The sequence below is a fragment of the Prosthecobacter sp. genome (assembly GCF_034366625.1).
In the GTDB taxonomy this organism is placed as follows: Bacteria; Verrucomicrobiota; Verrucomicrobiia; order Verrucomicrobiales; family Verrucomicrobiaceae; genus Prosthecobacter.
In genome coordinates, this window is record NZ_JAXMIH010000012.1 from 1 (window position 1) to 57671 (window position 57671).

General features: G+C 59.5%; 52 protein-coding genes and 1 tRNA gene (1 of these 53 running past the window's edge). 27 read left to right on the top strand and 26 right to left on the bottom strand.

Annotated features, from left to right (window positions below; translation table 11 throughout):
* The first annotated feature begins 286 nt into the window (after positions 1-286).
* From rpmE to U1A53_RS15095, 3 genes are all read left to right on the top strand, one after another.
* Positions 287-553, top strand: coding sequence for a 50S ribosomal protein L31 (gene rpmE / locus U1A53_RS15085; RefSeq protein WP_322282182.1), 267 nt, complete (start codon positions 287-289; stop codon positions 551-553).
* A gap of 119 nt (positions 554-672) precedes the next feature.
* Positions 673-1752: a peptide chain release factor 1 gene (prfA, locus tag U1A53_RS15090; protein WP_322282184.1), complete on the top strand. Its 1080-nt coding sequence runs from the start codon at positions 673-675 to the stop codon at positions 1750-1752.
* Positions 1753-1821: 69 nt separating this feature from the next.
* Positions 1822-2019, top strand: coding sequence for a hypothetical protein (locus U1A53_RS15095; RefSeq protein WP_322282185.1), 198 nt, complete (start codon positions 1822-1824; stop codon positions 2017-2019).
* 33 nt (positions 2020-2052) lie between these two features.
* On the opposite strand, the gene U1A53_RS15100 is transcribed toward U1A53_RS15095, so the two are convergent.
* The 5 genes from U1A53_RS15100 to U1A53_RS15120 all read right to left on the bottom strand — a co-directional run bounded on the left by U1A53_RS15100 (position 2053) and on the right by U1A53_RS15120 (position 5986).
* Positions 2053-2628 (bottom strand): hypothetical protein, encoded by a 576-nt coding sequence (locus U1A53_RS15100; RefSeq protein ID WP_322282186.1) that lies wholly within the window; start codon positions 2626-2628, stop codon positions 2053-2055.
* A gap of 110 nt (positions 2629-2738) precedes the next feature.
* Complete coding sequence (locus U1A53_RS15105; RefSeq protein ID WP_322282187.1) at positions 2739-3230, bottom strand: VOC family protein; 492 nt, start codon at positions 3228-3230, stop codon at positions 2739-2741.
* 23 nt (positions 3231-3253) lie between these two features.
* Positions 3254-4390 carry an SH3 domain-containing protein gene (locus tag U1A53_RS15110; protein ID WP_322282189.1) on the bottom strand — a complete coding sequence of 379 codons (1137 nt, stop codon included), beginning with the start codon at positions 4388-4390 and terminating at the stop codon, positions 3254-3256.
* A 91-nt stretch (positions 4391-4481) separates the two neighbouring features.
* Positions 4482-5225, bottom strand: a complete 744-nt coding sequence (locus tag U1A53_RS15115) for a hypothetical protein (RefSeq protein ID WP_322282191.1) — start codon at positions 5223-5225, stop codon at positions 4482-4484.
* 68 nt (positions 5226-5293) lie between these two features.
* The gene (locus U1A53_RS15120; RefSeq protein ID WP_322282193.1) at positions 5294-5986 is read right to left on the bottom strand and encodes a YggS family pyridoxal phosphate-dependent enzyme; all 693 of its coding nucleotides are present in this window, start codon (positions 5984-5986) and stop codon (positions 5294-5296) included.
* A gap of 72 nt (positions 5987-6058) precedes the next feature.
* Between U1A53_RS15120 and U1A53_RS15125 the strand changes: the two genes are divergently transcribed.
* Entirely contained in the window at positions 6059-7381 is a 1323-nt protein-coding gene (locus U1A53_RS15125) for a Gfo/Idh/MocA family oxidoreductase (protein WP_322282194.1), read from the top strand.
* Between the two features lie 39 nt (positions 7382-7420).
* On the opposite strand, the gene U1A53_RS15130 is transcribed toward U1A53_RS15125, so the two are convergent.
* Both U1A53_RS15130 and U1A53_RS15135 read right to left on the bottom strand, forming a co-directional pair.
* Entirely contained in the window at positions 7421-8620 is a 1200-nt protein-coding gene (locus U1A53_RS15130) for an FtsW/RodA/SpoVE family cell cycle protein (protein ID WP_322282196.1), read from the bottom strand.
* An 18-nt stretch (positions 8621-8638) separates the two neighbouring features.
* A complete protein-coding gene (locus tag U1A53_RS15135) occupies positions 8639-9427 on the bottom strand; it encodes an ATP-binding cassette domain-containing protein (RefSeq protein ID WP_322282197.1) in 789 nt (262 codons plus the stop codon).
* Positions 9428-9513: 86 nt separating this feature from the next.
* On the opposite strand from U1A53_RS15135, the gene U1A53_RS15140 reads away from it, so the two are divergent.
* The 4 genes from U1A53_RS15140 (at position 9514) to ruvC (ending at position 13778) form a co-directional block, all read left to right on the top strand.
* On the top strand, positions 9514-11976 hold the full coding sequence (locus U1A53_RS15140; protein WP_322282199.1) for a protein kinase: 2463 nt from the start codon (positions 9514-9516) through the stop codon (positions 11974-11976).
* A gap of 75 nt (positions 11977-12051) precedes the next feature.
* Positions 12052-12735, top strand: a complete 684-nt coding sequence (locus tag U1A53_RS15145) for a hypothetical protein (protein WP_322282201.1) — start codon at positions 12052-12054, stop codon at positions 12733-12735.
* A gap of 10 nt (positions 12736-12745) precedes the next feature.
* Positions 12746-13222 carry a hypothetical protein gene (locus U1A53_RS15150; protein WP_322282202.1) on the top strand — a complete coding sequence of 159 codons (477 nt, stop codon included), beginning with the start codon at positions 12746-12748 and terminating at the stop codon, positions 13220-13222.
* 1 nt (position 13223) lies between these two features.
* Positions 13224-13778, top strand: a complete 555-nt coding sequence (gene ruvC, locus U1A53_RS15155; RefSeq protein WP_322282204.1) for a crossover junction endodeoxyribonuclease RuvC — start codon at positions 13224-13226, stop codon at positions 13776-13778.
* Between the two features lie 7 nt (positions 13779-13785).
* Here the strand turns inward: ruvC and U1A53_RS15160 are convergent, their stop codons facing one another.
* Entirely contained in the window at positions 13786-14364 is a 579-nt protein-coding gene (locus U1A53_RS15160) for an SET domain-containing protein-lysine N-methyltransferase (RefSeq protein WP_322282206.1), read from the bottom strand.
* 176 nt (positions 14365-14540) lie between these two features.
* Between U1A53_RS15160 and U1A53_RS15165 the strand changes: the two genes are divergently transcribed.
* Positions 14541-16061, top strand: a complete 1521-nt coding sequence (locus U1A53_RS15165) for a peptidyl-prolyl cis-trans isomerase (protein ID WP_322282208.1) — start codon at positions 14541-14543, stop codon at positions 16059-16061.
* A 30-nt stretch (positions 16062-16091) separates the two neighbouring features.
* Positions 16092-16433, top strand: a complete 342-nt coding sequence (locus U1A53_RS15170) for a tetratricopeptide repeat protein (protein ID WP_322282210.1) — start codon at positions 16092-16094, stop codon at positions 16431-16433.
* A 94-nt stretch (positions 16434-16527) separates the two neighbouring features.
* Here the strand turns inward: U1A53_RS15170 and U1A53_RS15175 are convergent, their stop codons facing one another.
* The 4 genes from U1A53_RS15175 to U1A53_RS15190 all read right to left on the bottom strand — a co-directional run bounded on the left by U1A53_RS15175 (position 16528) and on the right by U1A53_RS15190 (position 19490).
* Positions 16528-17292, bottom strand: a complete 765-nt coding sequence (locus U1A53_RS15175; protein ID WP_322282211.1) for a glycosyltransferase — start codon at positions 17290-17292, stop codon at positions 16528-16530.
* Positions 17293-17446: 154 nt separating this feature from the next.
* Positions 17447-17641 carry a hypothetical protein gene (locus tag U1A53_RS15180; protein ID WP_322282213.1) on the bottom strand — a complete coding sequence of 65 codons (195 nt, stop codon included), beginning with the start codon at positions 17639-17641 and terminating at the stop codon, positions 17447-17449.
* An 8-nt stretch (positions 17642-17649) separates the two neighbouring features.
* Positions 17650-18522, bottom strand: coding sequence for an SMP-30/gluconolactonase/LRE family protein (locus U1A53_RS15185; protein ID WP_322282215.1), 873 nt, complete (start codon positions 18520-18522; stop codon positions 17650-17652).
* 98 nt (positions 18523-18620) lie between these two features.
* Positions 18621-19490, bottom strand: a complete 870-nt coding sequence (locus tag U1A53_RS15190) for an alpha/beta hydrolase-fold protein (protein WP_322282216.1) — start codon at positions 19488-19490, stop codon at positions 18621-18623.
* 140 nt (positions 19491-19630) lie between these two features.
* Between U1A53_RS15190 and U1A53_RS15195 the strand changes: the two genes are divergently transcribed.
* Positions 19631-20800, top strand: coding sequence for a hypothetical protein (locus tag U1A53_RS15195; RefSeq protein ID WP_322282218.1), 1170 nt, complete (start codon positions 19631-19633; stop codon positions 20798-20800).
* Positions 20801-20866: 66 nt separating this feature from the next.
* Entirely contained in the window at positions 20867-23278 is a 2412-nt protein-coding gene (locus U1A53_RS15200; protein ID WP_322282220.1) for a DUF1549 domain-containing protein, read from the top strand.
* A gap of 25 nt (positions 23279-23303) precedes the next feature.
* Here U1A53_RS15200 and U1A53_RS15205 read toward each other — a convergent pair whose 3' ends face one another.
* Complete coding sequence (locus tag U1A53_RS15205) at positions 23304-23942, bottom strand: L,D-transpeptidase (protein WP_322282222.1); 639 nt, start codon at positions 23940-23942, stop codon at positions 23304-23306.
* Positions 23943-24165: 223 nt separating this feature from the next.
* Here U1A53_RS15205 and U1A53_RS15210 point away from each other — a divergent pair, with 223 nt between their 5' ends.
* Entirely contained in the window at positions 24166-26454 is a 2289-nt protein-coding gene (locus tag U1A53_RS15210; RefSeq protein ID WP_322282224.1) for a PQQ-binding-like beta-propeller repeat protein, read from the top strand.
* A 63-nt stretch (positions 26455-26517) separates the two neighbouring features.
* The gene (locus U1A53_RS15215; RefSeq protein ID WP_322282226.1) at positions 26518-28152 is read left to right on the top strand and encodes a PQQ-binding-like beta-propeller repeat protein; all 1635 of its coding nucleotides are present in this window, start codon (positions 26518-26520) and stop codon (positions 28150-28152) included.
* Positions 28153-28208: 56 nt separating this feature from the next.
* Here U1A53_RS15215 and U1A53_RS15220 read toward each other — a convergent pair whose 3' ends face one another.
* A complete protein-coding gene (locus U1A53_RS15220) occupies positions 28209-29465 on the bottom strand; it encodes a hybrid sensor histidine kinase/response regulator (protein ID WP_322282228.1) in 1257 nt (418 codons plus the stop codon).
* Between the two features lie 4 nt (positions 29466-29469).
* A complete protein-coding gene (locus U1A53_RS15225; protein ID WP_322282230.1) occupies positions 29470-30768 on the bottom strand; it encodes an ATP-binding protein in 1299 nt (432 codons plus the stop codon).
* A 232-nt stretch (positions 30769-31000) separates the two neighbouring features.
* Between U1A53_RS15225 and U1A53_RS15230 the strand changes: the two genes are divergently transcribed.
* The 3 genes from U1A53_RS15230 to U1A53_RS15240 all read left to right on the top strand — a co-directional run bounded on the left by U1A53_RS15230 (position 31001) and on the right by U1A53_RS15240 (position 33735).
* Positions 31001-32188, top strand: coding sequence for a glycerate kinase (locus U1A53_RS15230; RefSeq protein ID WP_322282232.1), 1188 nt, complete (start codon positions 31001-31003; stop codon positions 32186-32188).
* Between the two features lie 73 nt (positions 32189-32261).
* Positions 32262-33185, top strand: a complete 924-nt coding sequence (gene fabD, locus U1A53_RS15235) for an ACP S-malonyltransferase (RefSeq protein WP_322282234.1) — start codon at positions 32262-32264, stop codon at positions 33183-33185.
* 4 nt (positions 33186-33189) lie between these two features.
* Entirely contained in the window at positions 33190-33735 is a 546-nt protein-coding gene (locus U1A53_RS15240) for a redoxin domain-containing protein (RefSeq protein ID WP_322282236.1), read from the top strand.
* On the opposite strand, the gene U1A53_RS15245 is transcribed toward U1A53_RS15240, so the two are convergent.
* Complete coding sequence (locus tag U1A53_RS15245; RefSeq protein ID WP_322282237.1) at positions 33719-34720, bottom strand: glycosyltransferase; 1002 nt, start codon at positions 34718-34720, stop codon at positions 33719-33721. The two genes, U1A53_RS15240 and U1A53_RS15245, sit on opposite strands and share 17 nt — an antisense overlap.
* A gap of 469 nt (positions 34721-35189) precedes the next feature.
* Positions 35190-35729, bottom strand: a complete 540-nt coding sequence (locus tag U1A53_RS15250; RefSeq protein WP_322282239.1) for a GNAT family N-acyltransferase — start codon at positions 35727-35729, stop codon at positions 35190-35192.
* Positions 35730-35948: 219 nt separating this feature from the next.
* Between U1A53_RS15250 and U1A53_RS15255 the strand changes: the two genes are divergently transcribed.
* Positions 35949-37286, top strand: coding sequence for a hypothetical protein (locus U1A53_RS15255; protein WP_322282240.1), 1338 nt, complete (start codon positions 35949-35951; stop codon positions 37284-37286).
* 7 nt (positions 37287-37293) lie between these two features.
* Entirely contained in the window at positions 37294-37572 is a 279-nt protein-coding gene (locus U1A53_RS15260; protein ID WP_322282242.1) for a hypothetical protein, read from the top strand.
* A gap of 115 nt (positions 37573-37687) precedes the next feature.
* Here U1A53_RS15260 and U1A53_RS15265 read toward each other — a convergent pair whose 3' ends face one another.
* On the bottom strand, positions 37688-38341 hold the full coding sequence (locus U1A53_RS15265; protein ID WP_322282244.1) for a class I SAM-dependent methyltransferase: 654 nt from the start codon (positions 38339-38341) through the stop codon (positions 37688-37690).
* 203 nt (positions 38342-38544) lie between these two features.
* Between U1A53_RS15265 and U1A53_RS15270 the strand changes: the two genes are divergently transcribed.
* Positions 38545-39885: a hypothetical protein gene (locus tag U1A53_RS15270; protein ID WP_322282245.1), complete on the top strand. Its 1341-nt coding sequence runs from the start codon at positions 38545-38547 to the stop codon at positions 39883-39885.
* Between the two features lie 19 nt (positions 39886-39904).
* Here U1A53_RS15270 and U1A53_RS15275 read toward each other — a convergent pair whose 3' ends face one another.
* The 3 genes from U1A53_RS15275 to U1A53_RS15285 all read right to left on the bottom strand — a co-directional run bounded on the left by U1A53_RS15275 (position 39905) and on the right by U1A53_RS15285 (position 43354).
* Positions 39905-41500, bottom strand: a complete 1596-nt coding sequence (locus U1A53_RS15275; protein WP_322282247.1) for an arylsulfatase — start codon at positions 41498-41500, stop codon at positions 39905-39907.
* Between the two features lie 158 nt (positions 41501-41658).
* Positions 41659-42390 (bottom strand): tRNA pseudouridine(55) synthase TruB, encoded by a 732-nt coding sequence (gene truB, locus U1A53_RS15280; RefSeq protein ID WP_322282249.1) that lies wholly within the window; start codon positions 42388-42390, stop codon positions 41659-41661.
* Positions 42368-43354 (bottom strand): bifunctional oligoribonuclease/PAP phosphatase NrnA, encoded by a 987-nt coding sequence (locus U1A53_RS15285; RefSeq protein WP_322282250.1) that lies wholly within the window; start codon positions 43352-43354, stop codon positions 42368-42370. The genes truB and U1A53_RS15285 overlap by 23 nt, the downstream gene beginning before the upstream one ends.
* Positions 43355-43548: 194 nt before the next feature.
* Here U1A53_RS15285 and U1A53_RS15290 point away from each other — a divergent pair, with 194 nt between their 5' ends.
* Entirely contained in the window at positions 43549-45636 is a 2088-nt protein-coding gene (locus U1A53_RS15290; protein WP_322282252.1) for a hypothetical protein, read from the top strand.
* 50 nt (positions 45637-45686) lie between these two features.
* Here the strand turns inward: U1A53_RS15290 and rbfA are convergent, their stop codons facing one another.
* The 3 genes from rbfA to nusA form a co-directional block, all read right to left on the bottom strand.
* Positions 45687-46076 (bottom strand): 30S ribosome-binding factor RbfA, encoded by a 390-nt coding sequence (gene rbfA, locus U1A53_RS15295; RefSeq protein WP_322282254.1) that lies wholly within the window; start codon positions 46074-46076, stop codon positions 45687-45689.
* A gap of 74 nt (positions 46077-46150) precedes the next feature.
* The gene (infB, locus tag U1A53_RS15300) at positions 46151-48403 is read right to left on the bottom strand and encodes a translation initiation factor IF-2 (protein ID WP_322282255.1); all 2253 of its coding nucleotides are present in this window, start codon (positions 48401-48403) and stop codon (positions 46151-46153) included.
* A gap of 89 nt (positions 48404-48492) precedes the next feature.
* Positions 48493-49755 carry a transcription termination factor NusA gene (gene nusA, locus U1A53_RS15305; RefSeq protein WP_322282257.1) on the bottom strand — a complete coding sequence of 421 codons (1263 nt, stop codon included), beginning with the start codon at positions 49753-49755 and terminating at the stop codon, positions 48493-48495.
* Between the two features lie 210 nt (positions 49756-49965).
* On the opposite strand from nusA, the gene U1A53_RS15310 reads away from it, so the two are divergent.
* The 5 genes from U1A53_RS15310 to U1A53_RS15330 all read left to right on the top strand — a co-directional run bounded on the left by U1A53_RS15310 (position 49966) and on the right by U1A53_RS15330 (position 56654).
* Entirely contained in the window at positions 49966-51390 is a 1425-nt protein-coding gene (locus tag U1A53_RS15310; RefSeq protein ID WP_322282258.1) for a sulfatase, read from the top strand.
* A gap of 153 nt (positions 51391-51543) precedes the next feature.
* Positions 51544-52509 carry an ABC transporter ATP-binding protein gene (locus U1A53_RS15315; RefSeq protein ID WP_322282260.1) on the top strand — a complete coding sequence of 322 codons (966 nt, stop codon included), beginning with the start codon at positions 51544-51546 and terminating at the stop codon, positions 52507-52509.
* Positions 52506-53264, top strand: a complete 759-nt coding sequence (locus tag U1A53_RS15320; protein WP_322282262.1) for an ABC transporter permease — start codon at positions 52506-52508, stop codon at positions 53262-53264. The genes U1A53_RS15315 and U1A53_RS15320 overlap by 4 nt, the downstream gene beginning before the upstream one ends.
* Before the next feature lie 20 nt (positions 53265-53284).
* Positions 53285-54787 carry a Gldg family protein gene (locus U1A53_RS15325; protein WP_322282264.1) on the top strand — a complete coding sequence of 501 codons (1503 nt, stop codon included), beginning with the start codon at positions 53285-53287 and terminating at the stop codon, positions 54785-54787.
* Positions 54788-54800: 13 nt separating this feature from the next.
* Positions 54801-56654 carry a DUF4340 domain-containing protein gene (locus U1A53_RS15330; RefSeq protein WP_322282266.1) on the top strand — a complete coding sequence of 618 codons (1854 nt, stop codon included), beginning with the start codon at positions 54801-54803 and terminating at the stop codon, positions 56652-56654.
* A gap of 33 nt (positions 56655-56687) precedes the next feature.
* Here U1A53_RS15330 and U1A53_RS15335 read toward each other — a convergent pair.
* Positions 56688-56778: transfer RNA gene (locus U1A53_RS15335), tRNA-Ser, on the bottom strand.
* A gap of 92 nt (positions 56779-56870) precedes the next feature.
* Positions 56871-57539 (bottom strand): tRNA (guanosine(37)-N1)-methyltransferase TrmD, encoded by a 669-nt coding sequence (gene trmD, locus U1A53_RS15340; protein ID WP_322282267.1) that lies wholly within the window; start codon positions 57537-57539, stop codon positions 56871-56873.
* 119 nt (positions 57540-57658) lie between these two features.
* On the opposite strand from trmD, the gene sucC reads away from it, so the two are divergent.
* A protein-coding gene (sucC, locus tag U1A53_RS15345) for an ADP-forming succinate--CoA ligase subunit beta (RefSeq protein WP_322282269.1) crosses the window boundary here: on the top strand, positions 57659-57671 show its beginning. It continues 1172 nt past the right edge of the window; the window shows 13 of its 1185 coding nt (coding positions 1-13); it begins with the start codon at positions 57659-57661; the stop codon falls past the right edge of the window.

Below are 57671 nucleotides of genomic sequence, written 5' to 3' on the forward strand. Positions count from 1 at the left end.
GCCTTGCGGCCACCCTCAAGCAGCGCGACTGCGTCGCGCTTGAACTGCTCGTCAAAGGTGCGTTTTGTCGTTGTCGTCTTGTTCATGTCGGTTTGGGTTGTCACCCAACTTTTGCTGTCCACATAAACGAAGAAGGCTCAAACAACCCGGCTCCAAGCCTCCCCCCAACGGCTTGGATCAAGCGGACTCTCTCCTTGACCCTCCCAAAAAAACCACTACCATCCGCGCCCCACGCCCCGGCGAAAGCAGCATTCCGCGCCTCGTCTGGTCACGTGGTCTCATCATTATGAAAGAAAACATCCATCCCAAGGCCTCCGAAACGACGATCACCTGCACCTGCGGAACCGTCTATAACACGATCTCCACCGTGCCGAACCTCCGTATCGGCATCTGCTCCTCCTGCCACCCTTACTTCACCGGTGAGCAGCGTTTCATCGACACCGCCGGTCGCGTGGACAAGTTCGCCCAGCGCTACGGTTCCACCCGCGCCCGCCGCAATGCTCCGAAGGTCGAAGCTGCCGCTCCTGCTGCTGCCGTCGAAGCCGAAGCTTAGCTCTCAAAAGTCTCTTTTAGCCAAACGGTGCCCATGCCTTCGTGCTGGGCACCGTTTTGCTTTTCCCGTTTCCGCTTTTCAGCATTTCAGTTTTTCAGTTTTTCAGCTTTTCCCTTCCCATGGACTACTCCGCCGTCATCGCCGGCAAACGCACCCGCTTCGCCGACCTCGAAGACGTCATCGGCCGACCGAATTTCTACGACGACCCCAAAAAGGCCGGCGACCTGCTGCGCGAACATCGCAACCTGCAAAAACTCCTCGCCGACTGGGCCGCTTATGAAAAAGCGCAAGTCGAGCTGATCGAGAATCGCGACATGGCCAAGTCCCAGGACGACCGCGAAATCGCCGAGATGGCTGCCGCCGAAATTCCCGTGCTCGAACAGCGTCTCGTCGATCTCGAAAAGGCCATCCAGGAATCCATTCTGCCGCCCGACCCGCTCGAAGGCCGCGATGTCATCCTCGAAATCCGCGCCGGCACCGGCGGCGATGAAGCCAGCCTCTTTGCCGCCGATCTGCTGCGCATGTACACCCGCTTCGCCGAAAACCGTGGCTGGAAGGTCGAATCCCTCGACACCAGCCCGTCCGAAGTCGGCGGCTTCAAAGAGGTCATCGTCAAGATCAGCGGCGATGATGTGTATCGCGTCCTCAAATACGAAAGCGGCGTCCATCGCGTCCAGCGCGTCCCCGCCACTGAAGCGCAGGGCCGCATCCACACCTCCGCCGCCACCGTCGCCGTGCTGCCTGAGGCCGAGGAGGTCGATTTTGAACTCAAGTCCGACGAAGTCCGCATCGAAGTCTGCCGTTCTTCTGGCGCCGGCGGTCAGGGCGTGAACACCACCGACTCCGCCGTGCAGGTCATGCACATCCCCACCGGCACCATCGTCCGCTGCCAGGACGGCCGCAGCCAGATCAAGAACAAGGAAAAAGCCCTCAGCATCCTGCGCTCACGCCTGCTCGAAAAGAAGCAGCAGGAAGAGGCCGCCAAATACTCCGCCAACCGCCGCACCCTCATCGGCAGCGGCGGCCGCGAGGAAAAGATCCGCACTTACAACTACCCGCAGAACCGCGTCACCGACCACCGCATCGAGCTGACCCTCTACAATCTCGACCAGTTCGTCGAAGGCCGCATCGAACCCATCACCCAGGCGCTCCTCGCCAGCGACCTGAAGGAACGCCTTGCCGAGGCCGGACTGAATTAAAGGCAGCTTTTTCGTGGCGTCGGCTTCCAGCAGTTTCAGCTGACGAAGTTCGGCGAGCGCTTTGACCTCGTGCTACGCTGCCCGGACCAAAACCGCATCACGGTGCCGATCTCGCCGGAACGGGATGATCCCGGCAACTCCGGCACGACCTTTGTGAACGATGACCTCTCGCGGGTGACCACCTCCGAGTTTGGCCGCACGCGCGGCAGCAACAGCCGCGTGTCTCTCACGCGCATCGCTGCCACAGGCACGAAGCCGGGCAAGTGAAATGACCGGCAATTCATACGCATCAAGATCTCATTATTCCTGCGGAATTAGGCTTTCCACTTGCTTCACGAGGCCTTCGTAATCCTTTGCAAAAAACGGGTCACTGCAGCGCTCGATTTCAACAAATCCGCCAACCTTTTTCCAACAGTCGATAATGGACCTGCCCCAGACGGCAGCAACAATATCCAGTTTGACATATTGCTCACGGCAGAGCACTCCGACGGTATTGTAGTTTTTGCACACAACTTCGGGCGCTTTGGAGTCGGTAGCTGCCCAGTCAATCCGCTGTTTTCGAAGTCGAAGGATCTCATCCCGAGCATCGACAAACTTTGGATCCTGAATGATGTCAAACACCGCCTTGAACGCACCGGCTTGCGTTGTTTCCCGTGCAACCTTGTTCGCTTCGTGAACCTGAACCTGCTGCACATGGAGGGCAATGAGCACTCCGATGAAGCTCGCAACAGAGAATAGTGATGTCAAAGCGCCGAACATATCACCAAACTGACCGCGTGTCTCCATGCGGGGGAATACTTGCCAGATTACGATGGCACCGACGATCCACACGAGGAAAGCCACAATGCCGACAATGATAAAGCCCCTCGGGGTCATCACGCCAATGTAGAGAACACCCGTCCTCGCGCAACATGCGAAACCAGATGTAGCTTCTCCACGATGATATTATTGAAAAGGTGGGCGTCGGTGAAGGACGGCAACCTACGTCATCCGGCAAAGGCACGCTGCAACGCGGCGATGTCGAGCTTCTTCATCTGGAGCATGGCTTGAAATGCCCGCTGGGACTTAGTGGTATCGGGATCAGTGAGCAGTTCGGGCAAAATCTTGGGAACGACCTGCCAGGAGAGACCGAACTTGTCTTTCACCCAGCCGCACTGCTGCGCCTTCGGATCGCCGCCTTCGCCGAGTTTCTCCCAGTAGTAGTCCACCTCCACCTGCGTCGTGCATTCGATCTGGAACGAGATGGCTTCGCTGAACTTGAAGTCAGGGCCGCCGTTGAGCGCGGTGAACGACTGTCCCTCCAACTCAAACACCACGATCAACACGGAGCCGGCCGGCTTGCCGTGAATTTCTTGTCCAGCATCCGGGTAGCGCGAGATGGCGGTGATCTTCGAGTCTTTGAAAATGCCGATGTAGAAGTTGGCGGCGGCTTCGGCCTGATCGTCAAACCACAGGCAGGGGCTGAGTTTCAATTTCATGGTGGGGAGATCGGTTTTGGATTTCACTCATCGAATCGCCGCACCTTCGCCGTGGCTTCGCGTTTGGTGAAGTCGTGCGTGATCTCGTAGGTGCGGCCGACGTCGTGAAGGGAGCCGTCGTCATGCTTGCTTCTAAAGTAGTCGTGGTGACTCAAGACGAGCACATCAGGCCGCTCCCAGCGCAACGGTTCGACATAGGCCCACTCATGCTTGGCGTTTTTCAGCTCCGCATCGGTGTCGCGTCCCGGAAACTTCACCTCGGGCAATTTCGCTCGGGTGAAAGTCTTGCCATCGTCCTCATAAACGACCGTGCTACCCGTGGATGCCTGTGCGCCGGAGAAGAAGGCGAAGCGCTTCGAATCCGGCGACCACAGCACTCTGCCCTCACGCCAGGCACCTTTGCCAATATCGGCGTCGGTGAGATCGGCGATGGCTTTGCCCGTCGCTTTCTCGATCACTTCCGCACGCACCACCTTGGATGTGTGATCCACCTGTGCGTCTGAAAAGACTTTGCGAATGGCGTAACGCCCATCAGGAGATGGCCAGTCCACGAGTTCCTTCTGAAAGAGCAACTTCGCGGTCTTGGGAAAAGTGCGCTCCGCATACTCGCCACCGCCCATATGGTGGCGAACGTCGAGACGGTAGTCCAGCGGCTGCTGGCTCAGGAAAGCCGCGAGTTTGTCATCGCCAAGGATGTGAATCACGGTGTTGAAGCAGTAAGAGTGACTTTCGGAGGCCGCACCATCGGTGTCATTGATGCCGAAGTAACGCTTCATCGCCGCTGGCTCCCCCTTGGCCGCCGCACGAGCCGTGGCGTTATAGTCGAAACCACGAGCCTTCGCGTATTCGCCGACTTCACAGCCTTCCTCATCCTTCTCCGGAATCTCATCGAGGGTGAAATGAAGCCGGATGCGGCTGGAATGCATCCAGCCCGTCTTGCCGGAGGCCAGCGTCACCTTCCACCACTCCTTTTCCGGCTCTTCCTCAAACTCGAATGGCTCGTCGGCATTTACCCTGGCAACGACCGCCGCATCGGCGCTCGGTCCGGCACGAAGGTTGGTGAACCCATCGGGATCATTGATGACACCCTTTTCCCCGGCAACGGCGAGCAGCGCCATCCCCAAGAAAAGGCCAAATTGGATCAGAGAGGGCCTGTGCATGCTCTCATATACGCACGAGACGCCGCTTCCGATGGCACCGATCGGGCACAAATCTTTACCAGTAGCGATCGGCGGGCGATGTTGCCCTCGGTTATTTCACGCCGCTCGCTTCGGCATTCCAGACTTTGACGTCGTCGAAGAAGCCGTCTTTGCCCGCAACGCCGAGTTCGATCTTGGACTTGGTGGCGTGGGCGATGCCGGAGGATTTCAAATAGGCCGCAGGTTTGCCGTCGATGGTGACGCGCATCTCATCACCGACTGTTTCTACGACGAGAGTGTACCATTTGCCCGTTTCAAGCTTGGCGGGGTAAGTGATCTGGCGACCCACGAGCAATTTGGCAACCTCAGCCTTTTTCGCGGGGTCTTTCTTCATCTCGTAGATGTCGTTGCGCATGTTGCCGTCTTTCTCGTCGATGATCGTGACACCGTTGAGGCGGACCTGGGCGCGGCAGATATGGCCGTAGTGGCAGCCTGTGTATTTGCGGTCGTCGAACTCGACGTCGATCATCGTCGCACCTTCAAACTTGATCCTGCACTCGACGACGCTGTCCTTCGTGGGGATCTCAAGGCCATGCACAGCGGCATGGGCTCGGATCTCCGGCTTGCCGTTGGCAGCGGGGATGGTCACGTCGCGCGTCTGCGTGCCTTTGAGCGTGCCGTTTTCGATGGCGAAGGTGGGCACGACCTTGTGCCAGACCTTGGCAGGCTCGGTGCCTTGGAAATCATCGGCGAAAAGCTCCTGCTGCTTCGCGGCGATGGATTTGGACGGAACCTTGGGCAGATCGGCGGCGAAGGAGACGGAAAGGAGCAGCGGGAAGATGAGGAGGCGAGTCATGGGTCAAGGAGTGTCAAGCATGGTCAAGAGGTCAAGGCTCGATGCTTGACGATGGCTTGACTGTTTGACTACATCTTCGCCTTCCGCTCGCCGAAGATCGCGCTGCCAACACGGACAATCGTCGCGCCTTCCTCAATGGCGATCTCGAAATCATGGCTCATGCCCATGCTGAGTTGCGAAAGCGGTGCGCCTCCGAGCTTTTCGAGTTCGTCGCGGAGTTCGCGGAGTTCGATGAAGTGAGGGCGGCTTTTCGTGGGATCAGGATCGAAGGGAGGGATGCACATAAGGCCCTGAATCTCCAGGCGGCGGAGAGCATACAAGGCTTCGAGGCTGGAGCGCAGCGTTGCGGCATTGAAGCCGTGCTTGGTGCTTTCAGCGGCAAGGTTGACCTCAATGAGGACTTTGGGGAACAGACCCAGTTCGCTGGCGATGCGATCCACATCGCGGGCGAGGTCGAGGGAGTCGATGCTGTGAATGCAGCGCGCCACCGGGAGGATTTTGCGCACTTTGTTGGATTGCAGATGACCGATGAGATGCCATTCGAGTTTGGCAGGCAGCAGCGGGGCTTTCGCGAGGAGTTCCTGCACCTTGTTTTCGCCAAAGAGGAGCTGTCCTCCCTCCACGGCTTCCTGAATGGATTCGACGGGGAAGGTTTTGGAAACGGCGAGAAGCTGGACGGTGGCGGGATCGCGCCCGCAGCGTGTCGCGGCGGTGGCCATGCGTGCGCGGATGGCCTGGAGACGTTCGTGGATGTCGGACATGGTTTTGCAGAGAGAAGACGGAAGATGAACGGCCTGCGCAACGTATTTTCGCGCTCAACCAAGCCACCCCACATGCAATCACGCCGCCATTTCATCCGCCAGTCCGCCGCCACTCTGTTCGCCGCCCCCTGGGTCACCACCGGCATGCGTGCCGCGTCACCGAACGGCAAGCTGCGTCATGCGGCTTTCGGCGCGGCTGGCATGTCGATGTCGGACATGAGCGCGATGTCGAATCATCCGATGTGGGAGCTGGTGGCGGTGTGCGACGTGGACACACGCAATTTCAAAAAGGCGCAGGAGAAGTGGCCGAACATCAAGGTCTATCAGGACTGGCGTGAGCTGTTGGAGAAGGAAGCCGCGAACATCGACAGCGTGAACGTTTCCACCCCCGACCACATGCACGGCAGCATCGGTCTCGCCGCCATCGCGAAAGGTAAGCACGTCTATGGCCAGAAGCCGCTGGCGCACAACCTGTGGGAATGCCGCCAGATGGTGGAGCGTGCGCGTGAGAAGGGTGTGATGACACAGATGGGCATCCAGGTTTCCTCGGACTTCTCCGAGCGCCTCGCCGTCGAACTCATCCAGATAGGAGCCATCGGCAAGGTGAAGGAAGCCCACACCTTCTCCAATAAGAAGTGGGGCGACATGGAAGTGCGTCCGGTGAAAAGCGATCCCATTCCTGAAGGTTTCGATTGGAACAAGTGGCTCGGCGTCGCCAGCGAGCGCAGCTACATCGAAAAATACGATCATCCCGGCAACTGGCGCAAACGCCGTGACTTCGGCACCGGCACGCTGGGCGACATGGGCTGCCACATGTTCAGCGGCTGGTTCCGTTCTCTCGACCTCGCCGCACCGATCTCGGTGAAATCCAGCGGCCCCGTGCCGAACAAGGACAACTGGGCCATCAACGCCGTCGTCGAATACACCTTCAAAGGCACCCAGTTCACCGCTGGTGAAAGCATCAAGGTCACCTGGACCGACGGTGATGCGCGTCCGCCGTCCGAAGTCATGGCCTTGATCGGCGACGATGTGAAGAAATTCCCCGGCCAGGGCACGATCTACCTCGGCACCGAGGGTGTCCTGCTGCACCCGCATGGTTCCACCCCCATGCTCTACCCGCGCGACAAGTTCACCGGCCACAAGTATCCGAAACTTGAGCCCCGCAACCACTGGGCCGATTTCATCGACTGCTGCCTCAAAGGCGGCAGCCAGAAACCCACCGCCAACTTCGACTACGCCGGACCGCTCACCGAGGCCGTGCTGCTCGGCTGCCTCGCCAGCGCCTTCCCGAATGAAACGCTGCAATGGGACGCTCCTGCGTTGAAGATTCCAAACTCGGAGGCCGCTGACAAGATGGTACGCCGCGACTACCGCAAGGGCTGGGAACTGGTGTGAGTGACGAAATCAGAATGACGAAGGTGGTGAAACACCTTCTTATTCCTCGTCGTCACCACGATCACTGTTCACTGCGCGTTTCTTCTTCACGGAGGAGATGTTGCGGTGAACCCAGACGCTTTGCACCATGCCCATGAGGAAGAGCGTCACGACGACAAACGTGCCGCCGTAGCTGATGAAGGGCATGGGCAGGCCGATGACCGGCAGCATGACGAGGTTCATGCCGGCGTTCTGGAAGGTGTGCACAAAAAACATCGCCACCACGCCGACGACGATGAGTCGTCCGAGCTGATCACGGGCACAGAACGCTACAAAGACGCTTTGCAGCAGCAGCAGCAGCATGCCTGAAAGCAGCAGGATGGACCCGCGGAAACCGAATTCCTCGGCGACGACGCCGAAGATGAAATCGTTGATGGATTCGTGCGGGAAGAAGGTGCGGTGGATGGATGCCTGATCGGGAACCTTCTTTGATTCGGGCCCCTTGCCTTCCAATCCGCCGGTGGAAACGGCGATCTGCAGGTGCTTGGCCACCCAGCCTTCATTTTGCAGGTCAACCTTGTCCAACTGGTTGGTGGCCATGTACCACGTCGAGTTGATGCGCGCCTGCTGGTAGGGTTTGAGCGCGAAGACATACACCAGAGGCACCACGCTGGCGACGCCCAGAAGCAGCGTGATGAGATAGCGAAACGGGATGCTGCCGACCAGCATCATGGAGAGAAACACCGGCCCCCAGACGAGACCGGAGCCCAAATCTTCCTTGATGACCATCATGGCGGGAATGCCTGCAAACAGTCCGGCAGCCATGATGCGCAGCCAGGGGCGGCGGAACACCGGCAGCATCCTCGGCAGTTCACCAAAGATCACGGCCAGGATCAAAATACCGGACATGATGGCAAACTGAGATGGCTGGATCATCTGACCGCCGACGCGAATCCAGGCCTTGTTGCCGCCGATTTCCACTCCGATGGCCAGGACGGCCACGAGACCCGCAATGCCGGCGAGATACATCGGCACGCAGGCCCAGCGCACCCATTTGTAATCAATCAACGAGGCCGCGAAAAAGAACGGCAGGCCCATGGCCACCCAGCGGATCTGGTCACGCCATTTCATGGCGAACTCGGCCTCCTCCTTGTGCGCGGAGGCATTGAAGATGGCGTACACGCCAAAGACGATGAGGCCAACGATGTTCAACACCAACAGCCAGTTCATGCCGAGGAATTTCTTGAAAAGAGGAGTCATGGGACGTGAAAGTGAAAATCAATCGAGCTGCGGCACGGCGTCGAGCAGCTTCTGGGTGTAGTCGTGGCGCGGGTTCTCGCAGATTTCATCAGCATCCCCCTGCTCGACGACTTTACCGTGATGCATGACGACGATGCGGTCACTCATGTGGCGGACGACGGCCAGATCATGGGCGATGAAGAGCAGCGTGAGATTGAACTCCTCCTGCAAGTCCTTGAGCAGGTTCAGAATCTGCGCCTGCACGCTGACATCGAGCGCACTGACCGGTTCGTCGCAGATCAGGAATTTCGGCCGTACCGCCAGTGCCCGTGCGATGCCGATGCGCTGCCGCTGGCCGCCGCTGAACTCATGCGGGTAGCGTTGCAGAGACTCTTCGGGCAGACCGACCTTTTTGAGCAGTCCTGCGGAGATTTCACGGCGCTCGTCACGCGATTTGTCTTTGAAATGAATCTGCAACGGCTCGCCCAGAATCGATTCGACCGTCATGCGCGGGTTCAGCGAGCCGATGGGATCCTGAAACACCATCTGCATTTCCTTGCGCAGTGGACGGAACTCGCTCTCGGGCATCGGCAGCACCTCACGATTGCGATAGGTGACGCTGCCGCCGGTGACGGGGGTGAGCTTGAGCAGCGCCCGGGCCACGGTGGACTTGCCGCTGCCGCTTTCGCCCACGAGACCGACGGTGCTGCCCTCCATGACTTCAAAGCTGACCTTGTCCACCGCCTTGATGACATCTTTGGCACGGCCAAACCAGCCCCCGCGCACGGGGAAGTGAATTTTGAGATCTTGAACGCGGAGCAGAGGCATGTTGAAGGGATCATTTTAGCACAGGTGCTGCATCACGCGAAAGTTTCATTGCGTCAAAGCCTGGAAGTGCCAGCATCCGCCCGCACATGAACGAACGCTACGAACTCCTGGCCCCGATCGCTGAAGGCGGTCTGGGAACTGTCTTCAGAGCCCGGGACAAGCAGCTTGGTCGCGAAGTCGCCGTCAAACGCATCCGCGCCGACAAGGCGGGCGATTTTGGCTCCGCCGTGGACGCCCTGATCCGCGAGGCACGGCAGCAGTCCGTGCTGCAGCATCCGAACATCGTCACCGTTCACGACGCCGGAGTGGATGATGAGGGCGGGTTCATTGTCATGGAACTGGTCAAAGGCGAGACGCTGGAGGACATCATCATGCGCGGCGCCCTGACCGCCGAGGATTTCGACTCGCTGGTGCGGCAGACGCTGGACGGTATGATCGCCGCGCACGAGCAGGGCATCATTCACCTCGATCTCAAGCCGGGGAACCTCATGATCACCTGGCTGCCCGGCGGGCGCTTCCAGGTGAAGATTCTCGACTTCGGCCTGGCCAAGACCGCCAAACAGCCGGTGCAGCAGGACACGGACTCCCAAGGCGGGCTGCTCGGCTCCGTGCATTTCATGGCCCCTGAGCAGTTCGAGCGCGCCGACGTGGACACACGCACAGACATCTATGCACTGGGCTGCGTCTTCTATTATGCACTGACGCAGAAGTATCCCTTCACCGGTGACACGATGCCGCAGGTGATGGTGGCGCACCTCTATCACCGCACGAAACCGCTCGCCGCCCTGCGTCCCGATCTGCCTGCGCACACGGTGCAGTGGGTCGAATGGCTCATCAATCGCGTTCCCGCCAATCGACCGGCATCTGTCACCGAGGCGCTGCAGGTCTATGATGAAGGCGGCTTCAAAAAGGCGGTGCCGGTGGCTGTGGCCACTGATGAACCGGCCAAGGTGCGGCGAAAGGTGATGACGGGACCGGTCGAAACCACCGGCGGCAAAAAACTCGTCACCAGCACCGCATCCGGCACCTCCTCCTCACGTCTCGTCACCAGCACGGGTACCAGCGCCACCTCCCTGCCGTCGCTGCCATCACGTCCGGCGAAGGCGCCGTTCCCCAAATGGGCGGCCGTCACGATTCCGTTTCTCGTCATTGTCATCGGCGGGTTCGCGGTGAAACGCTTCATCGAGCGTTCACGCGAAGCCGGACGCCTGCAGCGCTTTGCCGAAATCGCCAGCGCCGACAAACCGCAGGTGAGCGACCTCGACATGCGCCTGCTGTTTGACTACCTCGAAAATCCAAAGACCACCGCCGCCGCAGCGCAAGCGCTCAGCCAGGTTGAGGGCGGTGATTACATCGACTCCATGCTCGTGCAGCATCTGGGTGCGGCCAGGCATCCGATGGCACGCGCGAACCTCGTCAAAGTCATCGGCCTGCGCGAGATCGGCGGCACCTTCGGCCCGATTTTGCCGTTGGTGCGGGATGCGGACTCGAACGTGCGCCGTGCTGCCTGGACCGCGCTCGGCCTCGTCACACAAGGCGACGATCTCGCGAAACTGCTCGAACAGCTTCACAACGTGCCTGAAAAAGAAGCCGACTTCGCCGAACAGGCCGCCGTTTCCGCGATCCAGGCACAGAGCGACCGCAACGCCGCCGTGGTACCGGTCATCGCCGCGTATCGCAACGGCAATGGTGGTGATTCTGACCGCGCCCTGCTGCTGCGCATCCTCGGACGTGTGGGCGGCGGCGAGTCACTCGCGGTGATTCTCGAAGCCATCGCCGATCCCGTTGTCAGTGTGCGCAAGGCCGCGCTCATCGCCATGGCGCAATGGCCCGCGTGTGATCCCCTGCCCTCCCTCACCGCACGTCTGCCGCGCGAGATAGATCCCGCCTGCCGCCTGCTGCTGCTCACCGCGGCCACACAGCTCTGCACACAGACCGGCACGCTGCCGCAGGCAGAACTGTTCGCGCAGGCGAAACGGCTCTACGAAGCCAGCAAGGACGCGCGTGAGAAAGACCAGGCGCTCGCGGCACTCAGCCGTATCACCGATCCCGACGCCGCCGCCTTTTTCGATGTGCTTGCCGTCAGCGAGCCACAGCGCAAGGCCCAGGCCACTGCCATCAGCAAGGCAATCAACACCACCCTCACCAAGGTCGCCACCATCACCGGCACCACCACTGTTTCCGCCGACAAGGCCGACTATCCCAAGCTCGGCGGCATGGATCTCATGGCCGATATTCTCGTGAACTGGCTCGATGAGGGCGATTGGGCCGCCTGGTTTCTGAAATTCGAACAGCCCGGGAAATACGAAATCGCCGTGCGCCAGGCCTCCGCCTCGCAAAAGGAGGGCGTTTACGAAGTCGTCATCGCCGGGCAGACCCTGCGCACCAGCGTTGTGCGCACCGGCAGCGCCCAGGAGTTCAAATCCTGCATCGTCGGCGAAGTCGAGATCAAGCAGGCCGGCATCCACCGCCTGCGCATCAACGCCGTTGAAATTCCCGAGCGCGAGCAGCTCTTCCGCGTGAAGGCCCTTGAACTGGTGAAGAAGTAGCCTTGCTGGCGGCGAAAGCTTCTTGCCATCGCACCACGCACCTCCATCATGCCGGAACTTGTTTCCCGACCCACCATGACGCGTGCCCTTCTTGCCCCCCTTGTGTTTGCAGCCACTCTTTGTGCGCTTTGCTCCTGCGGCCTGATCCAGAAGATTCCGGTGCCGAAGCTGCCAAAGATAAGCTTCCCCAGCAGAAACACCGTGGCCAAGCTGGTTCCCGGCATGGCCGAGACGGACAAGATGGATGCCGAGGATCCGGATGTGCCGTTCAATTCGCGTGGCACGCTCGGTTTTGGCCACACCATCAGGCTGGAAGTGTATGAAGGCGCACGCAGCCCCGACCGCATTTATCGCGGCATCGCCATGGTGAATGCAGAGGGCCTGCTGCCGCTGGCTGATGTGGGCACCGCACGCGTCGGCGGCCAGCGACTGCCTCAGGCGGCCGATTCCATCGCCGCCGTGTTCCGCGTGGCAGGCCGCAACACACGGCCCATCACCGTGCAGATCATCTCCGTGGAAAACACACCTGTTGTCTCCATCAACGGCGATGTGCGCGAAGCCGAGTTCATCCCCGTCTTTAAAGACATGAGCGTGCAGCAGGCCGTCACCGTCACCGGCGGTCGCAAGCCCGGCTCCACCTCGCGCGGCGTTTATATCTCACGTCAGGGCCTGCGCCAATTCTTCACCTCGCTCGAAGCCGCGAACGACAAATGGACGCCGCAGGCCGGCGACATCATCACGCTTTCACCCGACATCTGATTTCCACGCCATGCTCGAATACACCGGAGGTGCGCCAGCCGCAGCACAAAGCCCCCTGAGTTCCTTGTTCAAAACTGTCGCCATCGTGCGCATCGGCACCGGCACGCTGCTCATGGCACGGCATGGCTTCAGCGCAGCGGTCAGCGCCTATCATTTCTTTTGGAAAGAACAGCCGTGGCCGTGGGTGCCTGCGTTTCATGATGCCGGACTGCCTTACGCTCATCTTCTGGCGCCCTTCACCGCCGTGATCGTCGCCGCCGTGGCGTTGAGCTGGATCCTTGGTTTTTTGACACGCTTGTTCGCCGTGCTGTTCCTGCCGGTCATCATCACCGCGCTCGTCTTGTTGCAGAAAGACGGCTCCGTGCAGGTCGAAGCCGCGTGGCTCTACCTCTTCATCACCGTGACGCTGCTGCTGTTCGGTTCCGGTGCCGTTTCCGTCGATCAATTGTTCCGCCTCGGCCAGGGCGGGTCGAACAAACGCCACTGAGATGGCCCGCATCGTCCGCAGTTCCGGCGCAGCACTTGCCGCCAGCGCGGTTGAGCGTGTCCTCGCCATCGACCCGGCGCTGCGTAAAACCGGCTGGGCGGTCGTGGAAAGCTCCGGCGGTGAGTTGCGCGCGCTGGCCTGGGGAGTCATTCATAACAAGCCTGCGCTGCTTCCGTCCGGCTGCCTCGTCGCCATCCACGCAGGCTTGAACGAGGTCATCCAGCAGCATGCGCCGACCGTGTGCGCCATCGAATCGACCATTTTCGTGCAGAGCTTCAAGACCGCCATCGTGCTCGGCACCGCACGCGGTGCCTGCCTCCTGGCCGCCGCCGAGCACGGCCTGCCCATCTATGAATATGCCCCGCGTGAGATCAAACAGGCCGCCGTCGGCCGTGGTGCCGCGCAAAAAGAGCAGGTCGCCTTCATGATCCGCGCCCAACTGCGCCTGCGCGAAACACCGGAAGCCGATGCCGCCGATGCGCTCGCCGCCGCCATCACTCATTTTCAAAACAGCGCCGCCGCCCGTGTGACGGAGCGTGAAAAGAGGCGGGTGTGAACCGCGCTCAGGCGCGCTTCTTCTTCGTTGTCTCCAACGGTGTGGCGTGGCCGTTCGTGCCATTGACCTTGAACTTCCCGCTTTTCACATCGCGTTCGAGCTTCTCCAGTTTGCGCAGCAGCTTGGGCCACTGCTTCTCTTCCACAATGAAGCCGACGCAGCGCTCGGTGCCGCAGCGGCAGGGATGCTCGTCCCAAGTGTCCACGTCGAAACCGTAGTTGTAGGTCAGTTCTTCGCCTGCCTTGATCTCGCGCAGGGAGTAGATCCAGATGTGGCCGCGGATGATGTAGGCCTCGCAATTGGGATCGCAGGAATGATTGATGTAGCGCGCCGGGTTGCGGCCTTTTGCGCCGTCAATGTCGTGGCGCTGGTTGAGCGTGAAGACATAGACCGCGGCGCAGCCGGTTGTTTTGGACTTGTGGATCAGCGCATCGCCACGACGGGAAGACTCCGCCTTGGTGATTTTTTCGCCGACGTATTCGATGATGGGGACATCATTGGGAATATCGCAGCGGGCGAAGATGCCACGGTTGTGGATGGAGGAGGAGCGGACGGTCCAGTAGCGTTTCGTGGGGGCCTGAGGCATGGGGGGTATGTGCGGACGACGGAAAAGGAGCGCATGAAGTGTGCCGGGCATCCCCATTGTCAAGGAACGAGGGGGGAATGTTTCCCAACGACGATCCGCAGAACGCAAACCACTTTCCGGTTGCCGCTGCGTCCCCCGGTGCCTTATTGCGCGCCCTTCAACCGCCCTGACCTCTCATGCTCGAATTCTTTCGCCGCCACCGCGGTGCCTTCCTCATCACCCTGACGATCATCATCATTGTCTCCTTCTCCGTCTGGGGAGGTTGGCGCACCGACAGCGGCTATGAGAAGAAAGCGCAGATCACCGATCATGCCCTCACCGTCTATGGCAAGGATTACACCATCGGCGATGTCCAGCGTGCGCAGCGCTCCCTCCAGTTCGCTCAGTATTACATGCAGGCCTATGAGCTGCCCTCCATGCTGATGATGCTTTCCTCCGACGGCGGCTTTGGCGGTGGCGGCCTGAACACGCTCATCAATCTCTTCGTGGCACGCCACCTCATGGAGGATCTCGGCATCCGCCCCAGCGATGCGGAAGCCCGCGCCGCCCTGGAAAAGCTGCCCGCCCTGCAAAACAACGGCAAGTTCGACGTCTCCCGCGCCCAGATGCTGGAGGAGAACGCCGGCTCCATGGGCTTCGAATCCGGCGACCTGCTCGGCATCATGAAGGACACGCTCGGCCTGCAAAAGCTCCAGGACATCGTAACCAAAAGCTACGTGGCCTCGCCGCTCGCCGCTGAAAAGCAGTACGCCAGCAGCTACCACACCTTCAAAGGCTCCAAGATCACCTTCGAGACCGAAGCCTTTAAAAAAGCCGCCGCCGTCACCGACGACGAGATCAAAAAGTATTACGAGGAGAACAAGGACGGCTACAAGACCCTCGAAAAGCGCGCCGTGAGCTACGTGCTGTTCGAAAACCCGAAGGATCTCGACAAGAAGCCGCTCGAAGAGCGCCAGAAAGCGCAGAACCAGCAGGTGGAACGTGTGAACGCCTTCAACAAACTGACCGCCAGCGGCGTGAAATTTGCCGAAGCCGCGAAACAGACCAAGGAGAAGATCGAAACCGTTCCCGCCTTCCCTCAAGGCGAGCCTCCTGCCGCGCTCAAGACCGAAAACAACCTGCTCGGCCTCATCTTCGCCCGCGCCAAGGATTCCAAAACGCAGCCAGAGGCAATTGAAGGCAGCAATGGCTGGTATGTCTTTGATGTCACCCAGATCGAGGAACCCAAACAGCAGACGCTGGCCGAGGTGAAGGACAAGATCAAAGACACGCTCCAGGGCCAGAAGGCGGATGAAGCCCGCACCAAGGCCGTCAACGACGCCCGTACCGCGTTGAACGACGGCTTGAAAGCCGGCAAGAAGATCGACGACCTCGTGAAGGAAAAAAAACTCACGCTCGAAGCCCTGCCGGACATCGACATCGCCAATCCGCCGCAGGAAGTGCCCAACGCCTTCCTCATCGCCCAGGAGGCCTCCAAAACCGCCGTTGCCAATGTTTCCCGCGCTGTGGATTACGACAAAGGCACGCTGCTCATCTACGTCAGCGCCAAGGAACTGCGCAAACGCCCCGATGGTGCCGATGTGCGCAAAAACCAAGTCGATTCCCTCTCCCGTCAGGAGCGCATGAGCCTCTTCCAGTCCTGGTTCAAGAAGAAACACGACGAAGCCCGCGTCGTCACCAAGCTCGACGTCTCCTGATCATTCCATGCCAGCCATTCCTCGACGCGCATGAGCGACTCGCCATCCACCGTCGAAGATTTGTATGATGAGGCCAGCGGTCACGTCGCTCTTGGTGAGTTGCCCGAGGCCATCGCCCTCTACCGCCGCTGCGTCGCCTTGCAGCCCGACCACTTTGAAAGCTGGCACGCTCTCGGCATGGCCCTGCTGCGTAACGGCGAGATCAAAGAAGCCATCGGTGCCGGCATGATGGCCACCACGCTCCAGCCCAACGACCTCCTCGCCTGGACCGCCCTCTCGCAAATGTACGTCGCAAACAAGCAGATCGCCGAAGCCGAGGATGCCAAAGGCAAGGCGCGCATCCTGAGTCTCGGTGGCAAAGTGGTGAAGTAGGGTTACGGACCTCCTGTCCGTCAATTCAAGGTGTGCCCGCGCAATCTCACGGGCCTTCGAACGCGCTCAATGCCCCTCCCAAGGGACAAGAGGATCACTTCCAACGCAGAAGGTCGAACACCCCCGACAACCATGAGCCCCTGGCCTGTCGTGCAGTGACTCCAGACGCCCCATCAACCGCAGGCAGCCCCTTTCTCGCATAAATTTCACGCCGCCTCCACGCTTCGTAATAACGCGTCATGGCCTCCTTCTTTTGAGTTCGACGATACCCTTTGTAAATTTCCAAAATGGGCCTGTTCCTCCATTCGATGTGCTTCGCTGAACGAGCCAGTCGCAATTCGAATGTTTCTGTTGGCAGAAAAAACCTTCCGATCAGCGCCGGACCTGTCGGGCACAGATAATCAAACCCATAATAGTCTTCTTCCACATGCCTCACAATCTGGTCGATGCACTGTTTGAGGATGGGATTCCCGGCTCGGCAGATCAGAATGGCATTGTAAATGCCAAGGGTGCCTCGTTTTGTGTCATCCAAATCGCGGCAAAAATACTCCTTGTCCTCCAGCTCACTGAATCGGAATCCGTTCAGAGGGCGGAATTTGATGTCCAAATAGATGCCGCCATGGACATGGAGGACGCAATAACGCCACAAGTCGGCCTTGTAGGCCCCAGGCACCAGCGCGTCGAAGGCGTCTGCAACTTCCGTCGGGAAGTGTTCCTGGATGAAGGCACGACAGTCTGCATCATCGTAAAGATAGTGCTCAAAGTCGGGATTGGCAGCCTTGAGCGCGTCAACGCTGGCCTGCATCCCAGGCGAAAGAACCTTGGTATGCCAGGTCTGGAAGAGTTTCTTGGAAATCATCGGTGACACCGGCTGCATGAGGTCGTGGATGCCAGCCAACAGTACAGCCCACATCCACGTGGGGGCGACATTGAGTCTGCCAGCCTCGTTGTCAAACAGCACCTGGAACGCTGCCTCTCACTGGGTGGCAAGGTGGTGAAGTGACCGCGTGATGTCAGAAACCTGCGTCGCCCGGCAGTTTGATGCCAGTGCTTTTGCCACGCGGGTAAAAGCGCGCCTGGTGTTCGCTGCGGTGCCCCATCGGATCCAGTGTCTCCCATGCCGCATCCATCGCAGTACAACCCGGCAGCAGCGCCACAGCGGAGACGCTGCACAGACAGCAGATGATGAAATAGCAGCAACGATTCACGCGAAGTATCAGAAATACCCCTTCACCTTGACCTTGCGACCGAAAATCTTCTCACCTGCGGCAATGTAGAGGATGTCGTGGTCTTTACCGGCAAACTCGACGCTCACCACTTTGCCCAGCGGATCGGGTTTGGCGATGATTCCCGCGAGACGACCCGCAGTATCAAAGACCTGCACGCCGAGTTCTGTGGTGACGAAGTAGCGACCGCTCGCTTCCGTCGTCGCACCATCGCCGGAGGCGATTTCTTTGCCAACTGGCAGCCACATCGTCATGTAAGGCGCTCCACCGGTCAACGTGCCATCGTCTTCGATGCGCCAAGCCCAGACATGCTTCCCGCCGTGCTCGGAGACGGCCAGCGTGCGTTCGTCTGGCGAAATCGTGATGCCGTTCGGCTTCTGCACATGCCCTGCATCGGCCACAATGTGCTTCTTGTCCTTCGTGATGAGGTGAATGCTCAGGGTCGGTGTCTCGGTGAAGTAGAGGTTGCCCTTCTTGCTCACCACGAGGTCGTTGCACTTCACGCCGGTGAGCAGCACCTCCACCTCGCCCTTCATCGTGATGGCGATGATGCGCTGCTCCTTGTTGTGACAGGCGTAGAACCGGCCATCGGGTCCGATTTGCAGCCCGCTGATGCCCGGCAGGTTGTCGAGAAACAAGTCCGTCTTCCCGGTCGCAACGTCGATCTTGTAGATCCCCTTCCCCGCCTTCACGTCCGTGAAGAACAGATTCCCCGCCGCATCGCAGCACAGACCGTCGGTGAAGACAAAGCCACTGGCGGCTTCCTTCCACGGCTCGCCGTCGATGAGGTAATCGTGCAATGATGTGTCTTGCGCGAGGAGGGGTGTGGCGAGAAGGCTGAGGGAAAGGAGCAGGCGGTTCATGAAAAGCAGTCGGTTCGGGGTTATTTGTTATTGGTTCTTAGTTTCCAAGCGGTTCCTCGCGAAGAACCAAGAACTAGGAACCACGAACGGCTTGTGTCTCACTTCTTCCACAGCCAGCGCAGCGTGTCCGGCAGCAGCGCACCGCCGTGTTTGCCGTTGTGGGTGCCTTCGCCGAGGACGAACTGGTAATCGTAACCGGCGAACTTCAGCGACGCGGCCATGTCCTGGTTGGCGAGCGGCCAGTTGCCGAACTGGTTGTCGAGATCGTTCTTGCCATCCTGGAGGAAGACCTTGAGCGGCTTCTTGTCGGTCTTGCGGATCAGCGCGGGATACACATGCCCGCCGCGGATGTTGGTGAAGCTGCCGATGTGGCTGATCACCTTGCGGAAGGCGTCGGGACGCTCCCAGGCGACGGTGAAGGCGCAGATGCCGCCGCTGCTGTTGCCACAGATGCCCCGGCCTTCGGGATCGTCGGTCAGCTTGTAGCTCTTGGCGACTTCGGGCAGGATTTCTTCGATCAGGAAGCGGGCATGCAGATCGCCGAGGGAATCGTATTCAAAGCTGCGGTTGCTGCGCGGCTTCTCCTTCGGATTGCTGGTCGGAAACACACCGGGATTGATGAAGATGGCGATCGTCACCGGCATCTCGCCCTTGGCGATGAGATTGTCGAACACCACCGGCACGCGGAACTGCCCGTCCGTCTTCACAAAGCCGCCGCCGTCGCAAAACACCATCACGTTCGCCGGTTGTTCGGGTTTGTATTGGGCCGGAACGTAGAACCACCAGTCCCGCGTCGTGCCGGGATAAATCTTCGAGTTCGTCCACGCCGGCATCTGCGTCACCTTGCCCTGCGGCACGTCCTTGTTGATCTGCGAATCCGGTCCGAGGACATACTGATCATCCTGCGGAGCGGACTGGACGAAACTGACGAGACACAACGAAAGAGCGGCGGCGGTGAGAAACTTCATGAGTCGAATCCGAACGAGTGCGGAGAAGGACATCTTGCAGGCATGCGTGGACACGGAACTAAACACAAACCGTTTATGCATTCTCCTGCTGACAAACCGACAGATTTGTGAATGATCCGCCAAATTCACCCCCCTCTTGAATGGTTTACTTCATCTGTAGAAGCGAGTACGAGCAGCCTCATGGACGGAGGATCGTTGAATTCCCGGATGTGCCTGATCTTCTCGGATGGTTTCAACGATACTGGATTTCGCATGAAGAGCTGACCAGGTCTGAACCAAGGATTCCAAAAGGGTCTGAATTCAACCCATTGGATTGGCAGGATCAGATGTGGTCTCTGCGTGAGAATGTATTTGGAGGAGGTATCTATGGGCTCAGCAGCTTCCTCATCCCGATGTTGCAGCGACCGGTTCCACAGAGTCTGGGGGACGTTCAGAATTACGTAGAATCATTCGGTGGACGCTATTCGGAAGGCACGATTGAAATGCTGGATACTGCGATACAAGCCATTACCGACGATGATGAAATAGACATTGGCTGGTATCTTTTCGACTCGGATTTCGCGAGGCGACACCCAGAACGGGTTTCATTTCTGATTTATCGTGAGTTTGACCTTCCCGTAAACTACAGCGCGGAGAGTTGGCATCCTCCTGTGCATGTCAAACCTCTCGGACATGGAGATGAGGGAACGTATTGCTGCTTCTTCTCCTGCCAATACGGCTCCACCATCAGGGAAATTGAAGGATGTTATCGGCTGCCCGTTCGAGTTCCCGCTTTTGGCTCATGGCTCGCTGAACAGTCAATCACGGCGAGACTTAACAAGTATGGAGGAATCGATTCAGACTGGCCTCAGGATCTCATTTTGCTTCGCGCGCTTGCCTTAAGATCTGAAAACCCATCGCTGGAAGAGTCACTCCGTCATTTCGATGCGCTGAATCAAAGACTTCGCGCGTGGCTTTCCCGAGCATCGAGCGACTATCGAAGCCAGACCAAAAACCCTCAATTCCTCACGGGAGACAAGACCATCTGCTCGAAGGAGCTCGAACAACTCAGCGCTTCATCGCCCAAGTCTGGCGAAAAAGTGCCCCAGAATTATTGGATCAAAACAACAGGCCCGAGCAAGTTCCAGTTCTCCCCTCACCTCTGTCAGGTAGTCTTCACCAGTGTTTCGACTGCATATGATGATCCAACCAAGAAAACGTGCTTTGCGAGTCATTGGATCTTTTTCGATGATCTGTGGGCCGCATCCAATCGCGACCTCGCAGAAAGCATTCTTCGATATGGGCGTGGCGATAATGTCCTCGGCAAATAGCTCTATTTGCGGCCCAGTGAACCAATTCGCGAGATGTGGTCTCTGTTCCACGTTCGTGACTCCAACATGCGTTTCCTGTCTGTCTTAGTTCTCGCGTCTCATCTCTCACTCGCTCACGCGGTTGATTTCTCTCATCAGATCGTGCCGATCCTGCGGGAGCATTGCGCGGAGTGCCATGCGGGGGACAAGAAGAAGGGCGGTTTCTCTTTCAATGACCGGAAGGCGTTGCTGGAGGGCAGTGAGAACGGGCCGGTGGTGGCTGCGGGCAAGGCGAGTGCGAGCCGGATGATCGAGGTCATTCTCTCGACCGATACCGATGAGCAGATGCCGCCGAAGGGCAAGCGGGTGCCTGCGGATCAGATCGCGCTGCTGAAGGAATGGATCGACTCGGGCATCGCGTGGGAGGAGGGATTTGCCTTCAAAAAGGCGGCTTATGAGCCGCCGCTGAAGCCGCGCTCGCCTACCTTGCCTGCGGCGGTGGATGGACGCACGCATCCGATTGATCGCATCCTGGACGCACACCTCGCGGCGAAGAAACTCCCCCGCCCTGCCGCCATCGACGACCGCAGCTTCCTGCGCCGGGCTTCGCTTGATCTCATCGGCCTGCTGCCCACGCCGGAGGAAGTGGCGGCCTTTGACCAGGACAAGGCTGCTGACAAACGTGCGCGTCTGGTCGAGGCGCTGCTGAAGCGTGACATCGACTACACGGAGCACTGGCTGACGTTCTGGAACGACCTGCTGCGCAACGATTACGGCGGCACCGGCTTCATCACCGGCGGGCGCAAGCAGATCAGCAACTGGCTGTATCATACGCTGATCACAAACCTGCCCTTTGACCAGTTTGTGCGCGAGCTGATCGCGCCGCCGAACGACGAGAGCCGGGGCTACATCGACGGCATCAAGTGGCGCGGCGATGTCAGCGCCGGGCAGACGGTGGAGATTCAGTTCGCGCAGAGCGTTTCGCAGAGCTTCCTCGGCATCAACATGAAGTGCGCCTCGTGCCACGACAGTTTCATTGATCGCTGGAAGCTCAGCGAGGCCTACGGACTTGCGGCGATCTATTCGAATCGCCCGCTGGAGATTCACCGCTGTGACAAACCCATCGGTGAACAGGCTGCGGCTGCGTGGTTGTTCCCGGAGATCGGCCAGATCGACGCCAAAGCCGCGCAGCCGGAGCGCTTAAAGCAGCTCGCCGCGCTAATGACGCATCCGCAGAACGGCCGCACGCCGCGCACCATCGTGAACCGCCTGTGGCAGCGCCTGATGGGCCGGGGGATTGTGCATCCAGTCGATTCGATGCAAACGACGCCGTGGAATGCTGATTTGCTCGATTACCTGGCCACCTACCTCGTGGAGAACGGCTATGATTTGAAGAAGACACTGGCCCACATCGCCACCTCGCAGGCGTATCAGTCGCACGCGCAAATCGTGACGAAGGAAACCGACGACCACGGCTACACCTATGCCGGTCCGCGTGCCAAGCGGCTCACGGCGGAGCAGTTTGTGGATGCCATCTGGCAGCTCACCGGTGCCGCGCCCGCGAAGATGGATGCCAGTGTGTTGCGCGGCAAAGTCGATCCCGCGCTCGCCAAACTGATCACCGTCAAGGGCCAGTGGATCTGGGGCGACAGCGCCAAGCCCGGCAGCACGCCGCCATCGGGCGAAAGCATCACGCTGCGCAAGACTTTCAAACTCGACGCCGATCCTGCCAGCGCCAGCGCCGTGATCACCTGCGACAACGGCTTCACGCTGTTCGTGAACAACAAAAAGATCAGCGCCGGGGATGACTGGACGAAACTCGCCGCCGTGCCGCTGCAAACCGCGCTCAAGAAAGGCGCGAACACGATCATCGCCATCGCCACCAACGCTGGCAACGGCCCGAACGCCGCCGGATTTTTCTTCGACGCCCGCATTCGCGATTTGGCAGGCAAGGAAACCTCGATCATCGCTGATGCGTCGTGGGAATGGACCGCCCAAGTCCCTGGTGGCAAGGAAGGCCGCCTCGGTGCCTTCGAGGCGAAGGACTGGAAACCCGTCACCGTCGTCCAAGCGCTGCCGGTTTGGCAGAAGACCATCGACACGCAGGCTCCGTCGTTGCTCGCGCAAGGAGCCGCCGGATCCAATCACATGATCCGCGCCTCCTTGATGAAGGCCGACTTCCTCATGCGCACGCTGGGCCGCCCGAACCGCGATCAAATCGTCTCCACCCGTCCGAATGACCTCACCACGCTGGAAGCCATCGACCTCGCGAATGGGAGCATTTTGGCCGATACCATTGCCAAGGGTGCCAAACGGCTGCTGGAGAGGGCGAAGGGCGATTTCATCACGCCGCTCTACCGCCACGCACTGTGCCGCAATCCTTTGCCAGACGAACTCGCCACCGCGAAGGAGATCGTCGGAGCAACGCCCACGCAGCAAGGTCTCGAAGACCTTCTATGGGCCGTGTGCATGCTGCCGGAGTTTCAGGTGGTTCGGTAAGACATGAGCCACCCCATGCGGAGTTTCATTGCTCAGCAACAGAACCCCAGTGGAACAGCCGTCCGACTGTCGCCTGGAACTTGGTGGGCGGCAGAGGCTCTTCGACGATGTCCACCTCGGCTCCGGGTTTCACCCAGCGGCAGAGATGGATGATGTCGGACGATCCCATGCGCACGCAGCCCCATGAGACGGGTTTCCTCAGCCCTTTCTCATCGGTCGTGCCATGGATGTAAATGCAGCGCTGAAAGGTTCGCGCATTGCACGGTTCCGTGCCGCGCAAGCGCACGATGCGGGTGACTATGGCATCACCAATCGTGGTGTTGGGCTTCAGTATCTCGCCGGTGGGCTCGCGCGAGTAAAGGCGCATGCCTTTGGGCAGCCCCTGACCGATGATTCCCACCACTTCCAGGCGGCCCAGCGGCGTTAAGTTGGAGTGTGGTTTGTCGCCCACGCCAAAGCGCGAAGTGCTCACCGGATAGCGCCGCTTCATCTTCTCTCCTTCAAAGGTGAGCATCTTCTGATCAGGGATGCTGACCACGAGACGCTGCGGCGGTGTTTCTTTTTCGACCACGGGGGCTTTTTGACAGCGACTGCCGCAGCAGCTAGCGAGTCCGAGAACGGCTGGCAGCAGAAGAATCGCGGAGAGCGTGGCTGTGGTACTCATGGCTGTCATCTTGATGTTCAACGGGTCTGCGCCGGATGGCTGTGTGGATTTCATTCACTTTACCTCGAAGTGCGTGCCGAACCAACTGCAAGATGCCGCCGAGGCAGGGCGTTTTGCCCATCCCCTATTGACGTCGTGTCCGCCTCCCTTGCGAAAGGTATGAAAATCGCATTGAAGCGAGGCGCGCGCTCACGATGTTTCACTTCAATCTTCCAATCCAATCATGCACCACCGTCCCCGCCCCTCTTTCGGTCGTTTGTTCGCCGCCGCCCTGGCTCTGACCGGGTTCACCCACGCCAACGACTGGACCAACTGGCGTGGTCCGCTGCAAAACGGCGTGAGCTTGGAGCATTACACAGACGCTGGAAAACTCGCCGACACTCCCGCGTGGACCTATGCCGCCCGCGGACGTGGCACGCCGGTGATCTTTGATGGCAAGGTCATCCTCTGGGGCTACAAAGGTGAGACCACTGACCTCGTCGAGTTGCTGACCTGCCTGGACGCGAAAACCGGGAAGAAAATCTGGGAACATGAGATCGCTGACTACCTGAGCGACTCGATCTACAACCGCTATTCCATCGGCGCGCCTACCGTCGATCCTGAGACCAAACGTATTTATCTCGTGAGCAACGCAGGGGTGTTTCTCTGCTACGAACTCGATGGCACGAAGGTCTTCGAGATTCCGCTGATGGAGGAGTTTGGCCGCATGACCTTCCCCAATGCCCGCGTTGGCAGCCCGGTCATTGAGGGCGAGTTCGTCCTGACCCATTTCATCTACTCCAACTGGGGCGCCGACGGCCCGGCCGCAGACCGCATCTACGGCTTTGATAAGAAGACCGGCGAACTTGTCTGGTGGTCCCGACCCGGCGTCGTGCCGCCGGTGGACAGCTCCTTCTCCACTCCCGTGCTGGAAACTCGCGACGGCAAGCGCGTGGCCTACTACGCCACCGGCTGCGGCCACATCGTCTGTGTGAACGCGCGCAATGGCAAGGCTTACTGGAAGATGCCCATCTGCAAAAACGGCGTGAACGCTTCCGTCGTGATTCACAAGGGCAACAAGCTGATCGCCATTCATGGTGATGAAAACGTCGATAGCACGGAGAAAGGCCGTCTGGTCTGCATCAAGCTGCCAGAGAAGCTCAACGAGCCGACCGACGTCGAAAGTGCCGTGTTGGAGCCTAGTGTCGAGCTGTGGCGCCTGCCCTTGTCCGCCACCAGCAGCTCGCCTGTGGTCGTGGGTGATGTCGTATATCAGATGACCGACGGCGCGGAACTGTATGCCATCAACGCGGAAACCGGCGCGGAACTCTGGAAGAAGAAGCTCAGCAACGCCAACCTGCACTCCTCTCCGATTTATGTCGATGGCCTGTTGTACTGCCCGATGATGGAAGGCAAGCTCGTCGTGCTGAAGCCCGGCGAAAAGGACGCGGAGATCGTGCAGGAGATCAAACTCGACGGCGACTGCCTCGGAGCGCCAAGCGTCTGTGACGGCCAGCTTTATGTGACCACCACGAAGCAGTTCTACTGCTTCCCGATTCCGAACTCCGGCATCAAGGTGGACGCCGTGCCTGTTGCTGACATTCCGAAGGCCGGCAAACCAGCCGCTCTGCAGATCATCCCGGCGGAAACCGTCATCATGACCGGTGACAAGCAGGTCTTCCGCATCCGCAGCGTCGATGCGAACGGCTTCGTCGTCAGCGAGGACGTCAAAGGCGTGAAGTGGGAGTCCTTCATCCCGCCCACCGCAAAGGTGAAAGCCACCATGGACGCCAAATTCAATGAAGCGGGCGAACTCGAAGTTGCCTCGGATGCCAAGGTCAGCGCCGGTGCCTTCAAAGCCACCGCCCCAAGCGGCATCACCGGCACCATCCGTGGTCGCGCATTGAAGAACCTGCCCATCACCCAGGACTTCGAGAGCTACACGCTCACCGAGGAGTTCCCCGTCGATCCGCAAAACAACCCCGCCTACAAGTTCGCCTATCCGCCGCTGCCTTGGATCGGTGCGCGTTTTAAATTCCAAGTCATGGAAAAAGACGGCAGCAAAGTCTTCGGCAAGAGCTTTGACCGGTTGCTGTTCCAGCGCGCCTCCGTCTTCTTCGCACCGTCGCACCTGAAAAACTACACCATGCAGGCCGACGTCCTCACCGAAGGCAACGCCCGCTCCAAAGCCGACATCGGCCTCATCAACCAGCGCTATCTCGTTTGCCTGCGTGGCAACGCTGGCAAGCTGGAAGTCAGTTCCAACCCGGAGCGCCTCAAGCAGGAAGTGGCCTATAAATTGACCGCCAACAAGTGGTACACGCTCAAGTGCCGCGTCGATGTCGCCGCCGATGGCAGCGGTGTCGTCCAAGCCAAAGCTTGGGAAAAAGGCGCTGCTGAGCCCGATGCCTGGACCATCGAGGTTAAAGTGCCACGCGCCCACACCAACGGTTCCCCTGGCATCTTCGGCTTCACGCCGCTCAACCAGAAGCGCATGTACCTCGACAACCTGAGCGTCACGCCGAACAACTGATCACTCGTAACACAGTCTTGAACCTCATCTTGACGAATTCTTTCACCTGACTTTTCCCACGACATGACCACAAAACCCACCCTCCTCCTCGCCCTGGCGTTCGCCGCCACGGCTTCGCTGCAGGCCGCTGATTACCCCCAATGGGGCGGCGGCAACACCCGCAACATGGTGTCCGATGAAAAAGGCCTGCCTATCGACTTCGATCCCGGCAAGAAATACGGTCCCAAGGCCGCGCCCAAGATTGCCGGACGTCTCCGTCCCAATGCCGAGGAGGCCAACAAGCAGCCTGGAGCCGAGGACATTGACATGAGCACCACCAAAAACTGCCTCTGGGTGGCCAAGCTCGGCTCCCAGACCTACGGCACACCGGTGATCGCCAACGGCCAGGTCTATGTCGGCACGAACAACGAATCTCCGCGTGACGACAAGCACACCGGCGACCGCGGCATCGTCATGGTCTTCGATGAATACACCGGCCAGTTCAAATGGCAGCTCGTCTCCCCGAAGATGGGCACCGGCAAGGTCAACGACTGGGAATACCTCGGCATCTGCGCCAGCCCCACCATCGTCGGCGACAAAGCCTACGTCCCCGGCAACCGCTGCCAGATCATCTGCATGGATGTGAAAGGCCTCAGCGATGGCAACCAGGGCATGCAGGAAGAAAACACCTTCATGGCCCCGCTCGACAAAGACGGCAAAAACACCGCCCCCATCGCCCCAGGCAAATCCGATGCGGACATCCTCTGGGTTTACGACATGTACAAAGAACTCGGCGTCTTCCAGCACAACGCCACCGCCGGTTTCCCCCTCGTTGTTGATGGCAAGGTCTTCGTCCCGACCTGCAACGGCGTGGATTGGACCCACACCAACATTCCCGCACCGAACAGCCCCAGCTTCATCATGCTTGACGCCGAGACCGGCACGCTCCTCGGCGAGCAGGACAGCATCGCTTCCCAGCGCGTGCTTCACTGCTCCTGGTCCTCCCCGAATTATCTCGAACTCGGCGGCAAAAAGCAGATCATTTTCGCCGCCGGTGACGGCTGGGTCTATTCCATGGCCCCCGAAACCAAAAAGAATGCCGAAGACCTCGACATCCTCGCCGAACACTGGCGCTATGACGCCAATCCGCCCGAGTATCGCAAGAACTCCGCAGGTGAGCCCATCAAGTATGTCGAATACGACGGCCCCAGCGAGATCATCGCCACTCCCACCATCGCCGACGGCCTGATCTATGTCCCCATCGGCCAGGATCCCGAGCACGGCGAAGGCGTCGGCATGCTCAGTTGCATCGACCCCAAAGCCACCGGAGACATCTCCGGCAAGGCCGTGTGGACCTTCAAAGGCATCGAGCGCTCCATTTCCACCCCTGCGGTCAAAGACGGTCTCGTCTATGCTGCGGACTACACCGGCCGCCTCTTCTGCCTCGACGCCAAGACCGGCAAGGAATACTGGAAGTTCGACACCAAAGGCCACATCTGGGCCAGCCCGCTCGTTGCCGACGGCAAGGTCTGGATCGGCAATGAGGAAGGCGAGCTCTTCATCCTCGCCGAGGGCAAGGAACTGAAGGAACTCAAGACCATCGAGTTCCCCTCTCCTCTGCTCAGCAGCGTCGTCGCCGCCAACGGTGCTGTGTACATCACCACGCATACGCATCTCTACTGCTTCAAGGAAGGCGCGAAAACACCTGAGACGAAGTAACTGTCCCTGAGGACGATCTGATCACCAAAGGCGGACCTGAACGGGTCCGCCTTTTTTCATGCCGCCACCATCTCTTCACGCTGCTGCCAGCGCTGCTCATGAGTGAGCAATGAGCGGAAGAAATCCTCCTCCTTCTTCGGTTCGGAGCTGGGATCAAGCGGCAGGGTCAGTTTGAGTTCCAATCCGCGCGGTTCCAGATGACGTGCCTCCGCAGTTCCACCGTGCAAATGCATCGTCACGTAACAGGCCATCATGTTCACGCCAAAATCATCCGGCTTGCGGCTGCGGGTGTAGAAAGGATCGAACAGATTGATCGGCTTGTCGGTACCCTCCCACATGCCCGTGTCCCGCACATACATCTCCACGCAGGACTGGCCTTTGGCGTCTCGTTTGATCTTCGCACTGATTTGAATTTGGTCGCCAGGGCTGAGATGCGTGAGTTCCTCCATGAAGATCAGGCGCCACATCTGGCGGAACCGCCCGTCATGCACCATGAGCGGCGGCAGATTGGGGTCGATCTCGACATCGACATGCAGGTTTTTCTCCTGCAACCCTTCGGAAAACATGTCGATCATCTCGCTGAGGACTCCATTGAGGCTGCACTTGTCATTCCGCTCCACTCGTTTGGCATGCGAGGCCTCGGCGAGGCGTGCCAGCAACGACTGAATGCGTTCGATCTGTGACTGCGCCTGATTCTGCACATCGAGCCAGAAGGAGGGATCACGGGGATGAGCGCCGCCGATCTCCTCCATCAATTTCATCGGTGCCAGGTCAATGAACGCGCGCACCACGGTGAGCGCGTTGCGCAGATGATGGTTTAATCCCTCCGCAAGGATGCCCAGGCCGGAAACTTTGTCAGCGGAGAGCATGTGCCTCACCGTGTCCGCCTTCTCCGTCAGCAGGCGTTCGCGCTCGATCAGGGCATGGTAGTAGTCCAGCCCATGCTTGATCACCACCGCCAGTTCATCAGGATCCCACGGTTTGTGAATATACCGAAAGCAGCGCCCGGAGTTCACCGCGTCCACTGCCGCCTGATAGTCGGTGTAGGCGGTGACCAGGACGCGGATGAGGTTCGGATTCAGCTTTCGCGCATGTTCCATCAGTTCGATCCCGCTCGGGCCAGGCATGCGCTGATCCGTGAGCATCAGGCCGATCTGCGCCCCATGCGTCTGTAGGATGCGGTAGCCATCCAGCGCATTGTTTGCAGTGTGAACGATGTACTCATCGCCGAAGATCTCCCGGAAGTAATGCAGCGCCTTCTCTTCGTCATCGACGTAGAGAATGTGATAAGGCGATAGCTGCTGGCTGGTCATGACTTCAAGCCTTGTCAGGCTTTTTGAGGCTCAGAGTGAACTGCGTGTGGCTTCCCGCCTCCGTGTCGATCTTCACTTCGCCGCCCATCTGCTGGATCATCCGAAAGCAGATGCTCAACCCCAGGCCCATGCCCTGGCCGACCTGCTTCGTGGTGAAAAAGGGATCAAAAACCTTCGAGAGGTTCTCTTTCGGAATGCCCGTTCCGTTGTCCCTCACGATCAAATCGATGCCGCCCGCTGTTTCCTGCGCCTTGATCAAAATTGTCGGCGATGGTCGGCCCGCCAGCGCATCCAAGCTGTTCTGTACCAGGTTGAGGAAGATTTGAATCAGATAGTTTTCGTCACCCTGGGCGATGACGCCCGCCGGAATCTCATCCACAAGCGTCACCCCACGATCACTGATCTCCTTCGCGAGCAAACGCAGCGCCTTGCGTGACACGTCCTGCAAATTCACCGGCCGTGCCCCGCGATTTTCAGGATGTGCGAACGTGCGCAGATCAGAAACGATCGCTGCCACACGGTCGATGCCCTCGCCAATGTCCTCGGCGATGGTGTTGAACGCCTCCGCGACCTCAGGAGGCAACGCTTTGCCCTTTTTCTTTAGCAGATACACCGCCGACTTCACGTAGTTCAGCGGGTTGTTGATCTCATGCACGATCCCGGCGCTGAGACGGCCGATGGACGCCAGCTTTTCGCTCTGATCGAGCTGCGCCTCGGTTTCACGCAAACGTTTCAGCGTGGTGGTGAGTTCATCGTTGCGTGCGGCCAATTCCTCACGCTGGTCCTCCACTTTGCAGCGGCTGGCAAATTCACGCAGGCGGATCGCATGATGCTGACGGCTGCCAAAGTAAAGCACCACGCAGTTCAGCAGGATGAAGCCTGTGTTGTTCACAAAGATGCCCAGCGCACGCGGATCGTCACTGCCGCTCAGATTCGGCAGTGTGGAGGCCAGATACGCGAGCACGACGAGCCCCAGCGTGAGACCGATTTCGCGAAACGTCCAATGGAACACAAACGACGTCGCCACGATGCACAACGTCAGCCCGGCATAGTAGCCGGAGCCGGGATCACCACTCAGGTAGATCATGAAACAGATCATGAGCGCCGGCAGCAGTGGCAGGATCACCGGATAAGCGCGGCAGTACTTTCTCCCCAAGGACCCATTCAGCGCCAGAAGCAGCGGCACACAGCTCGCCGCACAGGCCAGCCGCAGCACCAGAAACTCCCAGTAGCGCTCTGGATAGGCCATCCAGTCCAAAAAACTGCACAGCGGCACCAGAATCATCACGAACCACGCTCCCATACGGGCATTGCGCAGATTCAACTCCTCCTGCTCTCGTTCGAAACGCCCGGACCGCGGCACTTCGCCACCATGAGCCCGTTGGCAGACGGGGTCATGCCTGGGAACGGTCATCGAGGAGGAAACCTCTGCCATGGCTGCGAAAGACATAAATTTTACAAATTCCATAAATTATAACCCTCTTTTGTCATGCCCGGCAATGGCTAATTACAAAATCCTGACACCTGACTGTCATTTGTCTCACAATCTCCTCAGCCTCGGCTTGGCAAATCTGGCCTGCAACGCCACCATCCGCCGCCCCATGCGCATCCTCATCGCCATCGACAAGTTCAAAGGCTCCATCCCGGCCGCGGTGGCAGCAAAATCCATCGAAAAAGCCCTCAAACAGGCGATCCCCGAAGTCGAATGCGACCTCTGCCCCATCGCCGACGGTGGCGAAGGCACCGCCGAGGCTGTGATCGCCGCCTTGAATGGCGAATGGTGCGAAAACGCCACCTTTGACGCCCAAAATCGTCCCGTCACTGCCCGCTACGGCCTCGTTCGCGATGAGGGACGGCTCGAAGCTGTCATGGAAATGAGCGCCGCCTCCGGCCTCGCCATGGTCAGCGACCTCTCCCTCGATCCCGCCACCGCCACCACCCACGGCACCGGTCTGATGCTGCTGGATGCGATCGAGCGCGGCACGGATCGCATCGTCATCGGCATCGGCGGCAGCGCCACCAACGACGCAGGCATCGGCATGGCCGCGGCACTCGGCTTCCGTTTTCTCGATGCAGACAGCACGCCGCTTGAACCAATCATCTCCCACATGGACAGGCTCGCGAAAATCGAACGCAGTTCGCTCTCAATGCCCGAAATCCTCGTTGCCTGCGACGTGAACAATCCCCTCCTCGGCCCCCACGGTTGCACCCGCATCTATGGTCCGCAGAAAGGAATACAAGATTTCGGGTTCTTCGAATCCCGCCTCCAACACCTCGCCGACATCATCAAACGCGATCTCGGTGTCGATCATCGCGATATTCCGGGAGCTGGAGCCGCCGGTGGCCTTGGCTTCGGCCTCATGAGCTTCTGTGGTGCCAAACTCACCAGCGGCTTCGATTTGATCGCTGATCTCGTCCATCTGCGCCGCCGCATCGCCGCCGCCGACCTCGTCATCACCGGCGAAGGCCGTCTCGATGCCCAAACCCTCCACGGCAAAGGCCCCATGGGCGTCGCCGACATGGCCCGCGAACTCGGCAAATCCGTCGCCGCCTTCGCCGGAGCCATTGAGGCCGAAAACCAACTCCGCACCCGCTTCGACTTCCTCTGCGCCATCAAACCCAAGGACATGTCCCTCGCCGAAGCCATGCAACGCGGCCCCGAACTCCTTCACAACGCCGTCTTGCAGCAATCATCTGCGCTCCTTGTCCTCTTGACTCCTTGACCACACTTGACCCGCCTTCTCGACCGTGCTCAATGCGCTCTTAACTCATCACTCCTAACAACCAGTTCCAACCATGAACGCAGTCCTCCTCTTCGCCGGTCAAGGCGCCCAGAAAGTCGGCATGGGCAAAGACCTTGCCGAAGCCTACCCCGCCGTCCGCGACATCTTTGACCAAGCAAACATTGCCATCGGCCCCTGGCTTAGCAACGTCATGTTCGAAGGCCCGATGGAGGAACTCACCAAAACCAGCCGCTGCCAGCCCGCGCTTTACGCCCATGGCCTCGCCATCCTCGAAGTACTGAAAAGCAAAGTGCCATCGCTCAACGTCACCGCCACCGCAGGTCTCTCCCTCGGTGAATTCACCGCGCACGCCGCCGCCGGCACCTTCGACTTCGCCACCGGCCTCAATCTCGTCTTCCAACGCGGCAGCTTCATGGAAGAAGCCTGCGAAAACACCAAAGGTGCCATGCTCGCCCTGCTCGGCGGTGAAGAATCCGCCATCCGCGAACTCGCGCAGGAATGCGATGTCGATGTCGCGAACTTGAACGCCCCCGGACAGATCGTCCTCAGCGGCAGCGCTGAAGGCATCGCGGCCGCAGCCGCTAAATCGAAGGACAAAGGCATCAAGCGCGCCATTCCCCTGCCCGTCGCCGGTGCTTATCACAGTCGCCTCATGAAGTCCGCGCAGGACAAGCTTGCCATCGCTCTCGCCGCCGCGCCGATTCAAAGCCCGCGCGTTCCCGTCGTCTGCAACTTCGAGGCCCGCCCCGTCTCCACGCCCGAGGAAATCCGCGCCACCCTCACCAGCCAGGTCACCGGCAGCGTCCGCTGGGTGGAAAGCATGCAGCACCTCATCGCCGCCGGCCACACCACCTTCATCGAACTCGGCCCCGACGCCACCCTCGCCGGCCTCATGGGCAAGATCGACAAATCCGTGAAGGTCATCAGCATCAAAGACGCCGCGTCACTTGATGCTGCCGTCGCCCAACTGCAGTAAGACCATGAAGCACCTGCTTTACGCTCTGCTGATGCTCACCAGCGTCGCCTCCGCGCTCGAACTGCCCGCCACCGACGGCAAGACCCACGATCCTGCCGCCGCTGGCGACAAGAAGGCCGTCGTGCTCTTCTTCGTCTCGCCGTTCTGCTCCACCACGCGGCCTTTCATGCCGGAGATCAACCAGATCGCCGCCGATTACAGCGACCGCGTCGTCGTTTACCTCGTGCATTCCGATCCCGAGATCACCACCGAGGTCGCCTTGGAGCACGCCATCCTCTCCGAGGTCAAAGCCACCGTGCTGCTCGACAAGGAGCAGGCTCTCGCCAAGCAGTTGAAGGCCAAAATCACGCCCGAGGCCGTTGTTCTCTCACCCAAGGCCGAGACACTCTACCAAGGCCGCATCAACGACCTCTACCTCGGCCCCACCAAGCGCCAGCGTGCCGCCACCACCAAGGATCTGCGCGACGCCCTCGACGCCATCCTCTCCGGAAAGCCCGTTCCCACGCTGCAACACGAGGCACAGGGCTGCAAAATCAGCAGCATGAAGTGACGAGGCTCGTTCTTGCGTCCGCTCTCGCGTTGTGCTTCCTGCGGTGCAGAGCCGTTCCATACTCGCGCAGCTTTTCGGCGCTGCTGCTCCATGAGAATTCCTGGGTGACGCGCTTCAGCGCATTGTCAGCGATGGTTTTTCTCAGGGTGTTGTCCTTGAGCAGCCGCAGAACGGCCTCACTCAGCGACGGAGCATCGTCTGCTAGAAGGATGTCCTGCCCGTTGCGCATGTGAAGCCCCTCCGCGCCCACGGTGGTGCTGACAACTGGCACACCAGCGGCCATGGACTCAAGAATTTTAAGGCGCACCCCACTGCCTGCCCTCAGAGGGACGACGAGCAGGGCGCACTCACGAAGAGGCGTCAAAACCTCCTCCACCTTGCCGGTCACTTCGATTCCAATGCTTGCGGCAGCAAGTCGCTTCAGGGCCTCGGGAGGCTCACGGCCAATGACACGAAAGCGGACTTCAGGCATGGTTTCCCGTATGAGAGGCAATATCTTCTCGATGAACCAAAAGGCGGCGTCCGCATTCGGCGGCCAGTTCATGGAACCAAGGAAAGCGATGCAGGGAGATGGAGATTGCTCAAGCACTGCCGGCGGCAGTCCTCGTGCATCGGGATTGGCTCCTGCGGGAACGCAGCCAAGGATGTTGTCCAACTTGTAGCTGTCGCGGTGATAAGCGGCGTCTTGATCGGAGATGGTGGTGACACCTTCAAACAAACGGCACAGCTCAGGCTCGCGGCGCTTCATGCGGCGCGCCATCTCATAAAAAAAGAGGCGCAGGAAAGGATTGCGCTGCAACTCCGACAAGCGCCTCCAGATCAGGGCTTCGACGTTATGCTGGAGCAGAATGGCGGGAGTGGCGCGCTGTGTTGCCCAGCCATCGAAGACCGGGGCCACAAAGAGCCCGTCCACAATGATGAGGTCAAAACGGCCGGTCTGTTCAAGTTCACGTGCGCGCTGCGCGAGTTCTTCGCTGTTAAACATGGTCAGAGAGAAGGGCTCTCGGGAGGCGAACAGATTGCGCAAGATGGGCCAAAGGAAGCTGAAAAACCTGCGCGGAGCCCATTCAGGCATGAGTTGAGAGAAAACGCATTCCCGCTCATGCGCATAGGGAACGGATGAAGAATAGACAGCCTCCCTACGGCTGTGTGATTCCAGCACATGCACATGACAGTGCTGCATCAGGTGCGTCAGCAGGTGGTACGAATAAATGATACCGCCGTTGTGGAGTGGCTGGCAGCCTCCCACCCGGACCCATAGGATGCGTAAACGATCAATAGAGGGAGGGGAGGACAAGGTCATGCTTGATAACGCTTAAAGGTCACCGCTGGCGATAGGAACTCTCAGGTTGGCTGCCGATGCATCAAAATGCAACATTCTCGCGGCTTGAACGCGCAAATGAGTCGTTGAAACCAGTTTTGTCAGCAGGTTCTGCCCGGAGTTCGGAAAGTTTTTACCACACCAGCACCTCTTCTTCCGCTTCCTGCGGCTCCTCCCTTTTAACAGTCGTCCAACGGTACATAATCGGATATATCGGCCGTTTGTCCTCGAAGAAGTCGGAGACAAAAGGTGGGCCGAAGGTGGTGAACCCAAAATGCTGATAGAGCGACAGCAAGTGCTTGCCTGTTTTGGTGATCAGGTACTCAGCCTCATTTTTGACCGCGTACTCATTGATCCCCATGCACAAACTCAAGAGATGGACGCCGGCGCTCCCCTTGACGGTACAGGCGCGTGAAAGCTCAAGACTCAATTTGGCCGACGGCAGCACCAGATCCTTCAATTGGGACTCGCGCATCATTTCAAACTGCCTCACTTCATCGCTGCGCAGAACCCGCGTGACGCCCAGCACGCTTCCTTTTTTGTCGAAGAGGGCAAAATGATGGGCCGGCTCATCAAATTCATCCAACACGTGGGTTATGGTCTCGCCGTAGGAAGCGCGACGAAACTTCTCGATGAGTTTTTGATTTGATCTGAATTCAATTTCTCTAACCATTATTGCCGAAAAACAAGGTGTTCTATGGTGCTGTAGGAAGTGCCGTTGCCGCTCTCTTGAAACACAAAGTCTGCTGAAACCGGTAGTGCTAAAGATGCAGACCTGAAGCCTTGCGTCAATGTTCACTCTTGCCAGCCATGCGGCCTATGCGAAAGCTCAAGGATGGGCAGACTGTTGAATCTTATTCGTGCGTCCAAATCGATCCGTCACGCCCAGAGCTTGAGCCGGCACGACATGCTGGCATTGCAGGAACGGCGTTGGCGCGCACTTGCCCGCCGTGTCTTTGCCACCAGTCCGTTTTACCGGCGCCAACTGGCTGGCATCGACCTTGACCGGTGTTCCCTGGCAGACATTCCGACACTGACCAAACCGATGCTCGTCGAACATTGGGACGAAATCGTTCCAGACCCACGGTTGCACTGGGCCGCGCTTGATAAGCATCTGAAGGATCCGAAAAACTGGGGCAGACTGCTTCATGGTCGATGGATGGTGAGCATGACATCAGGAACGTCGGGTGCCGCCATCGCCATTCCACACGATATCGCCTCGGTGGACTGGAATCACACGGCCCATGCCACTCGAAATGCACCGTTGCCGGAATCAACCTCGACACCCCGGTTGCCGCTGTTCAGGAAACGCCCGATAGCGGCGGCGTTCATCTGCTCGTCCGCGCCTTCGGTCTCAGCGGCGCTTCTTGGAACACGTCCGTGGATTGGCTCCCTTTTTTGCGACTATCAGCCGATCAGTGTCACTGCACCCTGGGAGGAGATCATCGCCCACCTGCACCGGATGAAACCGGACATCCTCATTGGCTATGCCTCGTTGATCGGACGCCTCGCACAAGCCAAGATCGAAGGGACACTCAAACTGGATTTGCCGTCACCCGGTGGAGCCATATCCACGGGAGGTGACTGCCTCACGCCGGGCATTCGGGCTCTTTGCAGGCAAGCCTTTGGCATTGAGCCCATGGATGGCTACGGCTGTGGTGAAACCCTCGGCCTTGCACGCCAATGGGCCGGCATGAACCACATGGTTGTGTTTGAAGACCTGGCGGTCTTGGAGGCAGTGGATCAAAACGAACAGGAAACCGGCCCGGATGATCTTTCAGATCACGCCCTCGTCACCCCTCTGTTCAACACCGCCTTGCCCCTCCTGCGATATCGCCTTGATGATAGGGTGCGCTTCGGTCCGGTTCAAGAGGGGTGGCCGTTCAAAGTCATCCACGAACTGAGCGGGCGAAGTGCCCTGACCTACACCTTTCAGGTGCCTGAAAAGCTGGTGTATGTCGGCACCAAGTTCATCGCGGTCATGCAGCACCAGCCCCAGGTGGCTTGTTACCAGTTCTGTCAAACAGGCCCGAGCTCCATTGAATGCCGCTTTGTCCTTCAACCCGGAGCGGATCAGGCCCAAATTCAGGCCCGGCTGGACGCTTCCATACGCCAGTGCCTGGATGAGGGCGGCTGCGGAAAAGTATCGGCCAAAGCCACCTTGGTTTCCCATCTGGAGCCTGACCCACGCACAGGAAAGGTGGAGCAAAATGTGCCCCTCAAGGCCTAATGAGCGCTTGGTCATCGGACTGGACCCGCTCAAAGGTTTGAATGGTGACCCGCGCGTCACGGACACCCAGGTGCGCCAGACCGGCCCCCGCAGTATTGGATATTTGTTTTGTGCCGCTGATGGCATGGATAGTCGCGGCATGGCTGACGAAATCATGGCCAGCATGCGCGCCTGCCTCGACATGTGTGAGTGCCAGCAGGTGATCTGCACCGTCAGACATGTGCCTTTTTTGGAACCCTCCCCCAATACCGGGAAGGTTGAGCGCTGGGTTCCATTCAGAGTTTAAGTCGGAGCAGACCTGTGGAGCATCACTTCTGGCAAATCATTTCCGCCCGGTCCGACCTGTCGAACTCACGCACGACTCCTTTGCAACGGCATTTTGAGCCATCACATGTGCGTGATCATGACTTTGTGAGATCAAACACGTAGCCGGCCGCAAAGTACTTCAGGAGGAATCTTTGTTTGAATCCGGGGGCAACCACATCTTCTAAATAAATTTTCTTCCTTTGATTCAATTTTAATCCCGTCTCGTTAAATGCAGCTCGGTAATGAGCTTGTGTGTGTCTGAAGGCGAAGGTGGTGAAGTTTTCAAGCAGCTTGATTTCCTTTGTTTTCGTCCGCCAGTGATCAGACCTCATGTCGGAAATAAGAACCCTGCCCCCCACCTTGGTGAGTCGCGCTATTTCCTTCATGGCTGAGCGCAGGTCTTCCACATGGTTCAAAACCAGGCTGCAGACAACCATGTCGAATGGCTCATCAAGCGGGATGGCGTTCAAATCCGAGTGCATAAATTTCACACCCAGTCCCGCCGCTTTTTTTCTGGCCACTTCCAGCATCTTTAGCGAAAAATCAACGCCGGTGACCTCCGCACCGGCCTCTGCCATGCGGATCGCGTGCCGCCCCGTGCCGCACCCCACATCAAGAATTTTCTTTCCGGCCACATCGAACTCGATCTGCCTGAGGGTCTTCTCTTCGGCTCTCACCAAGAGGTTGGTGGGCTCATCATACATTTCTGCCCAACGTTGATAAAGCTCATGAACTTCGAGGTTCTGCATTTGCATCCATGCTTATGCTATATCGGGAACGCTTTCTCGCTGCAATTTCATTACTAGAGCTGATTTTTGACCAAATCTGATCCCTTCGAGCTTCAGGCTTGCCAGCTTTTGCCTGTGCGACATCATCCACTATGGGCAGGCTGTTCAACCTCATCAGTGCGTCCAAATCCCTTCGTCACGCCCAGAACCTGAGCCGGCCCGCCATGCTGGCATTGCAGGAGAGGCGCTGGCGCGGGCTCGCACGCCATGCACTGAAGACGAGTCCGTTTTACCGCCGCCACATGGCGGGCCTTGATCCAGATCGCTGCTCCCTGGAAGACATCCCGCCTCTGACCAAGTCGATGCTCATCGAAAACTGGGATGAGATCGTGTCAGAACCCTGCCTTCGCCAGGCGGCTCTGGAAAAGCATCTGGAAAACCCGGCGAACTGGAACCGTCTGCTCCATGGGCGCTGGATGATCAGCCATACGTCTGGAACCACGGGGCAAAGCGTGATCATTCCCCACGACATCGAGTCGGTGGACTGGCTGCATGCCGTCCATGCCGCGCGCAACGGCCCCGCAAACACCGCCTCCCGCCCGCCGTGCCTGAATCTCTTTCAGCGCAGGCCTCGCCTCGCGGCATTCATCTGGGGAACGGCGCCCTCCACCTCCTCTGCCTTGTTTCACACACGTCCATGGGTAGGAGCTCTGTTCGGCAGCCATCACGCGATCAATTCAGGCGCCGCTTGGGATGACATCTTGCGGCAACTGAACGAGCTCCAGCCTGACATTTTGATCTGCTACGCGTCCATGCTCGAACGTCTGGCGCTCTCCCAACTCAATGGCAGCCTCAAACTCGCTCTCTCCCATCCGGCTGCCAGTGTTTCGACCGGAGGCGATGTCCTCACTCCGGGCATTCGCGCCCTTTGTCGGCAGGCATTCAATCAAGAACCTCTCGACGGTTACGGCACCGGTGAATCACCCGCCATCGCACGGCAGTGGCATGGCATGGACCGTCTCATGCTGCTGGAAGACCTGACGGCCTTCGAGGCTGTCGATCGTGACGAGAAACCTGTCACAGAGGGCGAAATCTCAGACCATGTGCTGGTGACTCCGCTCATCAACCGGGCGGTGCCTCTGCTCCGCTATCGCCTCGACGACCGAGTGCGCATCGGCCCCGTCCAGCCGGGCTGGCCCTTCCGCAGCATCGCTGAAATCCTGGGCCGCACCACGATGACCTTCGCCTACCATATTCCGGAAGAACGGGTGGTTGTCGGCATGAACGTATTCGGCATCTACGAGACGGACCCCCGCGTCATCAACTGGCAGGCACGTCAAACAGGTCCAGCCAGCATCGAGTGCGTGTTCACCATCTTTCCAGGAGTCGATGTCGCGAAACTGACGGCCGAAATCCTGGCCAACATGCGCCAGCATCTGGATTCTTGCGCCTGCCACCAGGTGACATGCGCCGCGAAATGTGTGCCCTCCATCGAGGCCGACCCTCGCACAGGCAAGGTTAATCAATTCGTGCCTTTGCCTGCCAAGGTGCGCTCCGCCTCGTGACATCAGCGAGCTTCTTCGCCTACTTCCTCTTGCCCTTCCCTTTCTTCTTCGCCTCCGGCTTCGGCCCCGCCTGCGCGACGAATTCTTGCTCCAGTTTCTCCCAGCGCTCCGCCATCGCTTTCACCCGCTCCGGTTCCTTCGTTGCAAGGTTGTTCGACTCCGCACGATCCGTGCTGAGCTTGTAAAGCTCCCACGCATCGCCGTTGTCGGCGGCGCTGACGATCTTCCAGTCGCCTTCACGCAGCGCACGATTGCCAGAGTGATGCCAAAACAGGAAATCGCGGCTGAGCGTCTCATCCTTCGCAAAAGCAGGCAGCAGACTGCGCCCTGGATACGGCGGCGCATTCTCCGGCATCACCGGCTTAGCGTCACCCGCCAACGCGAGCAATGTCGGCACCACGTCGATCACATGACCCGGCGTGTGCCTCAGTTCACCCTTCGCGGCAATGCCCTGCGGCCAGTGCGCGATGAACGGCGTGCTGATGCCGCCTTCATGCACCCAGATCTTGTGCCGACGAAACGGCGTGTTCGACACCGTCGAGCCTCCGGGCCCGAGGCAGAGATACGAAGCCGCTGCACCCATCGGCGCGGCCTTGTCGTGCCCCAGGCCACGCACCATCACCTCCGCGCTCGCGCCGTTGTCGGAGAGTAACAGAATGAGCGTATCCTCGAAGACATTCATCGCCCGCAGTTGCGCCAGCACGCGTCCCACTTCCTGATCGAGTCGGTCGATCATCGCCGCGTGAATCGCCTGTTTCGTAGCCTGAAACTGTTTCTGCTCATCCGTCAGACTCTCCCACGGCACCGCATGCCGTGTTTCACCGGCACCGAGGATTTCCAGATCGCTCTCCTTGCCGCTCGGTGCGGTGATTTGCGGTTCAGGATCAGACAATGTCGTGTCCACGAGCCCCATCCGCTTCTGCCGCTCGAATCGCGCCGCCCGCGTCGTCGGCCAGCCTTTCAGGTACGTGTCCTTGTACTTCGCGATGTCCTCCGGCAGCGCCTGAATCGGGAAATGCGGTGCGGTGAAGGCCAGGTAGGTGAAGAATGGCGTGCCTGCATGCTGCTGCGCATGCTCTTTGAGAAAATCGATCGCATGCTGTGCCATCGCCGTGCTCGAATACCACGCACCCTCCGGCACCGGCAGCGGCTGGTCATCCAGCTCGTGCCTCTTTGGATGGAAGTGATTGTCCTGCTGCGCCACGTAGTAGGAACGCGTGAAGCCCCCGTCCGCCACCACCCGCGGCGCATTGCCCACATGCCACTTGCCCGAGTGGTAGCTGCGATAGCCCAGTTCCGACAGCCGTTGCGGCAGCGTGCGCACCCAGGCCGGAAACTTGCCATACTGCGGGTCCATCCCGATCTGCTGCGCATAATGTCCCGTCATCAGCACGCTCCGCGTCGGCCAGCAGCGCGCCGTGTTGTAAAACTGCGTGAACCGCAGCCCGCCCGCCGCCAGCTTGTCCAGATTCGGCGTCGCAATCTCACTGCCATAACATCCGAGATCGGAGTAGCCGAGATCATCCGCCAGGATGATCAGGAAGTTGGGTTTTGCGGGAGCGGCGTGCAGCGTGATGCAGGCGAGAAGGAGAAAGGACAGTGGCAGGCGGATCATGGAACCATCCAAAACGATGCATCGAATGAATTCATGCCCGAAAAGCGAGAGGAACGCGAACACTCCTTGTATGAGTGGCGGCGCGTTCTGCTCCGGCAGCGGACAAGAGTGTCCGCGCTCCCTTCAGCTTCGGCACGGCAGGGACCGTGCTCTCCTGTTTAGGCCCCGCGCAGTTTGGACACGTCGTAGAGGCTGAGCATGGCGGCGAGGGCTTCGTCGCGTTTGCCTTCCTTGAGCATGTCGAAGGTGACGTGCTTGCCGGGGAGGAGTTTGAAGTGGCCGGAGCGGGTGCGGCGCAGGGCGCTCAAGTGCGCGCCGCAGCCGAGCTTCTGGCCGATGTCATGCGCGTAGGTGCGGACGTAGAAGCCTTTGCTGCAGACGATGCGGAAGTCGATCTGCGGCGACTCAAAGCGGGTGATCTCGTAATCGTACACGTGGACGAAGCGCGGCTCGCGCACGACTTCCTGGCCTTTGCGGGCGAGCTTATAAAGCGGCACGCCGCCGATCTTGATGGCGGAGACCATGGGCGGCATCTGGTAGAAATCCCCCTTGAGGGTATCGAAGACGGCCTTTACCTGCTCGAGGGTGAGATCGGCAGGAACGGGCTTTTCTTCCACCGCTTCGCCTTCGGCGTCCTGGGAGTTGGTGGTTTTGCCCAGGGTGATGGTGCCGACGTATTCCTTGTCCTCGGACATGAGGAGATCGGACAGGCGGGTGCCGTTGCCGAGCACGAGGATGAGCATGCCGGTGGCCATGGGGTCGAGCGTGCCGCAGTGGCCGATCTTCTTCATGTTCAGGCAACGCCGCGCCACGGCGACGACGTCATGCGATGTCATGTCCTGGCCTTTGTCCACCAGGAGGACGCCGCTAATCAATTCGTCTGACTTCATGTTCGAGTACGGTCAAAAATTTCTCTGCTGCTTCACCGATGGGGCCGCGCAACCGTGCGCCCGCCGCCATGCGATGCCCGCCGCCGCCAAACTGCCCGCAGATGGCCGATACATCGACCCGCGCATCCTTGGAACGCGCGCTGACGCGTACCTTGCCGCCGGGCACATCCTCAAAAATGACGCAACTGACGACGGAGTCGATCATGCGCAGGGTGTCGATGAGCCCTTCGGTGTCGCCGGGGTCCATGGCGATCTGGTCCATGAACGACTGCGTGAGCTGCCAACTGACGATGCGGCCGTCTGCGCGGAACTGCATCTCATTGAGCATGGTGCGCATCATTTCCAGCCGGCGCAGCGGGTAGGACTGATAGACGAGCTGCGCGAGGCGTGCCGTGTCGAGCCCGGCCTCCATCATCTCGGCGGCGATGCCATGCGTGCGGGCATTGGTGCTGGAGAACTGGAAGGAGCCGGTGTCCGTGGAGATGGCGACGAAGAGATTCTGCCGGACGGCATCGTCGATGGGCAGGCCGTGCTCGCTGAGGAGATTGTAGATGATCTGGCCGGTGGCGGGTGAGCCGGCGTCGATGAGATTGAGCGTGCCGTAGCGCGGATTGGTGGGGTGGTGGTCGATGTTCACCAGCAGCGGTGCGGGATCGAGCAGCGCCTTGCATTTTTCCCCGATGCGCTCGTGCGTGGCGGTGTCGAGAGCGATGGCGAGATCGACCTGCAGCGGCTCCGTGCCGGGCTGAATCACGGTGTCTGTGCCGGGCAGGAAGGCCAGATTCTCCGGCACGCCGTCTTCGAGCAGGGCGATGACTTCCTTGCCCAAGGCCCGCAGGCTCAGCACCAGACCGAGCACCGAGCCGACCGCGTCTCCATCCGGCCGAACATGGGCAACGACGGCAATGCGCTGCGCGGCGCGCATGGCGGCGACGATTTCGGCGGTGGTGTTGTTGGCGGGCATCAGGAACCTGTCACAAAGCACTCCCAGACTCAGGCGCAAGAAGAAGATGCATTCGCAAGACCCGCCTCGATTCCCCTGCCCCGAGTTCCGCTCCGCGTGGCATGCGGTCGTAGCGAGGCGGCTGTCATCGAGACCGAGCGCCCACCGCAAAAAATGTATCGTCAAACCGAACGGTTTGCGATATGACCACGCTTATGAGCACTCCTCCTAGACCAGCAGGTGATTGTTTCGCGCCGATCCCCGGCAAGCCCGTTTACCGGAGATACAACCTTGAGGGAAAGGATTCATCCGAATGCTGCGAGAAGCTCATCGTCTCAGTCCATGGCATGGGCGATCAGACGCGCAATGACATGACGCAGATCGTGGCGCGGTTGTTTGCCGAATGCGCCAAGAGTGGCGGCGACCTGCCAGCGCAGGCCAGGAACCTGCCGATGAGCCTGTGGGAAGGCGGCAACGACTACCTCACGGACGACGCCATCGCCTTCGTGAGCGGGAAGACTGTGCTCGACGAGATGGCTTTCGCCGAGTTCCACTGGGCCGATCTGCCGCGCAAACTGGAAACCGAGTGCTACCGGCTGGAAGAACCGACGAAATGGGCGCGCAGCGTGGTGGAGCGGCTGAGCCAGCGCCACAATCTCACCGACAAGGACAAGTTCGGCACGCACGGGCCGGAGCTGGCGGCCAGCGTGCTGGAAGAAATCGCCGAGACCATCCGCCTGCTGAACCAACTGCTGTTCCTGGCGGGCAAGGCCGGCGTGTTCAACTTCGACCTGGGCATCCTGCTGGAGAGGTACCTGTGCGATGTGCAGCAGGTCGCGGACTTCATGCATCAGCGGAAAAGCATCTTGGATCGCTTCCTGAAAAGGATGACGCACTTGCACAGCCTGTGTCCCACTGCGGAGATTCATCTGGTCGCGCACAGCGAGGGTTCAGTCGTGGCGCTGTACGGCCTGCTCAAAGCGCTGAACCCCCAGTCGCTGACGAGTCCCGAGAGAAAGGATTCCAAGAACAAGGGTGGCGAAACAAAGGAATCCTACGATCTGACGTGGCTGGAGAAAGTGCGCAGCCTCACCACCTTTGGCTCACCCATCGACAAGCATCTGATCCTGTGGCCGGAGATGTGGTTCTCGTTCAAGCGTGATGCCACACATTGGAACAAGCCAGATCCCTCCAGCCCGGAACAACGCATCCGCTGGCGCAACTACTATGACCTGGCCGACCCTGTGGGCTACGGCCTGGACACGGCGCGGTGCCAGTTGAAAGCCTGGGGCTGCGAGGCCTTTGAATTCGAGCCATGGCACGATCAAGGCTTCCGCCGCTACCCGCTGCCGGGGAAGGCGCATGTGGATTACTTCGGCGACACGAAGCTGTTTCAGCACATCTGGGATCATGCCATCAAGGAACCTGCGGCCAGTGACAAACCGATCATACCACCCAAACTCGGCAACACCTGGAAGGGCCGCCTCAGTCCCTTCCTGCCGTTTTTGATTGTGGCGCTGCTGCATGTGGCGGCGGTGTTTGTGCTGCACAAAGCCATCGTCGTTCATCCAGAGGAGGCGATGAAGCAAGCTGGACTCACTGGTCTGGAGGGGATGCACTCTCCCGCCACAGAAAGCTCTCTCGGCATTCTGGGCTGTGCCGCGCTGCTGCTGGGCACCACGGTGCTGGCACGCACCTGGCGGATCACCCGCGACTGGCGGCTGCCACGCGACTGGCAGCACTGGCAGCACCCTGGAGATTTTGTGGCACGCGTCGTGGCGCTGCTGGTTTTTGTCCTGGGGCTGACGGTGTTCTGGCAGATTCCGGGCTTCTACACGGCGGAGATCGCCCGGAAAATTCTATTTGGGACAAGAACGTGGAGTGACGTGTTGGGAGACGGGTTGGGCGTTGGCGAGATCCGCCGTATCACCACCATCGTGTTCGGCACGCTCGCTGTCGTGGTGCTGATCATCGCCTGTGTGGCCGACTGGTGGTCGCTGAAAAAGCAAAAACGGCCGATCTGGGGGCTGCGCTGGCTCATGCTGCTGGGCGGCGGCGGCACCGCTGCTCTCATGGTGTCCACCCGCATTGGCGACAACCATCCCGAAACCTCGATGCTCGCCCTGTTCGGCGGTGCGATAGGTTTCGTCTATCTCTGGTGGCTGGGCGCGCTGCTCTACGACCTCTCCTACGTCTGGATGCGCTACATCAACACCACCTACACCCTTCTGGACCGGGTGAGTTCGAAGACCGAAAAATTCAGCGACGAGTCAATCATCGCTCCCGACGGCTCCCGGAAATAGCTCTCCCAACAGATTTTCCTGGCAAGGCTGGCGCTGTGCAGCTCCGACCTTTATGCCGGATCAGTCTTGGCATCTTCAGAACCCTCCTCCGGCAGATCAGGCAGCGGCGGCGGGAGGTTGTCGATGATGTTGAGGAGGGGGACGGCGCGCTCGATGGTTTTGTCGAGGCGGAAGAAGAGCTGGGGGCTGCTGCGCAGTTTGACGCGCTTGTAGAGATCACGCTGGATGGCGCCGCGGGCCTTGACGAGCTTTTCGACGGCGGCATCCTGCTGATGCGGTTTCCCGATGACGCCGACATAAACGAAGCACTGCCGCATGTCGGGCGTGGGGCTCACATCGTGGATGGTGACGAGGCAGTTCTCGAAACGGTAATCCTTTTCGAGGATGGTGCAGAGTTCACGGCGAATGAGTTCGCGGACTTTTTGGACTCGGAGGGACATAAGGTGGAGCTAAAAGCAAAGGGCTGTGGGTTTGGGAGTTCTGGACTCTTTGCCCTTGGCTCTTTGCCCTTCGCTTAGAGCGTTTGGGCGATTTTTTCGAGCTCGTAGCACTCGATGACATCGTTCTCCTCGTAGTCGCTGAAGCCGTTGAGCTTGATGCCGCATTCGAGGCCGTTGCGGACCTCGCCCACTTCATCCGTAAAGCGGCGCAAGGTTTCAAAGCCGCCGTCATAGACGGCCTGGCCGTCACGCAGCACGCGGGCGCGTTGCTTGCGCTGCATGGTGCCGTCGGTGACAACAGAACCGCCGACGAAGCCCTTGTTGACCTTGAAGACCTGCTTCACGCGGGCGTGGCCGAGGATCTTCTCGCGGGTGATCGGGTCGAGCAGGCCCTGCATGGCCTCTTTGACCTGATCGATCAATTCGTAGATGATGGAGTAGAGCTTCACCTGCACGCTCTCGCGCTTCGAAACGGTGAGGGCTTTGTTCTCCACCTTGACGTTGAAGCCGATGATGATGGCGTCGGAGGCGCTGGCGAGCAGCACGTCGGATTCGTTGATGGAGCCGACCTCCTTGTGCAGGATGTCGAGGTTGCACTTGTCGTTGTTGATGTCGGTGAGGCACTTGGCGATGGCCTCGACCGAACCCTGCACGTCGCACTTGAGGACGACCTTGAGGGCCTTCTTGTTGCTGTCCTCGATGCTGGCAAAGAGATGCTCCAGGGTGGAGCGGCGCGGGACGGTGAGCTTCTTCTGGCGGATTTCCTCCAGGCGTTCCACGCTGAGCTTTTTGACATCGCGCTCGTTCTTCATCACGACGACTTCGTCGCCGACGTGGGGCATGTCGCTGAAGCCGATGACCTCGCAGGGCATGCCGGGAAGGACTTCCTTGATGTTTTCGCCGCGGTCGTTGATGAGCGCCTTGACCTTGCCCCAGTAAGGACCGCAGATGAAGGGCTGGCCGACGGTGAGCGTGCCCTGGCCGATGATGACGGTGGCCACGGGGCCTTTGCCGGCGACCATCGAGGATTCAATGACGGTGGCGCGGGGTTCGGCCTTCGGATCGGCCTTGAGCTCCAGCACTTCGGCCTGGAGGGACATGGTTTCGAGCAGGTTGTCGAGCCCGAGGCCGCTGCGCGCGGAGACCTCCATGCACTCGATCTCACCACCCCAGTCCACCGGTGCGAGGCCGATGTCTTGAAGCTGGCTTTTCACGCGCATGACGTTCGCGGTGGGCAGATCGCACTTGTTGATGGCGACCATGAGCTGCACGCCGGCCGCCTTGGCATGGCTGAGCGCCTCCTTGGTCTGCGGCATGATGCCGTCATCGGCGGCGATGACGAGGACGACGATGTCAGTGACGTTGGCACCACGGGCACGCATGGCGGAGAACGCGGCGTGACCGGGGGTGTCGATGAAGGTGATGGGCTTGCCGTTGTGGAAGATGCAGTAGGCACCGATGTGCTGCGTGATGCCGCCCGCCTCTCCAGCGGTGACGGTGGTCTTGCGCAAGGCATCAAGCAGCGAGGTCTTGCCGTGATCGACGTGGCCCATGAAGGTGATGATCGGGGCGCGGAGTTCGAGCTTTTCCTGCGCCACCTCTTCGACGACCTGGGCGATCGGCTCGACGATGACTTCCTCAATCTTGTGGACTCCGCCGCCTTTCTCACGCTTGTCGCGCTCGAGCTTGAAGCCGTGCTTCTCACAGATTTTCTCAGCGATCTCGATGTCGATGGCCTTGTCCGCGCTGGCGAAGACTTTGAAGGCGATGAGCTCGGAAATGATCTTGAAGGGCTTCAGGCCCATCTTGTCCGCCAGGTCCTTGACCACGATCGGCGGCTTCAGGTGGATGATTTTCTCACCGCTTTCGCCGATTTCAAAGTCGGGTGCCGGCACATCGGCAGGCGGGGCATGAACGATGGGGACGATCGGCTTCGGTGGTGGCTCGTTCAGCAGTGAGATCGGCGGCAGGGCGTTCTGCTGTGCGCTTTCATCCGTGACCCGGCGGCGCACCTTGGGCTTGTCGTCATCCTCAAAGAGATTGAGCGCGGCGGCTTTACGCTCGTCCAGCGTGGGTTTGGCGGGAGCGGCAGGCTCCTCATCCTCCTTCTTCGGCGCGGGTGGAGCTGCTTTTTTGGCTCCCAGATGCGGCAATGATGCATCTTGTTTGGCTGCTCCCCTGCTCCGGGGCTTCTTGTCCTCAATCAACGAAAGCACCTTGCCTTTGTCCGCTTTTTTGGGCTTGGCGCTTTCGACAGGCACTTCTCCGCTACCGACCTCGTCGGCGGGAGATTTGCTCTTTTTGGGGGATGAGGACTTGCTGGGCATGAGAGAGTTTGATCTGGCGAGCGGCGTGGGGTGCTGGCTGGTCGGAGAGTTGGAGGTTGTTTGAAAGTTTTTTCATGGCGGCACAGGGGCTACTCCTTTGCAGGAGCGGAAGCGTGTGCTTTGGCCTTGTCGAAAATCTGCTGCGCCAGGGCGCTGTCGCCACCGAGAATTTCCGTGAGATCGCTGACGTCGGCGTCGGCAAAACTGCGCAGGTCGGCGAGGCCGCCTTGAGTCAGCAGACGTGCGGTATCTTCGTTGATGCCCAGGGCATCCACCAGATGATGCACCGCGCTGCCAATCTGACCTTCAAAGACCTCGGCGGCGTGCTGATCCTTCTCGATGACGAGGTCCATGCCGACAAGGCGTGACGTCAGGCGTGCATTCTGACCGCGGCGGCCGATGGCCTTCGAAAGATCCTCCTCAGTGACCGTGAGGCGGGCCTCCTTCTTCTCCGGATTCACGTGGATGGACATGACCTTGATCGGTTTCAAGGCCTCACGGACGAACTCGGCGGGATCGGACTTCCAGCGGATGATGTCCACTTTTTCGTTGTTCAGCTCGCGCACGATGTTTTTCACACGCGCACCACGCAGACCGACGCAAGCGCCGACGGGGTCGACTTTTTCATCGGCGCTGTGCACGGCCACCTTGGTGCGATAACCGGCTTCACGCGCGATGCTGGCGATCTCGACCGTGCGGTCACCGATTTCGCTGACTTCAAACTCAAACAGACGACGAACAAAATTCGGATGCGCGCGGGAGAGGATGATCTCCGGTCCGCGACCGCTGTCTTTTTCCACCGCTTTCACATAGAAGCGCATGCGGTCGCCGGGCGTGTAGTCCTCGGTGGACACCCGCTCCTTCGAGGTCATCACACCTTCGAACTTGCCGAGATCGACGATGACATCAGACTTCTCAAAACGACGCACCACGCCGCTGACGACGTCGCCGGTGCGGTCCTTGAACTCGTCATACAGGTTTTCCTTCTCCGCCATGCGCAGGCGCTGCAGCATCGTCTGCTTCGCAGTCTGCGCGGCGATGCGGCCCATGTTGTTCGGCGTGACTTCGACTTCGATCTCGTCGCCGATCACCGCGTTCTTCTTGAACCGTTTGGCGGTGGCGAGCGGGAGCTCCTCCCAGCGGTTGGTGACGGTCTCCACGGCAAGCAGCTTGGCGAAAGCCTTGATGGTTCCTTTGTCAGGATCAACGTCGATGCGCAGTTCACGCGCGGGACCGATGCTTTTCTTGGAGGCGGCGAGCAATGCCTGCGACAGAGCCTCGACCATTTTAGCACGGTCGATGCCTTTCTCTTTCTCGTAGTAGTCGAAAAGGGCTTTTAATTCGCTGATCATATGAAATTCGTGATGTCACCAGACAAAAAAGAGCGGGGAAGACCCCACTCTCGCCGTTAAAACGCTAATTCTGTCCGGGAAGGACGCGGATCATAAAGGCGTGTTAGGAATCAGCAAGCAGAAAAATGCGTGGAATTCCGCAGTGTCAGCAGGCGTTTTGATGATCGCGAATCCGGCCCGTTTCACCCGTGCTTTACCCCGCTCCCAACCATGCGTCCCCTCCTGCTCGCCCTCCTTTCGTCATTCATCATTCCGCATGCGTCATTCGCCGCCACATCACCCAACATCGTCATCATCTTCATGGATGACATGGGCTATGCCGACGTAGGTTGCTTCGGCGCGCAGGGCTACCAGACACCGAACATCGACAAGCTGGCCGCCGAGGGCCGCAAGTTCACCAATTTCCACGTCGCACAGCCGGTGTGCAGCGCCTCCCGCACCGCGCTGCTGACGGGCTGCTATCCGAACCGCGTCGGCATTCATGGAGCGCTCGGGCCATCGGCCAAACATGGTATCAACGCCGACGAAATGACCATCGCCGAACTGGTGAAGCAAAAAGGCTACGCCACTGCCGCCGTCGGCAAATGGCATCTCGGTTCGCTGCCACAATTTTTGCCTGTGAAGCACGGCTTCGACGAGTACTACGGCATTCCCTACTCCAACGACATGTGGCCCTACCATCCGCAGGCCAAAAAGGGTGCGTATCCGAAGCTCCCGATGGTCGAAAATGACCGCATCGTCGATGAAGAGATCACGCCCGAGGATCAAACCCACCTCACCACCGATTACACTGAACGCGGCGTGCGTTTCATCCAGAAGAACAAGGACAAGCCCTTCTTCCTCTACCTCGCCCACAGCATGGTGCATGTGCCGTTGTTTGTGAGTGACAAATTCAAGGGCAAATCCGGCAAGGGGCTCTTTGGCGATGTCATGATGGAGGTGGACTGGTCCGTCGGTCGAATCATTGACACGCTGAAGGAAAACGGCCTCGAAGACAACACCTGGGTCATCTTCACCTCCGACAACGGCCCCTGGCTCAGCTATGGCGAACACGCCGGCAGCGCCGGGCCGCTGCGCGAAGGCAAAGGCACCTGCTGGGAGGGTGGCACCCGCGTGGCGGGCCTCATGAAATGGCCCGGCAAGATTCCTGCCGGCACCACCACCGACACGATGATGATGACCATCGATCTCCTGCCCACCATCGCCCACGTCATCGACGCGAAACTGCCTGAGCACACAATCGACGGCCTCAACTGCTGGCCCGTCGTTTCCGGTGAACCCGGCGCGAAGAACCCGCACGATTTCTATGCGTTCTACTACGAGCAAAACCAGCTCCAGGCCATCACCAGTGGCGACGGGCGCTGGAAGCTCCAGCTTCCCCACTCCTTCCGCAGCCTGCCCACCGACCTTCCCAAGGCCACGGGCGGCAAACCGGTGAACTACAAGCCGGTCAAGATCGTCCAGCCTGAACTCTACGATCTCTACACCGACATCAGCGAATCCAAAAATCTGGCCGCCGGAAATCCTGACGAGGTTGCCAGGCTCCAGAAGTTCGCGGACACCATCCGCGCTGAACTCGGGGACAGCCTCATGAAGTTGCCCAAGGGGGCGGGCAGCCGCGAAGCCGGAAAGTAGGCAAGATGAGGTTGGTGGAGCGGCGGGACTTCAATCACGTCCAACCCAGCCGTTTCCATCATTTTTGCGAATGCCTGATTGCGAATTGTCATTGAGGCGGGCATAGGCTTTAATTTCCGCCCTCTCAAACCGTCTTCCGCCTCTCCCTCAGTCATGATTGATGTTCAGAACCTCACCAAGCAGTATGCCGGGCGCACTGCGGTGAACAGCATCTCTTTCAAGGTGGAACCTGGGGAGATCGTGGGATTTCTCGGCCCGAACGGTGCAGGAAAATCGACCACGATGCGGATTCTCAGCGGCTACATGCCGGCCACCTCAGGCCGTGTGCAGGTGGCGGGTTTTGATGTCTTCCAGCAGTCGATCGCGGTACGGCAGTCGGTGGGCTACATGCCGGAGATGGCCCCGCTCTACACCGACATGAAAGTCAAAGAGTACCTGCGTTTCCGTGCGGAGCTGAAGGGCCTCTCCGGCCACGAGATGCGCCGCCGCGTGGGCGAGGTGATGGAGCTGACCGGAGTCACCGACATGCGAAAGCGTTTGATCGGCAATCTCTCCAAAGGCTACCGGCAGCGCGTGGCGCTGGCCGATGCACTGGTGCACAAGCCCAAGCTGCTCATTCTCGACGAGCCGACCAACGGCCTCGATCCCGTGCAAATCCGCCATGTGCGCGATCTGCTGCGCAGCTTAAAATCAAAGCACACCGTGCTTCTTTCCACGCACATCCTGCATGAGGTCGAGCAGACCTGCGACCGTGTGATCATGATCCATCAAGGCCGCCTCCGCGCCAATGACACGCCGCAGAATCTAACGCGCCAGTTGCGCTCCACCACGCTGCTGCACCTGGAGATCGACGGCCAGGGCAATCTGGCGGAAAAACTCGCCGCCCTCCCCGGCGTGCGCAAAACCACGGAGGAAAAGCTGATCGCACATCCTTGGCGGCGTTTCTCCCTGCGCGTGGAGCCGGATCAGGACATTCGTGACGCGGTGATGGAACTCGCCATGAAGCAGAAATGGCGCATCCGCGAGATGCACCGCCAGCTTCCCACCTTGGAGGACGTCTTCGTCGAGCTCTCCATGAACGCGGGCACGCCCACCGACATTCCCACCCACGTTCTATGAGGATCTTTTGGATTCTGCTCAAGAAAGAGCTGCACGCCTTCTTCGTCTCGCCCGTCGCCTACGTGGTGCTGGCGCTGGTCATGGTGCTCAACGGCTTTGCTTTCCGCGCCGCCCTGTCCGTGCTGGAAAGCGCCCCAAGCGAAGGCTCCATCGTCAGTTGGACCTTCCACGCCATGTGGTTCTGGCTGTCCTACTTCTTCATCTTCCCGCTGCTGACGATGCGCCTCTTTGCGGAGGAGAAAAAGATGGGCACGCTGGAGACTTTGTTCACCGCTCCGGTGCGCGCCTGGCAGGTGGTGGGCTCCAAATACCTCGCCTCGGTCATCGTGTACTGCGTGCTCTGGCTGCCCAGCCTGTTCAATTTCAAATTCTCCCAGTGGATCTCCGCCGGACAGGTGGAAGTACCTGCCGGTGCAATGCAGGGAGCATTTCTCATTCTGGTCGTGATGGGCATGTTCAACCTTGCCGTCGGTTGTTTCGCCTCGTCTCTGACGGCGAATCAGATTGTGGCCGCGATCCTTTCATTCACGCTGAGCTTGTTGCATTTCCTGATGGGCATCTTCATCATGGTCGTGGGTCGCAAGCTCTCCGACACCATCGTGGACATCGTCAATTACTTCGCCGCCACGGAGCATATCCGCATCTTCACCGCCGGACTCATCGACAGCCGGGCGCTGGTCTATTATCTCAGCATGTCGCTGCTGTTCCTCACCTTCACGCATCACGTCGTCGAGTTCCGCCGCTGGCGTCCGTGAACGCCGACTGATTCACCACCATGCCGGATTCTGTCCAGAAACACCCACCCGCCGCCGCGCAGGCAAAGCCGCTCGACATGCCCAAGCGCTACGGCATCGGCATCAATGTCGTCATCCAGATCATCCTCGCGCTGGCGCTGTTCGCAGGCATCAACCGTCTCAACTACCGTCACTACTGGCGCTGGGATCTCAGCCCCAGCCAGGATTACACCCTGAGTCAGGCCACGCTGAACTACCTGACCAGCCTCACCCGCGACGTGCAGATTTACATCGTTTTTGGCCGTGACTCCAAGGTGTATGGCGAGGCGCAGTCGTTGCTGGAGGAATACCGCCTGCATGGCAGGCAGCGTGTCAAAGTCCGCTCCATTGATCCCGTCCGTGACATCGAGCGCGCCGAGCAGCTCAAGGCAGACACCGGGCTCTCACTCGCGCAAAACGGCGTCCTCGTCCGCTGTGGTGTGAATAAACGCTTCATCACCGAGGAGGAGCTTGTCATCCGTGAGTCAGGCACCAGCACGAACAAGCAGATCATCGAGTTTCGCGGAGAGGACGCCATCAGCTCCGCCCTCATCTCCGTCGTCGAAGGCCGTGTGCGTCGATTCTACTATGTCGTCGGCAAGGGCAGCCGTTCAGACGCCGCCCAGAGTGATGCTCACAATGCCGCCATCGATCTTGGCAAGCAGCAGAATTTTGAAGTCATCCAGGCCAACCTCTCCGAAATCAGCCGCATCCCCGAGGATGCTGACGGACTGTTCATTCTGGGCGCACGCTATGACCTTTCCGAGCGTGAAATCGGCATGCTCGACGATTATTGGAAAAGCAAACGTGCGGGCGTTTTCATCATGCTCGACCCAGGCGGCGAAACAACACGCCTCAACGCCTTCCTCAACGCCAACGGGGTGCGTCCGCGAGGAGACCGCGTGCTCACCGCCGAAAGCACCAGCACCGGTGCCAGAAAGGAGTTCTCGGTGATCGCCGAGTTCATGAAGGACGTTCCCTTTATCCGTCATCTGGCCTCGTCGGCAGTCACGCTGGCCGGACAGTCAGAATCCTTGGAACTGCGCGACCAGGACAACGCGCTCAAAGAGCAGTCCATCAGTGTTCAGCCACTCGTCCGAGCCTCGCCGCGCTATTGGGGGGAACGTCAATTTCTTGAGGAGCTGCCTGTCGTTGATGAGGAGGACACCCTGCCCCCCATTTATCTGGCAGCCAGCATCGAGCGTGGTGCCGTGCGTGACGAAAGCCAGCGAGCCGACAGCTCGCGCATGGTGGTGGTCTCCAATGCCACCCTGCTCGACAAGCAGACCATGCTTGCCGTGAACCGCGATTTCGTAGCCGCCGGGCTGAACTGGCTGATGAACCGCGAGAGTAACATCGGCATCCCCACCAAGTCCAAACGCTCCTACCGAATCCAGCTCACCTCACGCCAGCATGAGCTGATCTTCTGGATCACCTCCATCACCCTGCCCGGCATCGTCTTGGGACTGGGTTTCCTGGTCTGGGCCAGCCGGCGGGCCGCATGAACTGATTTTGAGCATGAGCGCACGCACCACCCTTCTCCTGTTCCTGCTGGTCGCCGCTGTAGGCGCGATCATCCTCGGCATTGAGCGCTACTTCCCCTCCGCCCAGGAGCTGCGTGAGATCAAACGCGGCCCCACCCGCTTCGAGGCGGAGAAGGTCACCCGAGTCGAGGTGCTCACCGCCGAGAACACACCGCTCACCCTCGTGCGTGACGGCAATGCCTGGCAGATCGAGGCGCCGTTCAATGACCTGGCCGATCCGCAAAAGGTCGCCGCGCTCATCCTCACTCTTGCCGGTGTTGAATGGATCGAGCGCATCCACCGCGAGGAATTCGATGACGGGGAGTGGCAAAAAACCGGCCTCGATCAGCCGCGCTACAAGGTGCGCCTGCTCGCCGGTGACGCCGTGGTGCATGAATGCTGGTTTGGTGCGCCGGCTGTCGTCGAAAACAGCATTTACATCGGCATCCCCGATTCCAAAACCCAGGACACCGCGTGGTATCTCGCCAAGAGCGAGGCACCAGCCGTTCTCCAAATTCCCGCCGCCTCCTGGCGTGACCCGAAGCTGCTCCGCCTGCCCGCCGAAGTCATCACTGGCATCACCCTGAGCCAGGCTTCCGGCCAAATCGTGCTTTCCCGCGAAAACGAGCACACCCCATGGTCGCTCGACAAGCCGCTCAAAACCCGAGGCAGCAAGGAACGCATCACCGAACTGCTCTCCACGCTCCTCAACATCGAGATCGTCGAGGCCAGGGACAACTCCGCCACGACAAACGGCCACACGGCCAAGGCTGCTGATGCCCAGACCACTCCTGTGGATGAGATCAAAGTGACCATCGAATCCAAACCACGCGGCAAGTCTTACGAGATCACACTGAAGAAACCCGCCGACGCGAAACAGGCGGTCACCTCTGCCACCGCGGCCCACCGCAAATCGGCCTTCACTGTGGCCGCTAAAAACCTCTCCAACCTCTGGGTCAATCCCAACTCGTTGCGTGATCACCTGCTCGCCCAGATCGATGGTGAGCGTCTTGATTTCATCACCATCACCAGCAAAACACACCCGGAGATCAATCTGCGCAACGAAAACGGTTCATGGTATCTCCTGCGTCATGGCAAATGGGATCCTGCCAACGGTGACCGCATCGCCCGCTGCCTCAATGCGCTCAACACCCATGAGATTCTCCAGTTCACCGCCGACACGGCCGCTGATCTCGCCCCTTACGGTCTCAATGATCCTTTCCAAACCATCACCTGGACCCCCTCACGCGAAAAGCCGGTGAAACTCATGTTTGGCCATAATGCCGACAACACCCAGTTCTTCGCCAAATACGACAACGAGCCGTTCATTTACCGCATTGATGCCTCCATACTGCCTTCATTGCCCACCGACGGCATCAAATGGAAGGGCCTCGGCGCTCTGCGCTTCACCACCTTTGCCCTCCGCCGCATCACCATGTCCCGCGGTGCCACGGCCACCATCACCCTCGACTACAATCCCGTCACTGCGGAATGGAAAGCAACGCGCGGCGGTCATGATGTCACCGAGGAAATCGACCGCGTGAAGGCTGATCAGCTCGCCAACCATCTTGCCCGTTTTACCGTGCAGGATTGGGCTGCTGACCGCTCCGACGCGCTTCAGGCCCTGCAGAACCCTTTTCTCACCATCCAGGTCGTCCTTGGCGAACCCGGCCGTACAGACGGCCCTGTGCGAGAGGTTGAAATCCTCTTCTCCCCCACGCAGCCCAATGCCGAAACCGCGTTCTACTTTGGTCAGATCAAAGGCGACCCCGATATTTTCTACATGACCCGCACTGCGCTCCTCCAAAGTTTCGGCGAATCTGTCTTCAAGCCGAAGCCGGTGAGGTGATTCATTCGTGCGCTTCAGCGCAGCGTATTAAAATGGCGGTGAGGGAGGGATTCGAACCCTCGGTAGCTGTTAAGGCTACGCATCTTTAGCAAAGATGTGCTTTCGACCACTCAGCCACCTCACCGTTGCGCTCCGCCGGTCGGGCGGCGCGGCGCTATTTAGCGTGAAGCGTGGGAGATCGTCAAACGAAATGTCATCTCGAAGCACAACTCAGCCTCACAGCAAATCCGGCCGGTTGGTCCGCGTGCGTTCGAGCGCTTGCTGCGCCCGCCATTCGGCTATTTTGGCGTGATTCCCGCTGAGCAGCATGTCCGGCACTTTCATGCCGCGATATTCTGCCGGTTTCGTGTATTGCGGCGCCTCCAGCAGACCGCTGGCACCGAAGCTTTCCTCCACCGCGCTCATCTCATCCCCCAACACACCGGGCAGCAGCCGCACGATGGCATCCATGACCACCACGGCAGCAATGGCACCGTTCGTCAGCACGTAATCGCCGAGGCTGATCTCCTCATCCACCCAGTGCTCGATGATGCGGTGGTCGATGCCCTCGTAATGACCGGAGAGGAAGATCAAATGCGGTTCTGCGGAGAGTCGTCTTGCCGTGGCTTGATCGAAGCGCTTCCCGGCCGGTGAGAGGTAAATCACCCGTGCCTCTGGCGTGTCGAGCCGGTCCAGCGTTTCAAACACCGGCTCAGGACGAATCACCATTCCCTGTCCGCCGCCATACGGTGTGTCGTCCACGTGACGGTGCTTCCCCAGACCCTGCTCGCGCAGATCATGCACCCGCAGATCCAGAATCCCCTTCTCCTGCGCACGTCCCATCATGCTCAATCTCATCGGGACCGAGACGAGCTCTGGAAACAGCGTGACCACATCAATTTGCATGCCTGCGTTATGCCGCAGCCTTTCCAGCCCGGCAAGCGCGGCATTCTTTCCGCAACCGGGAATGCGCCTTGACGCTTCGGGCCGCACTTCTACTATCGCCGCTCCCCCATTTCCCCGCCATGAACATCCACG

Bases quoted from the DNA above. Each gene is read 5' to 3' on its own strand.
- rpmE (WP_322282182.1), top strand. From the start codon at position 287: ATGAAAGAAAACATCCATCCCAAGGCCTCCGAAACGACGATCACCTGC.
- prfA (WP_322282184.1), top strand. From the start codon at position 673: ATGGACTACTCCGCCGTCATCGCCGGCAAACGCACCCGCTTCGCCGAC.
- U1A53_RS15100 (WP_322282186.1), bottom strand. From the start codon at position 2,628: ATGACCCCGAGGGGCTTTATCATTGTCGGCATTGTGGCTTTCCTCGTG.
- U1A53_RS15105 (WP_322282187.1), bottom strand. From the start codon at position 3,230: ATGAAATTGAAACTCAGCCCCTGCCTGTGGTTTGACGATCAGGCCGAA.
- U1A53_RS15110 (WP_322282189.1), bottom strand. From the start codon at position 4,390: ATGCACAGGCCCTCTCTGATCCAATTTGGCCTTTTCTTGGGGATGGCG.
- U1A53_RS15115 (WP_322282191.1), bottom strand. From the start codon at position 5,225: ATGACTCGCCTCCTCATCTTCCCGCTGCTCCTTTCCGTCTCCTTCGCC.
- U1A53_RS15120 (WP_322282193.1), bottom strand. From the start codon at position 5,986: ATGTCCGACATCCACGAACGTCTCCAGGCCATCCGCGCACGCATGGCC.
- U1A53_RS15125 (WP_322282194.1), top strand. From the start codon at position 6,059: ATGCAATCACGCCGCCATTTCATCCGCCAGTCCGCCGCCACTCTGTTC.
- U1A53_RS15130 (WP_322282196.1), bottom strand. From the start codon at position 8,620: ATGACTCCTCTTTTCAAGAAATTCCTCGGCATGAACTGGCTGTTGGTG.
- U1A53_RS15135 (WP_322282197.1), bottom strand. From the start codon at position 9,427: ATGCCTCTGCTCCGCGTTCAAGATCTCAAAATTCACTTCCCCGTGCGC.
- U1A53_RS15140 (WP_322282199.1), top strand. From the start codon at position 9,514: ATGAACGAACGCTACGAACTCCTGGCCCCGATCGCTGAAGGCGGTCTG.
- U1A53_RS15145 (WP_322282201.1), top strand. From the start codon at position 12,052: ATGACGCGTGCCCTTCTTGCCCCCCTTGTGTTTGCAGCCACTCTTTGT.
- U1A53_RS15150 (WP_322282202.1), top strand. From the start codon at position 12,746: ATGCTCGAATACACCGGAGGTGCGCCAGCCGCAGCACAAAGCCCCCTG.
- ruvC (WP_322282204.1), top strand. From the start codon at position 13,224: ATGGCCCGCATCGTCCGCAGTTCCGGCGCAGCACTTGCCGCCAGCGCG.
- U1A53_RS15160 (WP_322282206.1), bottom strand. From the start codon at position 14,364: ATGCCTCAGGCCCCCACGAAACGCTACTGGACCGTCCGCTCCTCCTCC.
- U1A53_RS15165 (WP_322282208.1), top strand. From the start codon at position 14,541: ATGCTCGAATTCTTTCGCCGCCACCGCGGTGCCTTCCTCATCACCCTG.
- U1A53_RS15170 (WP_322282210.1), top strand. From the start codon at position 16,092: ATGAGCGACTCGCCATCCACCGTCGAAGATTTGTATGATGAGGCCAGC.
- U1A53_RS15175 (WP_322282211.1), bottom strand. From the start codon at position 17,292: ATGATTTCCAAGAAACTCTTCCAGACCTGGCATACCAAGGTTCTTTCG.
- U1A53_RS15185 (WP_322282215.1), bottom strand. From the start codon at position 18,522: ATGAACCGCCTGCTCCTTTCCCTCAGCCTTCTCGCCACACCCCTCCTC.
- U1A53_RS15190 (WP_322282216.1), bottom strand. From the start codon at position 19,490: ATGAAGTTTCTCACCGCCGCCGCTCTTTCGTTGTGTCTCGTCAGTTTC.
- U1A53_RS15195 (WP_322282218.1), top strand. From the start codon at position 19,631: ATGGTTTACTTCATCTGTAGAAGCGAGTACGAGCAGCCTCATGGACGG.
- U1A53_RS15200 (WP_322282220.1), top strand. From the start codon at position 20,867: ATGCGTTTCCTGTCTGTCTTAGTTCTCGCGTCTCATCTCTCACTCGCT.
- U1A53_RS15205 (WP_322282222.1), bottom strand. From the start codon at position 23,942: ATGAGTACCACAGCCACGCTCTCCGCGATTCTTCTGCTGCCAGCCGTT.
- U1A53_RS15210 (WP_322282224.1), top strand. From the start codon at position 24,166: ATGCACCACCGTCCCCGCCCCTCTTTCGGTCGTTTGTTCGCCGCCGCC.
- U1A53_RS15215 (WP_322282226.1), top strand. From the start codon at position 26,518: ATGACCACAAAACCCACCCTCCTCCTCGCCCTGGCGTTCGCCGCCACG.
- U1A53_RS15220 (WP_322282228.1), bottom strand. From the start codon at position 29,465: ATGACCAGCCAGCAGCTATCGCCTTATCACATTCTCTACGTCGATGAC.
- U1A53_RS15225 (WP_322282230.1), bottom strand. From the start codon at position 30,768: ATGGGAGCGTGGTTCGTGATGATTCTGGTGCCGCTGTGCAGTTTTTTG.
- fabD (WP_322282234.1), top strand. From the start codon at position 32,262: ATGAACGCAGTCCTCCTCTTCGCCGGTCAAGGCGCCCAGAAAGTCGGC.
- U1A53_RS15240 (WP_322282236.1), top strand. From the start codon at position 33,190: ATGAAGCACCTGCTTTACGCTCTGCTGATGCTCACCAGCGTCGCCTCC.
- U1A53_RS15245 (WP_322282237.1), bottom strand. From the start codon at position 34,720: ATGTTTAACAGCGAAGAACTCGCGCAGCGCGCACGTGAACTTGAACAG.
- U1A53_RS15250 (WP_322282239.1), bottom strand. From the start codon at position 35,729: ATGGTTAGAGAAATTGAATTCAGATCAAATCAAAAACTCATCGAGAAG.
- U1A53_RS15265 (WP_322282244.1), bottom strand. From the start codon at position 38,341: ATGCAGAACCTCGAAGTTCATGAGCTTTATCAACGTTGGGCAGAAATG.
- U1A53_RS15270 (WP_322282245.1), top strand. From the start codon at position 38,545: ATGCTGGCATTGCAGGAGAGGCGCTGGCGCGGGCTCGCACGCCATGCA.
- U1A53_RS15275 (WP_322282247.1), bottom strand. From the start codon at position 41,500: ATGATCCGCCTGCCACTGTCCTTTCTCCTTCTCGCCTGCATCACGCTG.
- truB (WP_322282249.1), bottom strand. From the start codon at position 42,390: ATGAAGTCAGACGAATTGATTAGCGGCGTCCTCCTGGTGGACAAAGGC.
- U1A53_RS15285 (WP_322282250.1), bottom strand. From the start codon at position 43,354: ATGCCCGCCAACAACACCACCGCCGAAATCGTCGCCGCCATGCGCGCC.
- U1A53_RS15290 (WP_322282252.1), top strand. From the start codon at position 43,549: ATGAGCACTCCTCCTAGACCAGCAGGTGATTGTTTCGCGCCGATCCCC.
- rbfA (WP_322282254.1), bottom strand. From the start codon at position 46,076: ATGTCCCTCCGAGTCCAAAAAGTCCGCGAACTCATTCGCCGTGAACTC.
- infB (WP_322282255.1), bottom strand. From the start codon at position 48,403: ATGCCCAGCAAGTCCTCATCCCCCAAAAAGAGCAAATCTCCCGCCGAC.
- nusA (WP_322282257.1), bottom strand. From the start codon at position 49,755: ATGATCAGCGAATTAAAAGCCCTTTTCGACTACTACGAGAAAGAGAAA.
- U1A53_RS15310 (WP_322282258.1), top strand. From the start codon at position 49,966: ATGCGTCCCCTCCTGCTCGCCCTCCTTTCGTCATTCATCATTCCGCAT.
- U1A53_RS15315 (WP_322282260.1), top strand. From the start codon at position 51,544: ATGATTGATGTTCAGAACCTCACCAAGCAGTATGCCGGGCGCACTGCG.
- U1A53_RS15320 (WP_322282262.1), top strand. From the start codon at position 52,506: ATGAGGATCTTTTGGATTCTGCTCAAGAAAGAGCTGCACGCCTTCTTC.
- U1A53_RS15325 (WP_322282264.1), top strand. From the start codon at position 53,285: ATGCCGGATTCTGTCCAGAAACACCCACCCGCCGCCGCGCAGGCAAAG.
- U1A53_RS15330 (WP_322282266.1), top strand. From the start codon at position 54,801: ATGAGCGCACGCACCACCCTTCTCCTGTTCCTGCTGGTCGCCGCTGTA.
- trmD (WP_322282267.1), bottom strand. From the start codon at position 57,539: ATGCAAATTGATGTGGTCACGCTGTTTCCAGAGCTCGTCTCGGTCCCG.